General features: G+C 75.5%; 54 protein-coding genes and 1 tRNA gene (1 of these 55 running past the window's edge). 34 read left to right on the top strand and 21 right to left on the bottom strand.

What is annotated here, in order from left to right; translation table 11 throughout:
• Positions 1-216 precede the first annotated feature (216 nt).
• Positions 217-1398 (bottom strand): alcohol dehydrogenase catalytic domain-containing protein, encoded by a 1182-nt coding sequence (locus ACI79F_RS14465; RefSeq protein ID WP_456546522.1) that lies wholly within the window; start codon positions 1396-1398, stop codon positions 217-219.
• 291 nt (positions 1399-1689) lie between these two features.
• Between ACI79F_RS14465 and ACI79F_RS14460 the strand changes: the two genes are divergently transcribed.
• From ACI79F_RS14460 to ACI79F_RS14450, 3 genes are all read left to right on the top strand, one after another.
• Positions 1690-2871, top strand: a complete 1182-nt coding sequence (locus tag ACI79F_RS14460; protein ID WP_456546523.1) for a M23 family metallopeptidase — start codon at positions 1690-1692, stop codon at positions 2869-2871.
• 117 nt (positions 2872-2988) lie between these two features.
• Complete coding sequence (locus tag ACI79F_RS14455; protein ID WP_456546524.1) at positions 2989-3963, top strand: cation diffusion facilitator family transporter; 975 nt, start codon at positions 2989-2991, stop codon at positions 3961-3963.
• A gap of 66 nt (positions 3964-4029) precedes the next feature.
• A complete protein-coding gene (locus ACI79F_RS14450; protein ID WP_456546525.1) occupies positions 4030-4989 on the top strand; it encodes a cytochrome c oxidase assembly protein in 960 nt (319 codons plus the stop codon).
• Between the two features lie 96 nt (positions 4990-5085).
• On the opposite strand, the gene ACI79F_RS14445 is transcribed toward ACI79F_RS14450, so the two are convergent.
• Positions 5086-6666, bottom strand: coding sequence for an MFS transporter (locus ACI79F_RS14445; protein WP_456546526.1), 1581 nt, complete (start codon positions 6664-6666; stop codon positions 5086-5088).
• On the opposite strand from ACI79F_RS14445, the gene ACI79F_RS14440 reads away from it, so the two are divergent.
• The 4 genes from ACI79F_RS14440 to serB all read left to right on the top strand — a co-directional run bounded on the left by ACI79F_RS14440 (position 6653) and on the right by serB (position 11298).
• The gene (locus ACI79F_RS14440) at positions 6653-7249 is read left to right on the top strand and encodes a metallophosphoesterase family protein (RefSeq protein ID WP_456546527.1); all 597 of its coding nucleotides are present in this window, start codon (positions 6653-6655) and stop codon (positions 7247-7249) included. The two genes, ACI79F_RS14445 and ACI79F_RS14440, sit on opposite strands and share 14 nt — an antisense overlap.
• Complete coding sequence (locus ACI79F_RS14435) at positions 7246-8106, top strand: putative RNA methyltransferase (RefSeq protein ID WP_456546528.1); 861 nt, start codon at positions 7246-7248, stop codon at positions 8104-8106. Before ACI79F_RS14440 ends, ACI79F_RS14435 begins: the two co-directional genes overlap by 4 nt.
• Positions 8107-8173: 67 nt before the next feature.
• Positions 8174-9931 (top strand): aa3-type cytochrome oxidase subunit I, encoded by a 1758-nt coding sequence (gene ctaD, locus ACI79F_RS14430; protein WP_456546529.1) that lies wholly within the window; start codon positions 8174-8176, stop codon positions 9929-9931.
• 137 nt (positions 9932-10068) lie between these two features.
• The gene (serB, locus tag ACI79F_RS14425; protein ID WP_456546530.1) at positions 10069-11298 is read left to right on the top strand and encodes a phosphoserine phosphatase SerB; all 1230 of its coding nucleotides are present in this window, start codon (positions 10069-10071) and stop codon (positions 11296-11298) included.
• Between the two features lie 144 nt (positions 11299-11442).
• Here the strand turns inward: serB and ACI79F_RS14420 are convergent, their stop codons facing one another.
• On the bottom strand, positions 11443-12018 hold the full coding sequence (locus ACI79F_RS14420) for a nicotinamidase (RefSeq protein WP_456578915.1): 576 nt from the start codon (positions 12016-12018) through the stop codon (positions 11443-11445).
• A 17-nt stretch (positions 12019-12035) separates the two neighbouring features.
• Positions 12036-13319 (bottom strand): nicotinate phosphoribosyltransferase, encoded by a 1284-nt coding sequence (locus tag ACI79F_RS14415; protein WP_456546532.1) that lies wholly within the window; start codon positions 13317-13319, stop codon positions 12036-12038.
• Positions 13320-13413: 94 nt separating this feature from the next.
• Between ACI79F_RS14415 and clpS the strand changes: the two genes are divergently transcribed.
• Positions 13414-13710, top strand: coding sequence for an ATP-dependent Clp protease adapter ClpS (clpS, locus tag ACI79F_RS14410; RefSeq protein WP_456546533.1), 297 nt, complete (start codon positions 13414-13416; stop codon positions 13708-13710).
• The gene (locus ACI79F_RS14405; protein ID WP_456546534.1) at positions 13707-14204 is read left to right on the top strand and encodes a DUF2017 family protein; all 498 of its coding nucleotides are present in this window, start codon (positions 13707-13709) and stop codon (positions 14202-14204) included. The genes clpS and ACI79F_RS14405 overlap by 4 nt, the downstream gene beginning before the upstream one ends.
• Here ACI79F_RS14405 and ACI79F_RS14400 read toward each other — a convergent pair.
• Positions 14143-14499 (bottom strand): hypothetical protein, encoded by a 357-nt coding sequence (locus tag ACI79F_RS14400; RefSeq protein ID WP_456546535.1) that lies wholly within the window; start codon positions 14497-14499, stop codon positions 14143-14145. The two genes, ACI79F_RS14405 and ACI79F_RS14400, sit on opposite strands and share 62 nt — an antisense overlap.
• 118 nt (positions 14500-14617) lie before the next feature.
• On the opposite strand from ACI79F_RS14400, the gene ACI79F_RS14395 reads away from it, so the two are divergent.
• The 8 genes from ACI79F_RS14395 to ACI79F_RS14360 all read left to right on the top strand — a co-directional run bounded on the left by ACI79F_RS14395 (position 14618) and on the right by ACI79F_RS14360 (position 20405).
• Positions 14618-15091: a Mov34/MPN/PAD-1 family protein gene (locus ACI79F_RS14395; RefSeq protein WP_456546536.1), complete on the top strand. Its 474-nt coding sequence runs from the start codon at positions 14618-14620 to the stop codon at positions 15089-15091.
• 146 nt (positions 15092-15237) lie between these two features.
• Positions 15238-15516, top strand: a complete 279-nt coding sequence (locus ACI79F_RS14390; protein ID WP_456546537.1) for a ubiquitin-like small modifier protein 1 — start codon at positions 15238-15240, stop codon at positions 15514-15516.
• A gap of 49 nt (positions 15517-15565) precedes the next feature.
• Positions 15566-16516, top strand: coding sequence for a PLP-dependent cysteine synthase family protein (locus ACI79F_RS14385; RefSeq protein WP_456546538.1), 951 nt, complete (start codon positions 15566-15568; stop codon positions 16514-16516).
• Positions 16517-16596: 80 nt separating this feature from the next.
• The gene (locus tag ACI79F_RS14380; RefSeq protein WP_456546539.1) at positions 16597-17334 is read left to right on the top strand and encodes an MBL fold metallo-hydrolase; all 738 of its coding nucleotides are present in this window, start codon (positions 16597-16599) and stop codon (positions 17332-17334) included.
• Between the two features lie 41 nt (positions 17335-17375).
• Positions 17376-18332: a DNA polymerase domain-containing protein gene (locus ACI79F_RS14375; protein ID WP_456546540.1), complete on the top strand. Its 957-nt coding sequence runs from the start codon at positions 17376-17378 to the stop codon at positions 18330-18332.
• Positions 18329-19213, top strand: coding sequence for a TIGR03854 family LLM class F420-dependent oxidoreductase (locus tag ACI79F_RS14370; RefSeq protein ID WP_456546541.1), 885 nt, complete (start codon positions 18329-18331; stop codon positions 19211-19213). Before ACI79F_RS14375 ends, ACI79F_RS14370 begins: the two co-directional genes overlap by 4 nt.
• A 97-nt stretch (positions 19214-19310) precedes the next feature.
• On the top strand, positions 19311-19793 hold the full coding sequence (locus tag ACI79F_RS14365; protein ID WP_456546542.1) for a DUF4262 domain-containing protein: 483 nt from the start codon (positions 19311-19313) through the stop codon (positions 19791-19793).
• Positions 19794-19907: 114 nt separating this feature from the next.
• Entirely contained in the window at positions 19908-20405 is a 498-nt protein-coding gene (locus ACI79F_RS14360) for a DUF4188 domain-containing protein (protein ID WP_456546543.1), read from the top strand.
• An 8-nt stretch (positions 20406-20413) separates the two neighbouring features.
• Here ACI79F_RS14360 and ACI79F_RS14355 read toward each other — a convergent pair whose 3' ends face one another.
• The 4 genes from ACI79F_RS14355 to ACI79F_RS14340 all read right to left on the bottom strand — a co-directional run bounded on the left by ACI79F_RS14355 (position 20414) and on the right by ACI79F_RS14340 (position 23961).
• Positions 20414-21976 (bottom strand): multicopper oxidase family protein, encoded by a 1563-nt coding sequence (locus ACI79F_RS14355; protein ID WP_456546544.1) that lies wholly within the window; start codon positions 21974-21976, stop codon positions 20414-20416.
• Positions 21973-22770: a hypothetical protein gene (locus tag ACI79F_RS14350; protein WP_456546545.1), complete on the bottom strand. Its 798-nt coding sequence runs from the start codon at positions 22768-22770 to the stop codon at positions 21973-21975. The genes ACI79F_RS14355 and ACI79F_RS14350 overlap by 4 nt, the downstream gene beginning before the upstream one ends.
• A 216-nt stretch (positions 22771-22986) precedes the next feature.
• Positions 22987-23487, bottom strand: coding sequence for a thioredoxin-dependent thiol peroxidase (gene bcp / locus ACI79F_RS14345; protein ID WP_456546546.1), 501 nt, complete (start codon positions 23485-23487; stop codon positions 22987-22989).
• 69 nt (positions 23488-23556) lie between these two features.
• A complete protein-coding gene (locus ACI79F_RS14340) occupies positions 23557-23961 on the bottom strand; it encodes a YjbQ family protein (RefSeq protein WP_456546547.1) in 405 nt (134 codons plus the stop codon).
• Positions 23962-24168: 207 nt separating this feature from the next.
• On the opposite strand from ACI79F_RS14340, the gene rph reads away from it, so the two are divergent.
• The gene (gene rph / locus ACI79F_RS14335) at positions 24169-24909 is read left to right on the top strand and encodes a ribonuclease PH (RefSeq protein ID WP_456546548.1); all 741 of its coding nucleotides are present in this window, start codon (positions 24169-24171) and stop codon (positions 24907-24909) included.
• Positions 24906-25517, top strand: a complete 612-nt coding sequence (rdgB, locus tag ACI79F_RS14330; protein WP_456546549.1) for an RdgB/HAM1 family non-canonical purine NTP pyrophosphatase — start codon at positions 24906-24908, stop codon at positions 25515-25517. Before rph ends, rdgB begins: the two co-directional genes overlap by 4 nt.
• Positions 25518-25535: 18 nt before the next feature.
• Here the strand turns inward: rdgB and ACI79F_RS14325 are convergent, their stop codons facing one another.
• Positions 25536-25745 (bottom strand): hypothetical protein, encoded by a 210-nt coding sequence (locus ACI79F_RS14325; protein WP_456546550.1) that lies wholly within the window; start codon positions 25743-25745, stop codon positions 25536-25538.
• Between the two features lie 151 nt (positions 25746-25896).
• On the opposite strand from ACI79F_RS14325, the gene ACI79F_RS14320 reads away from it, so the two are divergent.
• The 4 genes from ACI79F_RS14320 to ACI79F_RS14305 all read left to right on the top strand — a co-directional run bounded on the left by ACI79F_RS14320 (position 25897) and on the right by ACI79F_RS14305 (position 28749).
• Positions 25897-26988, top strand: coding sequence for an HPP family protein (locus ACI79F_RS14320; protein ID WP_456546551.1), 1092 nt, complete (start codon positions 25897-25899; stop codon positions 26986-26988).
• Between the two features lie 56 nt (positions 26989-27044).
• Entirely contained in the window at positions 27045-27563 is a 519-nt protein-coding gene (locus ACI79F_RS14315; RefSeq protein ID WP_456546552.1) for a pyridoxamine 5'-phosphate oxidase family protein, read from the top strand.
• 74 nt (positions 27564-27637) lie between these two features.
• Entirely contained in the window at positions 27638-27784 is a 147-nt protein-coding gene (locus ACI79F_RS14310) for a hypothetical protein (protein ID WP_456546553.1), read from the top strand.
• An 11-nt stretch (positions 27785-27795) separates the two neighbouring features.
• Positions 27796-28749 carry a DUF6910 family protein gene (locus ACI79F_RS14305; protein ID WP_456546554.1) on the top strand — a complete coding sequence of 318 codons (954 nt, stop codon included), beginning with the start codon at positions 27796-27798 and terminating at the stop codon, positions 28747-28749.
• A 13-nt stretch (positions 28750-28762) separates the two neighbouring features.
• Here ACI79F_RS14305 and ACI79F_RS14300 read toward each other — a convergent pair whose 3' ends face one another.
• The 4 genes from ACI79F_RS14300 to ACI79F_RS14285 form a co-directional block, all read right to left on the bottom strand.
• Positions 28763-29638: a hypothetical protein gene (locus tag ACI79F_RS14300; RefSeq protein WP_456546555.1), complete on the bottom strand. Its 876-nt coding sequence runs from the start codon at positions 29636-29638 to the stop codon at positions 28763-28765.
• Positions 29639-29841: 203 nt separating this feature from the next.
• Positions 29842-30894, bottom strand: a complete 1053-nt coding sequence (locus ACI79F_RS14295; protein WP_456546556.1) for an LLM class F420-dependent oxidoreductase — start codon at positions 30892-30894, stop codon at positions 29842-29844.
• Complete coding sequence (locus ACI79F_RS14290) at positions 30891-31679, bottom strand: enoyl-CoA hydratase-related protein (protein WP_456546557.1); 789 nt, start codon at positions 31677-31679, stop codon at positions 30891-30893. Before ACI79F_RS14290 ends, ACI79F_RS14295 begins: the two co-directional genes overlap by 4 nt.
• The gene (locus ACI79F_RS14285; RefSeq protein WP_456546558.1) at positions 31676-32509 is read right to left on the bottom strand and encodes an enoyl-CoA hydratase/isomerase family protein; all 834 of its coding nucleotides are present in this window, start codon (positions 32507-32509) and stop codon (positions 31676-31678) included. The genes ACI79F_RS14290 and ACI79F_RS14285 overlap by 4 nt, the downstream gene beginning before the upstream one ends.
• 85 nt (positions 32510-32594) lie before the next feature.
• Between ACI79F_RS14285 and ACI79F_RS14280 the strand changes: the two genes are divergently transcribed.
• Positions 32595-34958: a CaiB/BaiF CoA transferase family protein gene (locus ACI79F_RS14280; RefSeq protein ID WP_456546559.1), complete on the top strand. Its 2364-nt coding sequence runs from the start codon at positions 32595-32597 to the stop codon at positions 34956-34958.
• Here the strand turns inward: ACI79F_RS14280 and ACI79F_RS14275 are convergent.
• From ACI79F_RS14275 to ACI79F_RS14260, 4 genes are all read right to left on the bottom strand, one after another.
• Positions 34951-35796: a hypothetical protein gene (locus ACI79F_RS14275; protein ID WP_456546560.1), complete on the bottom strand. Its 846-nt coding sequence runs from the start codon at positions 35794-35796 to the stop codon at positions 34951-34953. The genes ACI79F_RS14280 and ACI79F_RS14275 overlap by 8 nt on opposite strands.
• 184 nt (positions 35797-35980) lie before the next feature.
• The gene (locus ACI79F_RS14270) at positions 35981-36589 is read right to left on the bottom strand and encodes a class I SAM-dependent methyltransferase (protein WP_456546561.1); all 609 of its coding nucleotides are present in this window, start codon (positions 36587-36589) and stop codon (positions 35981-35983) included.
• 76 nt (positions 36590-36665) lie between these two features.
• Positions 36666-36887: a hypothetical protein gene (locus ACI79F_RS14265; RefSeq protein ID WP_456546562.1), complete on the bottom strand. Its 222-nt coding sequence runs from the start codon at positions 36885-36887 to the stop codon at positions 36666-36668.
• A 79-nt stretch (positions 36888-36966) separates the two neighbouring features.
• Positions 36967-37047, bottom strand: a tRNA-Leu gene (locus tag ACI79F_RS14260).
• Between the two features lie 192 nt (positions 37048-37239).
• Between ACI79F_RS14260 and ACI79F_RS14255 the strand changes: the two genes are divergently transcribed.
• Entirely contained in the window at positions 37240-37506 is a 267-nt protein-coding gene (locus ACI79F_RS14255; RefSeq protein WP_456546563.1) for a DUF3618 domain-containing protein, read from the top strand.
• 7 nt (positions 37507-37513) lie between these two features.
• Positions 37514-38011 (top strand): DUF427 domain-containing protein, encoded by a 498-nt coding sequence (locus ACI79F_RS14250; RefSeq protein WP_456546564.1) that lies wholly within the window; start codon positions 37514-37516, stop codon positions 38009-38011.
• 10 nt (positions 38012-38021) lie between these two features.
• On the opposite strand, the gene ACI79F_RS14245 is transcribed toward ACI79F_RS14250, so the two are convergent.
• Complete coding sequence (locus ACI79F_RS14245) at positions 38022-38639, bottom strand: TetR/AcrR family transcriptional regulator (protein ID WP_456546565.1); 618 nt, start codon at positions 38637-38639, stop codon at positions 38022-38024.
• Between the two features lie 128 nt (positions 38640-38767).
• Here ACI79F_RS14245 and ACI79F_RS14240 point away from each other — a divergent pair, with 128 nt between their 5' ends.
• Entirely contained in the window at positions 38768-39856 is a 1089-nt protein-coding gene (locus ACI79F_RS14240; RefSeq protein WP_456546566.1) for an EAL domain-containing protein, read from the top strand.
• Here the strand turns inward: ACI79F_RS14240 and ACI79F_RS14235 are convergent.
• A complete protein-coding gene (locus tag ACI79F_RS14235; protein ID WP_456546567.1) occupies positions 39837-40430 on the bottom strand; it encodes a histidine phosphatase family protein in 594 nt (197 codons plus the stop codon). The two genes, ACI79F_RS14240 and ACI79F_RS14235, sit on opposite strands and share 20 nt — an antisense overlap.
• A 59-nt stretch (positions 40431-40489) precedes the next feature.
• Here ACI79F_RS14235 and ACI79F_RS14230 point away from each other — a divergent pair, with 59 nt between their 5' ends.
• The 3 genes from ACI79F_RS14230 to ACI79F_RS14220 all read left to right on the top strand — a co-directional run bounded on the left by ACI79F_RS14230 (position 40490) and on the right by ACI79F_RS14220 (position 43319).
• Positions 40490-41344 carry an aldo/keto reductase gene (locus tag ACI79F_RS14230; RefSeq protein WP_456546568.1) on the top strand — a complete coding sequence of 285 codons (855 nt, stop codon included), beginning with the start codon at positions 40490-40492 and terminating at the stop codon, positions 41342-41344.
• A 135-nt stretch (positions 41345-41479) separates the two neighbouring features.
• Entirely contained in the window at positions 41480-42634 is a 1155-nt protein-coding gene (locus tag ACI79F_RS14225) for an acyl-CoA dehydrogenase family protein (protein ID WP_456546569.1), read from the top strand.
• Positions 42627-43319 (top strand): PaaI family thioesterase, encoded by a 693-nt coding sequence (locus ACI79F_RS14220; RefSeq protein WP_456546570.1) that lies wholly within the window; start codon positions 42627-42629, stop codon positions 43317-43319. Before ACI79F_RS14225 ends, ACI79F_RS14220 begins: the two co-directional genes overlap by 8 nt.
• Positions 43320-43329: 10 nt before the next feature.
• On the opposite strand, the gene ACI79F_RS14215 is transcribed toward ACI79F_RS14220, so the two are convergent.
• A complete protein-coding gene (locus ACI79F_RS14215) occupies positions 43330-43950 on the bottom strand; it encodes a TetR/AcrR family transcriptional regulator (RefSeq protein ID WP_456546571.1) in 621 nt (206 codons plus the stop codon).
• Between the two features lie 242 nt (positions 43951-44192).
• On the opposite strand from ACI79F_RS14215, the gene ACI79F_RS14210 reads away from it, so the two are divergent.
• The 4 genes in view from ACI79F_RS14210 to ACI79F_RS14195 are tightly spaced (at most 10 nt apart) and all read left to right on the top strand, a layout consistent with a single transcriptional unit that may run on beyond the window.
• The gene (locus ACI79F_RS14210; RefSeq protein ID WP_456546572.1) at positions 44193-45596 is read left to right on the top strand and encodes an acyl-CoA dehydrogenase family protein; all 1404 of its coding nucleotides are present in this window, start codon (positions 44193-44195) and stop codon (positions 45594-45596) included.
• The gene (locus ACI79F_RS14205; protein WP_456546573.1) at positions 45593-46645 is read left to right on the top strand and encodes a phosphotransferase family protein; all 1053 of its coding nucleotides are present in this window, start codon (positions 45593-45595) and stop codon (positions 46643-46645) included. The genes ACI79F_RS14210 and ACI79F_RS14205 overlap by 4 nt, the downstream gene beginning before the upstream one ends.
• A 3-nt stretch (positions 46646-46648) precedes the next feature.
• Positions 46649-47416 (top strand): SDR family NAD(P)-dependent oxidoreductase, encoded by a 768-nt coding sequence (locus ACI79F_RS14200; protein WP_456546574.1) that lies wholly within the window; start codon positions 46649-46651, stop codon positions 47414-47416.
• 10 nt (positions 47417-47426) lie between these two features.
• On the top strand, positions 47427-47603 hold the beginning of the coding sequence (locus ACI79F_RS14195) for an SDR family NAD(P)-dependent oxidoreductase (protein WP_456546575.1). It continues 567 nt past the right edge of the window; the window shows 177 of its 744 coding nt (coding positions 1-177); its start codon is at positions 47427-47429; the stop codon falls past the right edge of the window.

Below are 47603 nucleotides of genomic sequence, written 5' to 3'. Positions count from 1 at the left end.
GCGGCCGGCGCGGGGGGCGTGGGGGTGGTGGGCGGGGGGCACGTGGTTCTCGAGGGGATGTGGTGTGGGGGAGGGTGAAGTGGGGGTGGGGGGGGGGGGGAGCCCCCCCCCCCCCACCCTCCCGGTGCCAAGGAGCCGGCCGGGCCGGGACATGCCCGACCCGGCCGGTGGGTCTGCTCACAGCGGGGCCCGGCGGCGCCGGGCCCGGCCGGCGGATCAGGGCGTGAGCAGCACCTTCACCGCGCCGTCCTTCTTCTCCCGGAAGTTGGCGTAGGCCTCGGGCGCCTGCTCGAGCGGCACGTGGTGGGTGGCGAAGTCGTCCACGCCCAGCGGGTCGCCCTCGGTGAGGATCGGCAGGATGTCGGGCACCCACCGCCAGACGTTGGCCTGGCCCATGCGCAGCTGGATCTGCTTGTCGAACATGCGCATCAGCGGCAGCGGGTCGGTGGCGCCGCCGTAGACGCCGGACAGCGAGATCGTGCCGCCGCGGCGGACGGCCTCGATCGCGGTGTTGAGCGCGGCCAGCCGGTCCACGCCGACCACCTGCATGACCTTCTCCATGATCGCGTCCGGCACGATCGCGGTCGCCTTCTGCGCGATCGAGGCCAGCGGCGAGCCGTGGGCCTCCATCCCGACCGCGTCGATCACGGCGTCGGCGCCGCGGCCGTCCGTGGCGTCGTGGATCGCCTGGACGACCTCCGCCTGGTCGGTGGAGCGGATCACCTCGGTGCCGCGGGCGGTGGCCCGCCGGATCCGCTCGGGGACGACGTCGGACGCGTACACCTTCTCGATCCCCAGGTGGTGGGCGATGCGGGTGCACATGTCGCCGATCGGCCCGAGCCCGAGCACGAGCAGCGTCCCGCCGGGCGGCACGGCGGCGTACTGCACGGCCTGCCACGCGGTCGGCAGCACGTCGGAGAGGTAGACGAACCGGTCGTCGGGCAGCCCGTCGGGGACCTTGATCGGCAGCGTGTTGCCGAACGGCACCCGCAGGTACTCGGCCTGGCCGCCGGGCACCTGCCCGTAGAGCTTGGTGTAGCCGAACAGCGAGGCGCCGAAGCCCTGGTCGCGGTTCTGCGTGGTCTCGCACTGGGACTGCAGCCCCTGGGAGCACATCCAGCAGGTGCCGCAGGAGATGTTGAACGGGACGACGACGCGGTCCCCGGGCTTCACCGCGGTCACGTCCCGGCCGACCTCGCGGACGATGCCCATCGGCTCGTGGCCCATCACGTCGCCCACGGTCATGAACGGCGCCATCACCTCGATCAGGTGCAGGTCCGAGCCGCAGATGCCGCTGGAGGTCACCTCGATCACGACGTCCGTGGGGTCCTGGATCGTCGGGTCGGGGACCGTGTCCACCCGGACGTCGGCTCGGCCGTGCCAGGTCACTGCGCGCATGGGGGGAGCTCCTCTTACTCGTCGTCGGAGGGGTCCGACCAGGGCCCTCTGCCCGCGGGTGAGCCTCGTCGCGCCTGGTTCAGCGTTCAACCGGCGCGTCGCTCACTCAGCGTGATCCAAGATCGACACAGAGCTGAATGACATCGGTGCAGTCCCGTGACGGATCCCACAGAACCGATCGGTACTACCCCGTCTCACAGATCACGAACCGGTCACGGCGTGTTTACATGGCTCCCGTCCTCTTCCCGGACCCCACGCAACACGTCCTTGTCCCCTGCGGAAGACAGGTGCATGTCCCAGCTCCACCACGACCCCGTCCTCGACGAGGCGGCGGTGCCCGCTCCGGGCTCCGGCACCCCCCTCGACGGCCCGCGGGAGGCGCCCTCCGGGTGCCCCGCAGCGGCGGAGGCGGAGGTCCCCCCGACCATCCCGGCGCAGCGCTCGGAGGACGCGCCGCGACGGGGCACCACCGGCCGGGCGCGCCGCGCGAAGCGGCGGCGGACCGCCGTGCGTCCCGACGCCCACCTGGCCCCCGCCGAGGACCTCGCCGAGCTCAGCGGGCTCGCCGAGGCGACCGCGCTCGCCGGCCTCGAGGAGGTCGCCGCCGCGGAGGTCCCCGAGGTCCCCGGCACCCCTGAGGCGGCCCCGGCCGACGACGCCCCGGACGACGCGACCGCCGCCGACGCGACCGCCGACGAGCCCGAGCGCTGCTCGGTGCCGGTGGTTCCCGCCGGCACCGGCCGGCACCGCCCCGGCCTCGTGCGCCGGCGGCCGGTCCTCTTCCTCGCCGCCGCCCTCGTCACCGCCGCCGGCCTCGGCGTGGTGACCGGCGGCGACACGCAGGCGCAGGCCGAGCCCGCGGAGACGGTCAGCGAGTCGGTGAGCGTGGCCCGCGCCCTCGGCATCGAGGGCAGCGCCGCGCCGGCGCCGGTGGAGGCCGACGCCGCCCGCCTCGCGGAGCTGGCGTCCAGCCGCGCCAGCCGCGACCAGGAGCAGCTGGCCGCCGCGGTCGCCCAGAGCGAGGCCGACCGCCAGGCCACCGAGTGGCTCGCGGCGGTCGCCGCCGAGGCCGCCCGCCCGAAGGCCGTCCTGCCCGTCCAGGGCGCCCGGCTGACCAGCGGCTTCGGCGCGCGGTGGGGCACCCTGCACGCCGGCATCGACCTGGCCGCGCCGATGCTCACCCCCGAGTACGCGGCCATGGACGGCGTCGTGCTCGAGGCCGGCCCGGCCAGCGGCTACGGCAACGCCGTCTACATCCAGCACGAGAACGGCGACGTCACCGTCTACGGCCACATGGAGCAGATCCTGGTCCAGCCCGGCCAGGTCGTCCGGGCCGGTGACACGATCGCCCTGCTCGGCAACCGCGGCCAGTCCACCGGCCCGCACCTGCACTTCGAGGTGCACCAGGGCGGCCTCAACGGCACCAAGATCGACCCGATCCCGTGGCTCCGGGAGCGCGGCGTCCAGATCTGAGCCGCCCGCTGCCCGCGACGACGCCCCCCGCCCGGTCCTCCGGGCGGGGGGCGTCGGCCGTGCGGAGGGGGTCCGGTGGGGCACACTCGCCGGTGTGACCTGGGAGGTGAGCCGCTGATGGGAGCCGGGCACGGGCGGTCCGCCGGACCCGAGACGCGCGGGCACGACCACGCGCACGGCCACGGCCACGGCCACGCGCACGGGACCGCGGCGGCCGGGCAGCGCCGCCGGCTGGCCGTGGTGCTGGCCCTGACGGTCGCCGTCCTCGGGGCCGAGGTCGTCGGCGCCGTCGTCTCCGGGTCGCTGGCGCTGCTCGCCGACGCCGGGCACATGGCCACCGACGCCCTGGGCATCGGGCTGGCCCTCGGTGCGGTCTCGCTCGCCCAGCGGCCGCCGCGCGGGCGCCGGACCTTCGGCTGGCAGCGGGTCGAGATCCTCGCCGCCGTCGCCAACGGGTGCCTGCTGCTGGGCGTCGGCGGCTACGTGCTGGTCGAGGCGGTGCGCCGGATCGGGGACCCGCCCGACGTGCACGCCGGGGTGATGCTGCTGGCCGCCGGCGCCGGGCTGGTGGTCAACCTGATCGGACTGGCGCTGCTGCACCGCGGCCGGGGGGAGTCGCTGAACGTCCGCGGCGCCTACCTGGAGGTGCTGTCCGACGCGCTCGGCTCGGTCGCCGTGATCGCCGCCGCCGCCGTCATCGCGGTCACCGGCTGGACCCCTGCCGACACCGTCGCCTCCCTGCTCATCGGGTGCCTGGTGCTGCCGCGGGCCTGGTCGCTGCTGCGCGAGGCCCTCGACGTCCTGCTCGAGGCCGCGCCGCGCGGGGTCGACCTGGCCGACGTCCGCGCCCACATCCTCGAGGTCGACGGCGTGCTCGGGGTGCACGACCTGCACGCCTGGACGATCACCTCGGGCCTGCCCGTGCTCTCGGCGCACGTCGTGGTCACCGACGAGGCGCTGGACGGCGGCCACGGCGGGCGCGTGCTCGACGCGCTGTGCGCCTGCCTCGGCGACTGCTTCGACGTCGCCCACTGCACCTTCCAGCTGGAGGCCGCGACGCACGCGGCCCACGAGGCGCCCGTCCACGAGTGAGGCCCGGCGCCCGCCGGACGCCGAGTGGGACAGTGGACGGCGACCGCGCAGCGACAGGAGGCACCGGTGGACCACGGGCACCACTCGGGCATGTGGGTGCCCGACGAACCACCGAGCCCGGGGCGGCTGTTCCTGCCGCACCTGGAGCCCTGGTCGGTGCTGCCGGTGCTCGCCCTGCTGGGGCTGGTCCTCTACCTGGTCGCCGTCGTCCGGCTGCGGCGCTCCAGGGTGGCCTGGCCGTGGTGGCGGACCGCGGCCTGGGTGGCCGGCACCGTCTCGCTCTTCGCCGTCACCGGCACCTGGTTCAACGGCTACAGCATGGTGCTGTTCAGCGTGCACATGACCCAGCACATGGTGCTGTCGATGCTGACGCCGCTGCTGCTGCTCGTCGCGGCGCCGGTCACGCTGGCGCTGCGCACGCTGCCCCGCGGCAAGGGGCTGGCCGGCGTCCCGCGGGCGCTGCTGCTCGACGCGCTGCACAGCCGGCTCGCGCGGGCGGTGGCCTCACCGCTGTTCACCGTGCCGCTGTTCATCGCCAGCCTCTACGGCATCTACTTCACGCCGCTGTTCGACGACCTCATGGGCTCGCCCGCCGGGCACGAGTTCATGCTCGCCCACTTCGTCGTCGTCGGGCTGCTGTTCTTCGGGCCGGTGCTCGCCCAGGACCCCTGGCCCCGGCAGGTCGGCCACGGCGGCCGGATGCTCGAGCTGCTCGCCCCGGTGCCGTTCCACGCCTTCTTCGGCGTCGCCGTGATGATGGCGACCTCGCTGGTGGTCGACAGCTTCGCCGAGCCGCCCGCCGGGTGGGGCGTCGACCCGCTCGAGGACCAGGGGGTCGCCGGCGGGATCGCGTGGTCGTTCGGCGAGCTGCCGACCGCGCTGGTGCTCGCCGTCGTCCTGTTCTCCTGGATGAACTCCGAGGAGCGGCGGGCCCGGCGGCTGGACCGCGCCGCCGACCGCACCGAGGACGCCGAGCTCGAGGCCTACAACGCCCGGCTGCGGGCGCTGAGCACCGGCGACCGCTGACCGGCCGCGGCCACGATCAGGTGACCTGATCGTGGCGCGTCCTCCCTCACCGCGGACGGTGAGGGAGGACGCGCTGCGGGGAGGGAGGACGCCGGCTCAGCCGACGTGCACCGGCGCCGCCCCCTCGGCCGGCAGGTCCTCCTTCGTCGCCTTGATGAGGACGCCGGACACCACGGCACCGGCCAGCAGCAGCACCGAGGCCCAGGTGAAGGCCGTCGTGTAGCCCTCGACCTGCGCGGCGATCGGCGCGTCCGGGTTCCCGTCGGCCACGAGGTCGGCCAGCGCCGCGCTCGTGGCGCCCACCGAGAGGCTCGCCAGCAGCGCGGTGCCGACCGACGCCCCGACCTGCTGGGTGGCGTTGAGCAGCGCGCTCGCGGCACCCGCGTCGTGCTGGCCGGCGCCCAGGAGGGCCAGGTTGGACAGCGGCACCATGGTGAAGCCGAGGCCCAGGCCGAGCAGCAGCTGCGCCGGGAACGGCAGCGCCCAGAAGCCGGTGTCCAGGTCGACCAGGCTGAGCAGGAACAGGCCGGCCGCGGCCAGCAGGCCACCGGCGACCATGAGCGGCTTGGGCCCCGTCTTCACGACGAGCGCGCTCGCGGCGCCCGCGGCGACGAGCACGCCGAGCGTGGTCGGCAGCGAGGCCAGCCCCGCGTGGACGGGCTTGTACTCGAGCACCTGCTGGAAGTACAGGCTCAGGAAGAAGAACGCCCCGAGCAGCCCGGCACCGAGCAGCGCGGCGGTCAGGTAGGCGCCGCCGCGGTTGCGGTCGGCCACCAGCCGGATCGGCATGAGCGGGTTGCGCACCCGCCGCTCGAACACCACGAACGCCACGACCAGGACCACGCCGAGGACGATGAACAGCCACGCCAGGCCGTCGGTCCAGCCGCTCTCCGGCACGACGATCGGGGCGCCGGTGCCCTGCGCGGCCCGGTTCGCCGCCGCGGCCTCCGCGGCGTTGGTCTGCGAGGTCTCGGCGACCCGCGTGAAGCCGTAGACGAACGACGCCAGGCCCAGGGTGATGAGCACCGCGCCCGGGATGTCGTACCTGGTGTCGCCCGGCGCCCGGCTCTCCGGCACGAACGGGATCGCCAGGGCCACCGCGACCAGGGCGACGGGCAGGTTCACCCAGAAGCACCAGCGCCAGTCGGCGTACTCGGTCAGCACGCCGCCGAGCAGCAGCCCGACGGCCGAGCCGCCGCCGGCGATGGCGCCGTAGACGGCGAACGCCTTGGCCCGCTCGCGGGCGTCGGTGAACAGGACGGTGATCAGCGCCAGGGAGGCGGGCGCCAGCAGCGCGCCGAACGCGCCCTGCAGCGCGCGGGCGGCGAACAGCATGCCCTCGTTCTGGGCGACGCCGCCGAGGGCCGACGCCACCGCGAAGCCGGCGGCGCCGACCAGGTAGGTGCGCTTGCGGCCCCAGAAGTCGGCGATGCGGCCGCCGAGCAGCAGGAAGCCGCCGAAGGTCAGCGTGTAGGCGGTGACGATCCACTGCTGGCTCGCGGCGCTGATCCCCAGGTCACCGGAGACGGCGGGCAGTGCGATGTTGACGATCGTCGCGTCGAGGATGACGAGCAGGACGGTCAGGGCGATGACGCCCAGCGCCAGCCACCGCTTCTCGTAGGGCTCGTCGGCCGGGGTCTCCGACCCGGCGAGCGTGGGGGACGTGGGGTCTGTCATGTGCGGGTTCCTCGGGATGGCAGGGGAGGCCGAGATCGTCGGCCGGCGCAGGAAGTTATCGGCCTGCGACGATCGGGTGGTGCCTGTTTCGCTGGTGGTGACCGCCGACACGCACGTCCCCAAGCGGTCGCGTGACCTACCTCATGCCCTGTGGGCGGCGATCGAGGCCGCCGACCTCGTCGTGCACGCCGGCGACTGGGTCGACGTCGCGCTGCTGGACGAGCTCGAGCGTCGCTCCCGGCGGCTGCTGGCGGTGCACGGCAACAACGACCACGGCGCGCTGCGCGAGCGCCTGCCGGAGGTGGCCCGGACGGAGGTCGAGGGGCTGCGGCTCGCCGTCGTCCACGAGACCGGCGACGCCAAGGGGCGGGAGGCGCGCTGCGCGGCGCGGTTCCCGGACGCCGACGTCCTCGTCTTCGGGCACAGCCACATCCCCTGGGACACCACCGCGCCGACCGGCCTGCGGCTACTCAACCCCGGCTCGCCGACCGACCGGCGGCGGCAGCCGCACGGCACCTTCCTCACCGCCGTCGCGGCCGGCGGGGCGCTGCGCGACGTCGTGCTGCACCCGGTCCCGCGGTGAGCGGACGGCGGCCGTTCCCCGCCGCCGCCGTCGCCCTGCTGGCCTGCCCGGTGTGCGCCGCGCCGCTGGCCGCCGTACCCGGCGACACCGGCCTGCGGTGCGCGGCCGGGCACGCGTTCGACCGCGCCCGCCAGGGCCACGTGACGCTGCTGCCCCCGGGCCGGACGCCGCCGGCCGGCGACTCCGCGCCGATGGTCGCCGACCGGGTCGCCTTCCTCGGCTCCGGCGCGTTCGCCGGGGTGACCGGCGCACTGGCCGACGCCGTCCTGGCGGGGGAGCGGCCCACCGCGCTGCTCGACCTCGGCGGCGGCACCGGGCACCACCTGGCCGCGGTGCTCGAGCGGGCGCCGCAGGCCGTCGGCGTCGTCCTGGACGCCTCCCGCTACGCCGCGCGCCGGGCCGCCGCGGCCTCCCCGCGGGTGCTGGCGGTCGTGGCCGACGCCTGGGCCCGGCTGCCCGTCCGCGACGCCGCCGTCGACCGGGTGCTCGGCGTCTTCGCACCCCGCAACGGCCCCGAGACCGCGCGGGTGCTGCGCCCCGGCGGCCGGCTGGTCGTGGTCACCCCGGCGCCGGAGCACCTCGCCGAGCTGGTCGGCCCGCTGGGCCTGCTGCGGGTCGACCCGGACAAGGACGCCCGGCTGGCGGCGTCGCTGGAGCCGCATCTGGCGCCCCGGGCGACGACGGAGCACCGCGAGGTGCTCGCGCTGTCCCGGGCCGCCGTCGCCACCCTGGTGGGCATGGGCCCGCACGCCCGCCACCTGACGCCGCAGGCGCTGGCCGCCGGCCTGGCGGCGCTGCCCGAACCGGTCCGGGTGACCGTCGCGGTGCGGGTGGGCAGCTGGGGCAGGGAGGCGTGACCGCACCGTGACCGGCGCCCCCGGCGTCGGCGCGAGGTCCGCCCGGGGCACCGTCTAAGCTCGCGCCGTGACGATCGCACCGGCACCGATCGTGAGCCGGCCCAGCCCGGCTCGCGAGGTCGAGAAGGGCTCGCGGCTCTCGAACCTGCTGCGGACCACCGACCACAAGACCATCGGCTTGATGTACCTGGTCACCTCGTTCGCCTTCTTCATGATCGGCGGGCTGATGGCCATGCTGATGCGTGGGGAGCTGGCGCAGCCGGGGCTGCAGTACCTCTCGCCGGAGCAGTACAACCAGCTGGTCACGATGCACGGCACGATCATGCTGCTGATGTTCGCGACGCCGCTGTTCTTCGCGTTCGCGAACCTGATCATGCCGCTGCAGATCGGCGCGCCGGACGTCGCGTTCCCGCGGCTGAACGCGCTGTCGTACTGGCTGTTCCTCTTCGGGTCGACGATCGCCGTCTCCGGCTTCCTCACCCCGAGCGGTGCCGCCGACTTCGGCTGGTACGCCTACGCGCCGCTGTCCGACGCGGTGCACTCGCCGGGTGCCGGGGCCACCCTGTGGTTCTCCGGCCTGGCCGTGAGCGGCCTGGGCACGATCCTCGGTGGCGTCAACTTCATCGCCACGATCGTCTGCCTCCGGGCGCCGGGCATGACGATGTTCCGGATGCCGATCTTCACCTGGAACACGCTGGTCACCAGCCTGCTGATCCTGTTCGCGTTCCCGATCCTGACCGCGGCGATCATGGGCATGCTGGCCGACCGCAACCTCGGTGCGCTCGTCTTCTCCCGCGAGAACGGCGGGGCGATGCTGTGGCAGCACCTCTTCTGGTTCTTCGGCCACCCCGAGGTCTACATCATCGCGCTGCCGTTCTTCGGCATCGTCACCGAGATCATCCCGGTGTTCAGCCGCAAGCCGCTGTTCGGCTACAAGGGCATGGTCGGCGCCACGCTGCTCATCGCGATCCTCTCCGTCGCGGTGTGGGCGCACCACATGTACGCCACCGGCGCGGTCCTGCTGCCGTTCTTCGCGTTCATGACCTACCTGATCGCCGTGCCGACCGGGATCAAGTTCTTCAACTGGATCGGCACCATGTGGCGGGGTCAGATGACCTTCGAGACGCCGATGCTGTTCTCGCTCGGCTTCATGGTCACCTTCCTCCTCGGTGGTCTGACCGGTGTGCTGCTGGCCAGCCCGCCGCTGGACTTCCACCTGAACGACAGCTACTTCGTCGTCGCCCACTTCCACTACGTCGTCTTCGGCACCGTGGTGTTCGCCGCCTACGCCGGCGTCTACTTCTGGTTCCCGAAGATGGCCGGCCGGATGATGGACGAGCGGCTGGGCAAGCTGCACTTCTGGCTGACGTTCGTCGGCTTCCACGCCACGTTCCTCGTCCAGCACTGGCTGGGCGGCGAGGGCATGCCGCGCCGGTACGTGAACTACCAGGCGATCGACGGCTTCACGACGCTCAACGTGGTCTCCACGATCGGGTCGTTCGTGCTCGGCGCCTCGACCATCCCGTTCCTCTACAACGTGTTCAAGTCGTGGAAGTACGGGAAGCTCGCCCTCCGCGACGACCCGTGGGGCCACGGCAACTCGCTGGAGTGGGCGACGTCGTCCCCGCCGCCGCGGCACAACTTCGTGGAGATCCCGCGGATCCGCTCCGAGCGGCCGGCCTTCGAGGCGCACTACCCGCACCTCATCGAGCGGCTGCACCGCGAGGCGCACGTCGGCAAGCGGCACGAGCCGTACGCCGGGGTCAGCGAGATCGGCGGCACCGCCGGCCGCCGTCAGGGTCCCAACGACCCCGACCCCACGTAGGCGCAGCACCCCGTCGACGCCCCGCCGGCCACCTGGCCGGCGGGGCGTCGCGCTGTCCGGGCCCGTGCCCGGCCGCAGACCGCCACGGCCCCGGGCCGGTGCCGGGGCGGGCGACGGCGGTGCGGCACGATGACCGCGTGCCGCTGGACCCCGCCGCCCCCGCGTCCCGACCGGAGGGCCCCCGCCGGCCCAGCGCCGTCCTCACCGTCAGCGGGCCCGACCGTCCCGGCGTGACCGCCCGGCTGTTCACCGCGCTGGCCGCCCTGGGCGACGGCATGCCCGAGGTCGAGGTGCTCGACGTCGAGCAGGTGGTGGTCCACGGGCAGCTGGTGCTCGGCGTCGTCGTCGCGGGCGACCAGCCGGGCCTGCTCGCCCGGCTCGCCGAGCTCGCCGGACGGGTCGCCCAGGAGACCGGTCTGCGGGTCGGCGTCGAGCCGGCCGAGGGCGTCGAGGCCGGCGGCGACCGGCCGCACCACGTCATCCTGCTCGGCCGGCCGGTGTCGCCCGGGGCCGTCGCGGGCGTGGCGACGGCGATCGCCGCGACGGGCGCCAACATCGACGCGATCCGGCGGCTGTCGGACTACCCGGTCACCAGCTTCGAGCTCACCGTCTCCGGCGCGGAGGCGACCGAGCTGCGCACCGTGCTCGGCGCGGTGGCCGCCGAGACCGGCACCGACGTCGCCGTCGAGCGCGTCGGCTTGGCCCGGCGCAGCAAGCGGCTGATCGTGCTGGACGTCGACTCCACGCTGGTCCGCGGGGAGGTCATCGACGAGCTCGCGGCGCGCGCCGGCCGCGCGGCCGAGGTCGCCCGCATCACCGCCGCCGCGATGAACGGCGAGCTGGACTTCGCCGAGTCACTGCGCGCCCGCGTGTCCACCCTCGCCGGGCTGCCGGTGGAGGTGCTCGACGAGGTGCGGGAGGCGCTGGTGCTCACCCCGGGCGCCCGCACGCTGATCCGCACCCTCCAGCGCCTGGGCATCCGCTGCGGCATCGTCAGCGGCGGTTTCACCCAGATCACCGACCCCCTGGCCGAGAGCCTCGGGCTGGACTTCGCCGCGGCCAACACCCTGGAGGTCGCCGACGGCCGGCTCACCGGCGGGCTGGTCGGGGAGATCGTCGACCGCGCCGGCAAGGCCCGGGCGCTGGCCCGCTTCGCCGGGCAGCACGGCATCCCGCTGGAGCAGACGGTCGCGGTCGGCGACGGCGCCAACGACCTGGACATGCTCAACGCCGCGGGCCTGGGCATCGCGTTCAACGCCAAGCCCGTCGTCCGCGAGCAGGCGCACGCCGCCCTCAACCAGCCCTACCTGGACGCCGTCCTGCAGGTCCTCGGCTTCACGAGGGACGAGGTGCTGGACGCGCTGTGATCTGTCGTCCTGCCGGACGACACCGCGGCCAGGTGCCGTTCCCCGGGTGCGCTGAGCCGTTTCGTCGTACCCGGCGGGGACCCTCCGGGCCCGCCACCGGGCACGACTGCCCGCGGAGCGTCTCCCGCCGGCAGCGTGGCCGGGTCAGCCCGCGCGGTGTGGCTCCCCCTCGAGCGCGACGCCGGCGGTGCGGAGCTGGTCCAGTGCGGCCTCCGTCGTCGCCTCGGACACGCCGGCGGTGAGGGGGAGCAGCACGCGGGTGCGGAAGCCCTCGGCGACGGCGTCCAGGGCGGTCGCCCGCACGCAGTGGTCGGTGGCGATGCCGACGACGTCCACGGCGTCCACCCCGCGGGCGCGCAGCCACTCGGCCAGCGGCACGCCGTCCGCTCGCGCCTCGAACCCGGAGTAGGCCGCGGCGAAGTGGCCCTTGTCGAAGACCTCCTCGATCGGGCCGCGGTCCAGCCGCGGGTGCAGCTCGACGCCCTCGGTCCCGGCCACGCAGTGCTCCGGCCAGGTCTGCACGAAGTCCGGCTCCGGGTGGAAGTGGTCGCCCGGGTCCACGTGGTGGTCACGGGTGGCCACCACGTGCGCGTAGTCGGCGGCCGCCGTCCGGGCGTGCTCGCTGATGGCGGCGGCGACGTCGGCGCCGCCGGTCACCGCGAGGCTGCCGCCCTCGCAGAAGTCGTTCTGCACGTCGATCACGAGCAGGGCGCGGGTCACGGGGATCCCTCCGTTCGTCACTGGTGGATGGTCTCGATCGCGCACTCGCCGCGGGAGAGCGCGAAGGCCTCCGCCGGCATGGTGGCGCGCACCCGCTCGTGGTGGGCGCGGGCCTCGGCCAGCGCGTCCGGCGGCGCCAGCTCCCGGCACACCCGGCCGCCGCGGACCAGCTCGACGACCAGCTGCCGGTCGCCGTCCTCGGGCTCGATCGGCTGCGCGCAGACGACCTCGGCCGTCGCCGTCCCGTCGGCGTCGTGCCGGCGGACGGCGTGCTTGCGGCCGCCCACCGAGTTCTTGCCCTCGGACCGCTTGGCCACCGGGACGCCGTCCCGCTCGACCAGCTTGTAGACCATGCCCGCGGTGGGCGCGCCCGACCCGGTGACCAGCGAGGTGCCCACGCCGTAGCCGTCGACCGGCGCGGCCATCAACCCGGCGATGGCGTACTCGTCCAGGTCGCTGGTCACGATGATCCGCGTGCGGGTCGCGCCGAGGGAGTCGAGCAGCTCGCGGGCGCGGGAGGCCAGCGTCGGCAGGTCGCCGGAGTCGAGCCGGATGGCGCCGAGCTCCGGCCCGGCCACCTCGACGGCGGTCCGGATGCCCTGCTCCACGTCGTAGGTGTCGACCAGCAGCGTGGTCCCGGTGCCCAGGGTGGCGACCTGCGCGCGGAACGCCGACGCCTCGTCGTCGTGCAGCAGCGTGAAGGCGTGCGCGCTGGTGCCCGTCGTCGGCACGCCGTACCGGCGCCCGGCCTCGAGGTTGGAGCTGGAGGCGAAGCCCACCAGGGACGCCGCCCGCGCCGCGGCGACCGCCGCCTGCTCGTGGGTCCGCCGGGACCCCATCTCGATGCACGGCCGCTCGCAGGCCGCGCCCACCATCCGCGCCGCGGCCGACGCGATCGCGCTGTCGTGGTTGAGCACCGACAGCACCAGCGTCTCCAGCAGCACGCCCTCGGCGAACGGGGCGCGCACGGTGAGCACCGGCGAGCCGGGGAAGAAGAACTCGCCCTCCGCGTAGCCGTCGACGTCGCCGCGGAAGCGGAAGTCGGCCAGCCAGTCCAGCAGCCGGGCGTCGGTGACCCCCTGGGCGCGCAGGGTGGCGAGCTCCTCGTCGCCGAACCGGAAGGCGGGCAGGGCCTCCAGCAGCCGCCCGGTGCCGGCGAGCACCCCGTACCGGCGGCCGTGCGGCAGGCGCCGGGAGAACACCTCGAAGACGCAGTCGCGGTCGGCCGTCCCGTCGGCCAGCGCCGCGGCGACCATGGTGAGCTCGTACCGGTCGGTGAGCAGGGCGGTTCCGGTCGGCATGGATCCGGAGCCTAGGCCGCGTGCCGCCGCGCGACCCGTCGGGCGGCGGCGTCCTGGGCTCGGCCGCGCCCGGCCGGCGTCCTAAGCTCGACCCGTGGCCGGACCCCTCGCGCCGACGCGGACGCCGGAGACCGTCGTCGAGGTCGACGACGACCTGGACCGTCCGTGGGTGACCATCGTCTGGGACGACCCGGTCAACCTGATGACCTACGTGACCTACGTCTTCCAGGAGCTGTTCGGCTACGACGAGGCGAAGGCCACCGAGCTGATGCTGCAGGTGCACCACGAGGGCCGGGCGGTGGTCAGCTCCGGTCCGCGGGAGCGGATGGAGCACGACACCAGCCGGCTGCACGCCTACGGGCTGTGGGCGAGCTACCAGAAGGACGCATGAGACCGTTCCGCCGCAGGGGCGACGAGTACGTCGCCCGGCTCGACCCCGCCGAGGCCGGCATCGTCGGCCTGCTGCTGGACCAGCTGGAGCAGCTGATCTCCGGCGAGGAGGACGACGTCGAGGGCGACGAGGTCGTCGCGCGGCTGTTCCCCGAGGGCCACCGGGGCGACCCGCGGCTGGCCGCCGACTACCGCGAGCTGACCCGGGCGAGCCTCGCGTCGGGCAAGGCCGACGACCTGGCCACGGTGCGGGCGACCCTGCCGGCCGAGGGCGGCGCGCTGCGGCTGGACGCCGACCAGGCCGCCGCGTGGCTGCGCACGACCAACGACCTGCGGCTGGCCCTGGGCACCCGGCTGGGGGTCACCGCCGACACCGAGCCGCCGGCCGAGCTGGCCAGCGAGGCCGACCAGCAGCTCGCCGTCTACTACTGGCTCACCGCCGTGCAGGGGTCGCTCGTGGACTCGCTCGCCGCCGGCCGCGCCGGCCGAAGGTGACCAGCACCAGCGCCGCGAGCAGCACGGTGGCCACGAAGAACACGTAGACGAAGCCGTGCAGGTCGACGTCCTCGACCGCCGCGAGGACGGTCGACAGCAGGGTCAGCCCGGCGCAGCCCAGGAGCAGCAGCAGCGCCAGCAGCCGCAGGAGGACGACGACCACCCGCGACGCCAGGTCGGTGCTGGGGTCGCCGCTGAACCGGCCGTCGCGCCGGAGCAGCCCGCGGGCGCCGAGGACCAGCGCCGGCAGGGCCAGCACGGCCACCACGGCGGCCAGGAGGATGTCGACGACCACGGGACGGAACCGTAACGCCTCCGCCGGGCGTGACCGGGGCCACGGGGAGAGGCGTCGCTCACGCCGTCCGCCGGAGGACGGCGGAGGCGCCGGATGGCGGACGCCTAGACTGGGCGCCGTGCTGCGCATCGACCGCGCGACCTACGACGCCATCGTGGCCCACGCCCGGGAGGACCACCCGGACGAGGCCTGTGGCGTCGTCGCCGGTCCCGAGAGCAGCGACCGGCCCGAGCGGTTCATCCCGATGCTCAACGCGGCGCGCTCGCCCACGTTCTACGAGTTCGACTCCGGCGACCTGCTGCGGCTGTACCGGGACATGGACGACCGGGACGAGGTGCCGGTGGTGATCTACCACTCGCACACCGCGACCGAGGCGTACCCGTCGCGCACCGACATCAGCTACGCCTCCGAGCCGGAGGCCCACTACGTGCTGGTCTCCACCCGGCACCACGGCGGGCAGACCGGCCTGGCCGGTGACGAGGTCGAGTTCCGCAGCTTCCGGATCGTCGACGGCCAGGTCACCGAGGAGGACGTCGAGGTCGTCGAGTCCTACCTGTTCGGCCACTCGCCGACCACCGTCGTCTACGACTGACGAGACGACCCCGTCCTCCCCGGACGGGGCCGCCGCGGGGCCCAGGAATCCCCCGCGGCGAGCGGGCGTTGCCCGCACAGACGCACCACCCCGCTGTCGTACAGCGGCGCCCGCACCCAGCCCGTCCCAGAGGAGAACCGCACGCCATGGCCATCGAGGTCCGGATCCCGACCATCCTGCGCACCCACACCGGTGGGGCCAAGACCGTGGAGGGCAGCGGCGCCACGCTCGGCGCGCTCGTCGACGACCTCGACGCCCAGCACCCCGGCCTGAAGAACCGCCTCGTCACCGAGGAGGGCAAGCTGCACCGCTTCGTCAACGTCTACGTCAACGACGAGGACGTGCGCTTCACCGGTGCGCTGGACACCTCGGTCAAGGACGGCGACTCCGTCACGATCCTCCCGGCGGTCGCCGGCGGCTGCTGAGCCGCACCGTCCCGCCGTCCCACCCCCGACCCGCCGGAAGAGCTCTGCCATGGCCCGCTTCGCCTCCCTCGTCGACTCCCTCGGCGGCACCCCGCTCGTCGGGCTGCCCCGGCTGTCGCCGACCCCCGACGTCCGGCTCTGGGCCAAGCTCGAGGACCACAACCCGACCGGGTCGATCAAGGACCGCGCCGCCATCTCGATGATCGAGGCCGCGGAGAAGGACGGCTCCCTCCAGCCCGGGGACACCATCCTCGAGCCGACCAGCGGCAACACCGGCATCTCGCTGGCGATGGTCGCCCGGCAGCGCGGCTACCGGCTGATCTGCGTGATGCCGGAGAACACCTCGATCGAGCGGCGCCAGCTGCTGGAGATGTACGGCGCGCAGATCATCAGCTCGCCGGCCGCGGGCGGCTCCAACCAGGCCGTGGCGATGGCCAAGCAGCTCGCCGCCGAGCACGACGACTGGGTGATGCTGTACCAGTACGGCAACCCGGCCAACGCCGAGGCGCACTACACCGGCACCGCGCCGGAGATCCTCGCCGACCTGCCCTCGATCACCCACTTCGTGGCGGGCCTGGGCACCACGGGGACGCTCATGGGGTGCTCGCGGTACTTCCGTGAGCACAAGCCCGGCGTGCAGGTGATCGCCGCCGAGCCGCGCTACGGCGAGCTGGTGTACGGCCTGCGCAACATCGACGAGGGCTTCATCCCCGAGCTGTACGACGCCTCGCTGCTGGACTCCCGGTTCTCCGTGGGCCCGGACGACGCCGTGCACCGCACCCGCCAGCTGGTGGAGCGGGAGGGCATCTTCGCCGGCATCTCGACCGGCGCCATCCTGCACGCGGCGCTCGGCATCGCGGACAAGGAGGTCGCCGCCGGCCGCAAGGCCGACATCGTCTTCATCGTCTGCGACGGCGGCTGGAAGTACCTGTCCACCGGGGCCTACTCCGGCACCCTGGACGAGGCGACGGCCGCGCTGGAGGGCCAGCTCTGGGCGTGAGCCCGGGCTCCCGCGCCGCGCGGGGCGACCAGGCCGGTTAGCCTGACCGGCGCCATGGGGATGCGATGCGGGGACGCGAGGTGAGGCTCACGGTCGTCGGCTGCTCGGGCAGCGGACCGGGGCCGGCGTCGGCCGCCTCCTGCTACCTCCTCGAGCACGACGGCTTCCGGGTGCTGCTCGACCTGGGCAACGGGTCCTTCGGCCCGCTGCAGGGCGTCGTGGACCCCGACGCCGTCGACGCCGTCTACCTCAGCCACCTGCACGCCGACCACTGCATGGACGTCGCGCCCTTCGTCGTCTGGCACCGGTGGTCCGGTCGCAGCTCCGGCCGGCGGATCCCGCTCGTGGCGCCGCCGGGCGCCGACCAGCGCCTCGCGGTGATCTGCGAGGAGGGCGGCAAGCCGCTCACCGACGTCTTCGAGTTCCGGTCGGCTCCCGACACCCCCGAGCTGGGCCCCTTCGCGCTGCGGACCGCCCGCACCGCGCACCCGATCGAGTGCCACGCCGTCCGGCTGACGGCGGGCGGCTCCGCGTTGGTCTACACCGGGGACACCGGGCCCAGCGACCGGGTCGCCGCGCTGGCCGCCGGCGCCGACGCGTTGCTCGCCGAGGCCGCCCACCCCGACGGGTCCGAGCAGCCGCCGGAGCTGCACCTGACCGGCCGGCAGGCCGGCGAGCTGGCGGCCGCCGCGGGGGTGCGCCGGCTGCTGGTGACCCACGTGCCCGCGTGGGTGGACGCCGACGCCCAGCTGGCCGGCGCGCGCCGCGCGTTCCCGGCGTCGGAGCTCGTCCGGCCCGGGGCCACCTACGAGCTGTAGCCGGGGTTGCCCGCCGTGGGCGCAGCGGGCACGGTGACCCGGTGGTCGACGACGAACGGGACGGCGTCCGGCTGACCTCGCTGGACTCACCCCTCGGCGACGGGCTCGAGGTGACCAAGGGCGACCTCGTCGACCACCTCGACGCCTTCGCCGACCGGCTGGTGCCGCTGCTGGCCGGCCGCCCCCTGTCGGTCATGCGGGTGCGGCCGGGCTCGGCGCCGTTCATGCAGCGCAACGTGCCCAAGGGCGCGCCCGACTGGGTGCGCACCGTGCCGGTGTGGGCGGCCTCGGCGCACCGCGAGGTCCACCAGGTGCTGTGCGACGACCGCCGCACCCTGCTGTGGCTGGCCAACCAGCGCGCGGTCGAGTACCACGTGCCGTTCCTGCCGGCCGGCGCCGACCGGCCCACCGGCCTGGTGCTCGACCTCGACCCGCCCGAGGGCGCGGCGTTCGACGTCGTCGTGCGCACCGCGCACCTGGTCCGGCGCGCGCTGGAGGAGGCGGGGCTGGCCGGCGCCGTGAAGACCAGCGGGTCCAAGGGGGTGCACGTCGTGGTGCCGATCCGCGACGCCGACCCGGTCGACGCCGCGGCCGCGGCCCGCGCCCTGGCGGCCCGGACCGAGCGGCTGGACCCGGAGCTGGCCACGACCGCCTACATCAAGGAGGACCGGGGCGGGCGGGTGTTCGTCGACTCCACCCGGTCGGGCACGACGACGATCGTGGCCGCCTACAGCCCCCGGATCCGCCCGGGGCTGCCGGTGTCGGCCCCGGTGCGCTGGGCCGACCTCGACGGCACCGACCCGCACCGGTTCACCGTCCGGACCGCGGCCGAGCTGCTCGGGCCCGGCGACCCCTGGGCCGCCGCGCTGCCGGAGCCGCAGCCGCTGCCGGCCGACGTCGTCGGTGAAGGGCACACCATCCCGGTCGCCCGGGTGGCCGCCATGCACGAGGGCAAGCGGCGGGCCCGGGCGAAGAAGGCGGCCGAGGAGGGGGCGTGAAGGTCCGCATCGGCGTCGGGCTCGGCCCGCTGGCGGCCCCGGAGGACCTGCCGGCCCTCGTCGACGGGCTGGAGGCGGCCGGGGTCGACTCGCTGTGGTTCTCCGAGCAGGTCGGCGCGCCCGTGGTCGACCCGGTGGTGGGGCTGGCCCACGCCGCCTCCCGCACCCGCCGGCTCAAGCTCGGCACGGGGGTCAGCGTGCTGCCCGGGCGCCATCCCGTGCTCGTCGCCAAGCAGCTGGCCTCGCTGGCGTGGCTCGCGCCGCGCCGGATCCTGCCGGTCTTCGGGCTGCAGCCGGCGCGGGCGGCCGAGCGGGCCTTCTTCCCCGTCCCCGCCGGCCGCCGCGGCGCGGTGCTCGACGAGTCGCTGGCCCTGGTCCGGCTGCTGCTCACCGAGCCCCGCGTGACCTTCCGCGGGGAGTTCTTCGACGTCGAGGACGCGTCGGTCGGTCTCCTGCCCGAGCGGCCCCTGGACCTGTGGCTGGGCGGCTCCGCGCCGGCCGGGCTGCGCCGGGTCGGCCGGCTGGCCGACGGGTGGCTGGGCAGCTTCCTCACCCCCGCAGAGGCCGCCGACGCGGTCCGGGCCATCCGGGAGGCGGCAGCCGAGGCCGGGCGGGCGGTCGACGAGGACCACTACGGCATGAGCCTGCCGGTCGCGCTCGGCCGGCCCGACGAGCGGCTGCTCGCGGCCGTCGCCGCCCGGCGGCCGGGCATCGACCCGCTCACGCTCGTGCCCCAGGGGTGGGACGAGCTGCGCCGGGTCGTCGAGGAGCACGTCGCCGGCGGGGTGAGCAAGTTCGTCGTCCGGCCGGCGGCCGCGCCCGCGTCGTGGGGCCGGTTCGTGGACGAGTTCTGCGCGCACGCGCTGCCGCTGCAGACGTAGCCGACGGTTCCCGGACGCCGTCCACAGCCCGGGTGCCGTCCACAGCCCGGCGCCCGGTGTCCGGCGGGCCGCCCGGCCCGGCGGCCACGCTGCCGCCATGTCCCTCGACCCGCAGACCACCGCCTGGCTCGACCAGGAGGACGCCCGCCTGGCCGCCGTCATCCGCGAGCACCGCTGGGCGGTGCAGTACGTCGGCCCCGGCGAGGAGCCCGGCCAGCCGCCCTTCGCCTACACGATCGGCCTGTTCGGGCTCGGGCACCCCGAGCTCGTGGTCACCGGCGTAGGTGCCGCGGTCGCGCACGCCATGCTGAACTGGGCCGCCGGGCTGGTCGCCGCCGGCCGGGACCTGGTCGCCGGGGAGCTGCTCCGCCGAGAGCCGCACGGCAGGCTCGTCGTCGAGGCGTGTCCCAACCCCGGCGACGTCGTGCTCGGCGCCAACCGCTGGTACCAGCGCCCGGCCGAGTACTCCGTGCCCGCCTATCAGCTGACCTGGCCCGACGCCGAGGGCCGCTTCCCGTGGGACGCCGGCTACGAGGAGCCGCCCGGCGGACAGCCCCGGCCCGGCACGTGGACGGCGTGACCGCGCAGGCGTCGCGGCGGCCCGCGTCGGGACCGAAGGCGGTGGTGGCCCGACCGGCCCCACAGGAGGATCGCCGTCGTCACACGGGGACCGCCCGTCGGCGAGGAGCAGGCCATGGCGCAGATCCACCGGGGGCGCTTCGGCGCCGAGATCGACGGCGACTTCGTCGTCTTCCTGATCGGGGCGCGGCTGAACAAGCCGTGGCTGGCGGCGCAGGCCTTCATGGACCTCGGCGGCCGCCGCCGCGGCATGGGGGCGATGCTCGAGGAGCTGATGGCGCACCCGGAGAAGGGGCTGCTCGGCTACCGGATGGGCTTGTCGACGATCGTCCAGTACTGGCGCAGCTTCGAGCAGCTGGAGGCCTTCGCGCGCGACCCCGGCGACCTGCACCGCCCGACCTGGCTGGACTGGTACCGCCGGGATCCGCAGGGCCGCACCGGCATCTGGCACGAGACGTTCCTGGTCCGGGCCGGGGAGTACGAGGCGATCTACAGCGACGTCCCCGAGGCCGGCCTCGCCGCGGCGGGCCGGGCGGTGCCCCTCGTGGGGAACAGCTCCGCGCGGCTGCGGCTGCGCCGCGGCGAGCCGGCGGCCCCGGTGTCCGGCGGCTGACCCGGGGGTCAGGCCGGCTCGACGACGAACTGTCCCATCATCCCCTGGTCCTCGTGCCACAGGACGTGGCAGTGGTACATGAACGGCGCCCGCTCGTCGGCCGGCTGGGCGAAGCCGACCAGCAGCCGCAGCGGGGTGCGCGGCGGCACGTAGACGGTGTCCTTCCACCCGGCGAGCTCCGGCGGCGGGGCGGCGCCGGCGACCGACAGCACCCGGAACCGCACGCCGTGTGGGTGGAAGCTGTGCGGCTGCTCGTGCTCGCTGGTCACGGTCCAGACCTCGGTGGCGCCCAGCGGCACCCGCAGGTCGATGCGCGCGGGGTCGTGCGCCTGCCCGTTGATCCGGTTGGCCGACAGGGCGAACGACCGGTCCGTGGTCGCGGCCCCGGCGTCGGCGGGCGGGACGTCGGCCAGCACGGCGGGCAGCTCGGGGGAGGGCGTCAGCTCGGCGGCGGCGCGCAGCTCGAGCAGCGGCAGGGTGTCGGCGGCGCCGTAGGGGACGGACAGCTGCGGGGCCAGGCCGAGGTCCGGGGGGAGGGAGACCAGGGCGACCCGCTCGCCGGGCGCCACCGGGACGACGACCTCGGCGCGCTCGCCGGGGGACAGCCGCACGGAGCGGACCGGCACCGGCGCGGCCAGCAGCCCGCCGTCGGTGCCGACCAGGGCGAGCTCCCGGCCGTCGGCGGCGGCCAACGCGTAGACCCGGGCCGGGGAGGCGTTGACCACCCGCAGCCGGATCCGCGTCGTCGTCACCGGCAGACAGCCCCCCGCCACGCCGTTGACCAGCACCACGTCACCCAGCGGGCCGATCGCGGTGCGGGTCTCCTCGTCGATGCGGCCGTCGGCGGTGAGGCGCTGGTCCTGCAGCAGCAGCGGCACGTCGTCCACCCCGTACTCGGCGGGCAGCCCGGCCGGGGCGGCGGCCGGGTCGTCGACGAGGAAGGCGCCGGCCAGGCCGCGCAGCACCTGCGCCGTCGTCCCGCCGTGGGGGTGCGGGTGGTACCAGAGCGTCGCCGCCGGCTGCGCGACCGTCCAGCTCGGCCAGGCGGAGCCGCCGGGCGGGATCGGGACGTGCGGACCACCGTCCGCGGCGCCGGGGAGCTCCATGCCGTGCCAGTGCAGCGTGGTGTCCTCGAGCAGCTCGTTGACGACCTCGACCCGCACCCGCTCCCCGCGCCGGGCCCGCAGGGTGGGGCCGAGGTGGGCGCCCTCGTAGCCGCACGTGGCGGTCACGACGCCGGGTCGGAACTCCGTGGTGCCCGCCTGGGCCCGCAGCCGGAACACCCGGACGCCGTCGGCGTCGACGGTGGAGGGAGCCAGCGGCGGGGCGGTGATCACGGGCGTGCCGTCGTCGGCCAGCGCGGGGGCAGGGCGCCGGGGTGTCGGCGAGGCGGCCGGCCGCTGCGCGTCCCCGCCGGAGCAGGCCGTCAGCACCGGCAGGGAGAGCGCGGCCAGGGCGCCGCCGAGCAGCGCCCGCCGGCTCAGCGGACCGGCGGGGCGCCGGCCCGGCCCCGCCGCGTGCCCACCGGGGGGACCGGGGTGGCCGGTCCCCCCGGCGGCACGGCGGCTCACGCGACGGTGACGGCCGCGATCATGCCGAGCATGAAGTGCGGCGGGCTGGTCTCGTCGTGGGCGACCGGGCAGATGAGCAGGTAGTCCCCGGCGGGCAGGTCGAGGGTGACGCCGCCGGTGGCGCCGGCCGGCGCGTAGGCCTCGCTCAGCAGCTCGATCTCGGCGAAGGAGCCCTCGGGGTCGGCGACGAACTCCTCGGGCGTCAGCGTCTGGCCGTCGGCCACCCGGGCGATGAGCATCACGTGCTCCTCGCCGGCCTGGGTCTCGTTCGGCATGACGAAGGTGGTGATGCCGGCCGGCAGCTCGGCGGGGATGCCCTCGAAGTTGTAGTCGACGGCGGTGACCGTCACCGCGGTGTAGCCGCACTCCTCGGCGACGGTGCTCTCGATGGTGCCGATCGCCGAGACGGTGTCGGGCTCGAACAGCCCGCTGGAGTCGCCCCCGGCCAGCTGCTGCTGCACGTGGTGCAGGGTGGCGGCGGCGTCCGCGGCGGCGTCGGGCGCGTTGGCCAGGACCGCCTGCACCGGCTCGGCCAGCGCCTCGCCGTAGGCGGCGACGTCCTCGGGGCTGGGCTCGCCGGTCTCCCCGCCCATCGGCTTCGGCGTGGCGTCGAAGTCGACGACGCCCTGGCAGAACGCGGCCAGATCGGTCTCGGCGGAGCCGGACCCGGTCGTGCCGCCGGAGGCCGGGGCCGCGTTGTCGTCGCTGTCGTCGGCGCTGCAGCCGGTGGCGGCGAGCGCCGCGGCCAGGCAGCCGGCGGCCAGCAGGCGGGTGGTCAGCGTGGTGCGGAGCATCGGAGTGTCTCTCCCGGAGTCGGTGATCTCGTCGACCGGACTCTCACGTTCCGCGTGACCCGAGCACGAGGGACCGCCGTCCCGATCAGTCGGGACGCCGCGCCCGGGACGCCCCGGGGTGCGGGGCGCGGGCCGCCCGGGGGGCCGGGCGCAGACAGCACGACGCCCCGCCCGGCGGGCCGGACGGGGCGTCGAGGGGGACGGGCGCGGAGGGGGTCAGCCCAGGCCGAGGTCCCGGCGCAGCTTGGCCACGTGGCCGGTGGCCTTCACGTTGTAGGCGGCCTTCTCGATCCGGCCCTCGGCGTCGATCACGAAGGTCGACCGGATGACCCCGATGACCTCCTTGCCGTACATCTTCTTCGGCCCGAAGGCGCCGTAGGCGGTCAGGATCGACTTGTCGACGTCGGAGACCAGGGTGATGCCGAGCTGCTCCTTCTCCCGGAACCGCAGCAGCTTGGCCGGCGGGTCGGGGGAGATGCCGATGATGTCCAGCCCCGCCTCGGCGAGCTCACCGGCCGCGGCGGTGAAGTCCACCGCCTGGGTGGTGCACCCGGGGGTGAGGGCCGCCGGGTAGCAGTAGACGATCACCCGCCGGCCGCGGTGGGCGGACAGCGAGACCGGGGTGCCGTCGGCGTCGGGCAGGGTGAAGTCCGGCGCCGGGTCGCCGGGGGACAGGCGGACGGGAGCTGCGTCCTGGGGGGCGGCGGTGTCGGTCATGCCGGGCATCCTGCCGTGCCGGGGGAACGGGCTCCACGCCGGAGGGCACGGGAGCGCACCGCCCCGGTGTCAGCCGGCGAGGAAGGACAGGCGGACGTGCCGCTGCGGGTTGTCCCGGTTGGGGTCGACCAGGCAGATCCGCTGCCAGGTGCCCAGCTGCAGCCGCCCCTCCAGCACCGGCACCGTCGCGTGCGGCGGCACGAACGCCGGCAGCACGTGGTCGCGGCCGTGCCCCGGGCTGCCGTGCCGGTGCCGCCAGCGGTCGTCGCGGGGCAGCAGCACGTCGAGCTGGGCCAGCAGGTCCTCCTCGCTGCCCGAGCCGGTCTCCATGATCGCCACGCCGGCGGTCGCGTGCGGGACGAAGACGTGCAGCAGCCCGTCGGCCTCGCCGGCGACGAAGGCGGCGCACTCGTCGGTCAGGTCGACGACCGCCGGGGCGGCGCCGGTCCGGACGGATCGCAGCTCGGAACGCATGGCGCCGATCCTGCCGCGGGCCGGCGTCCCGGGCCGGTCGGCGGGCCGCCGCCGCGCCGTCCTCCCTCACCGTGACGCGTCCTCCCTCACCGTGGAGGGTCCTCCCTCACCGCACACCATGAGGGAGGACCCTCCACGATCAGGTCACCTGATCCCGGCCCCGGCGGGCCGGGCCGGGGGAGTGGCCGCGCACTACTGTCGATCCACGTGACTCCCGCACCGCAGACCACCCGCCCCGACGGCCGCGCCGCCGACCAGCTGCGCCCGGTGACCATCACCCGCTCGTGGCTGGACCATGCCGAGGGCTCGGTGCTCGTGGAGTTCGGCCGCACCCGCGTGCTCTGCGCGGCCAGCGTCACCGAGGGCGTGCCGCGCTGGCGCAAGGGCTCGGGCCTGGGCTGGGTGACCGCGGAGTACTCGATGCTGCCGCGCGCCACGCACACCCGCAGCGACCGCGAGTCGGTCAAGGGCCGCATCGGCGGCCGCACGCACGAGATCAGCCGGCTGATCGGCCGCTCGCTGCGCGCCTCGATCGACCTCGCCGCGCTGGGGGAGAACAGCATCGCGATCGACTGCGACGTGCTGCAGGCCGACGGCGGCACCCGGACGGCGGCGATCACCGGCGCCTACGTGGCGCTGGCCGATGCCGTGTCGTGGCTGGGGCAGCGGAAGAAGCTGGCGAGGCCGCGGGCGATCGTGCAGTCGGTGGCGGCGGTCAGCGTCGGCGTGATCGACGGCCAGCCGCGGCTGGACCTCGCCTACGAGGAGGACGTGCGGGCCGGCACCGACATGAACGTCGTCTGCACCGGCGACGGCGGGTTCGTCGAGGTGCAGGGGACGGCGGAGGGCGCGGTGTTCGACCGCCCGACGCTCGACGCGCTGCTCGACCTGGCGGTGGCCGGCTGCGCCGAGTTGACCGCGATCCAGCAGCGGGCGCTGGCCGCGTGAGCACCCGGCTGGTCCTGGCCACCCGGAACCCGGGCAAGCTGGCCGAACTGCAGCGGCTGCTGGCCGACGCCGTCCCCGGGGTGACCGTGGTGGGGCTGCGCGACGTGGAGGAGTACCCGGAGGCGCCGGAGACCGGCGCGACGTTCACCGAGAACGCGCTGCTCAAGGCGCGGGAGGCGGTGCGGTACACCGGTCTGCCGGCCGTCGCCGACGACTCGGGGATCACCGTCGACGCGCTCAACGGGATGCCCGGCATCCTGTCGGCGCGCTGGTCGGGGCGGCACGGGGACGACCGGGCCAACACCGCGCTGCTGCTGGCGCAGATCGCCGACGTCCCGGACGAGCGGCGGGGCGCGGCGTTCGTCTGCGCCGCCGCGCTCGTGACCCCCGACGGCGGGGAGTGGGTCCTGGAGCGGGAGTGGCGCGGGCGGGTGCTGCGCGAGGAGCGCGGCACCAACGGCTTCGGCTACGACCCCGTGTTCGTGCCGGACGGGCTGGAGCTCACCAGCGCCGAGCTCGCCCCCGAGGAGAAGGACGCGAGGAGCCACCGGGCCCAGGCGTTCGCGGCCCTGGTCCCGGTGGTCGCCGAGGCGCTCGGGGGACGCTGAACCGCAGCACGGGGCCGGTCAGCCGGCGGCCGGGGCGAAGCCCAGCCAGTCGAAGACGTCGCGCTCGCCGGGGGCGTCGTCGGCGGCGTGCCGGCCCGACGGCTCCGGGGCGGCGTGCCGGCCGACCCGTGCCCACGCCGCGGCGAACTCGGCCGGGGTGGCCCAGCGGGGCTCGTCGGTCTCGGGCGCGCGGTGCCGGCCGGGGGTGCGGGGGAGGACAGCGGTCATGCCGTCGGGATCGGCTGCGGCCGCCCGGCCCTCCAGCCCGGGGCGGCCCGGCCGACCCGAACGGGTGACGCGTCGCCACGCCCCGTGACGGCGGGGCGCGGTTAGGGTCCGGCGGGTCGACGGCGACGGCGCCGTCGGGGGAGGACGACGGGTGTACGCCGATCGCCGGGCCTGGCTGGCCTCGCTGCGCCCCGGGCCCGTGGGGTACCGGCCGTTCGACCTGGCCCGCGGAGGACTCGGCGCGCTGGTCGGCATCGCGGTCGCGGCGACCGCGGCGCGGCTGATCCCGGGCGGCCCGGAGGCGCTGCCGTACATCGTCGCGCCGATGGGCGCCTCGGCCGTGCTGCTGTTCGCCGCCCCCGCCAGCCCGCTGGCCCAGCCGTGGTCGCTGCTGGTCGGCAACGTCGTCTCGACCCTCATCGGCGTGACCGCCGGGCGGCTGTTCGACGACGTCGCGCTCGCCGCCGCGGTCGCGGTCGGCGCGGCCATCGCGGTCATGATGCTGCTGCGCTGCGTGCACCCGCCGGGCGGCGCGTGCGCGCTGTTCGCCGCGGTCGGCGGCTCGGCGGTCGCCGAGCAGGGCTACGCCTTCGCCGTGCTGCCGGTCGGGGTGAACACCGTGGTGCTGCTCGCCGTCGGCGCCCTGGTCAACAACCTCACCGGCCGGCCCTATCCGCACGTGCCCCCGCCGCCGCCCCCGCCGCAGGGCACCGACCCCGCGCCCAGCGAGCGGGTCGGCGTCTCCACCGAGGACGTCGCCAAGGCGATCACCCGGCTCGACCGGGGCCTCGACGTGCTCCCCGGCGACGTCGTCGCGCTCGTCCGGGACGCCGAGGCGCACGCGCTGGACCGCCGGCTCGGGCAGCTGCGGGTCGGGGCGCTGATGGCGCGGGACGTGAAGAGCGTGCTGCCCGGCGACACCCTGTACCGGGCGCGGATGGTCATCAACCAGCACCACGTGAAGGCCGTCCCGGTGGTCGACGCCGAGCACCGCGTGGTCGGCATCATCACCGTCTTCGACCTGTTCAACCGCGACATCGTCGAGTTCGACCCGGTGTCGACGGTGATGACCAGCCCGGTCACGACGGTCACCGCCGACACCCCGGTGGCCGAGCTGGTCGAGCTGATGACCGACCGGGGGCTGCGCAACCTGCCCGTGGTCGACGAGGGCGGCCGGCTGGTCGGCATCATCACCCGCACCGAGCTCATCGCCGTCCTGCACCGGGCGCTCGTCGGCTCCTGACCGATGAGTTCGGGCCGCCGCCCGGGTCGTCCTCCCGACGACCCGAGGAGGCAGCCATGACCACCAGCGTCGAGCCGGACACCGCCGTCGACCCCCGCTACGGCGAGCCGGGCGCGGGACCGCTCCCGTGGGCCCGGGCGCAGGCGGTGCTGGAGGCGGCGCCGCTGAGCTGGATCTCCACGGTCCGCCCGGACGGCCGGCCGCACGTGACGCCGCTGCTCACCGTCTGGCGGGACGGCGCCCTGCACTTCTCCACCGGCGCCGCCGAGCGCAAGGCGCGCAACCTCGCGGACAACCCCGAGGTCGTGCTGACCACCGGCGGCAACCGGTGGGACGAGGGGCTGGACGTCGTCGTCGAGGGGCGGGCGGAGCGGGTACGCGACCACGCGGAGCTCGCCGCCCTGGCGCGGGCGTACGAGGACAAGTACGGGCCGGCGTGGCACGTCGAGCTGACCGAGGACGGGTTCGCCGACCCCCACGGCACCGCGCTGGTGTTCCGGGTCCGCCCGCGCACGGCGTTCGGCTTCGCCAAGGCGCCGGCCAGCCAGACCCGGTGGCGGTTCCCCGGCCGCTGAGCGCGGGTCCCCGGATCGGGCGGTTCTGCGCCGCGGGCGCCCCACGGACCGCCGCCGTCGGCTTGGATCGGCCGGTGCCGTCGCTGTGCCGGAAGCTGCTCTCCTCCCTCGCCGTGGTCGCCGCCGCCGCGGCGCTGCCGCTGTTCGCCTCGGTGGGCGCCTTCCGCGACGGCGCGGACCCGTTCCCGCACTCGGTCGAGGGCCCGGCCCAGCCGCGCTGACCCGCCCGGGCGTGAGCGCGCCCCACCCCGGGCACTGGCGTGACGTGCGCGTCCACGTGGAGTCGGTCGGCGAGTTGCGTTTCGACGACGGGACGCCGGTGACCGCCGCGTCCGGGATCGCGCCGCTGGGCGACGGCTGGCTGGTGGTCCAGGACGACGCCACGCAGGCCGCCTGGCGCCGGGCGGGCTCGGTGACGCCGGTGCGGCTGCTGCCGCCGGTGGAGGGGCTCGACCGGTTCAGCTCCGCGGCGGGCACCAAGCACCTCAAGCCCGACCTCGAGGTGGCCTGCCCGGCCGAGGTCGACGGCGCGCCGGCGGTCCTCGCGCTGGGCTCCGGCTCCGGCCCGCGCCGCATGCGCGGGGTCCTCGTCCGGCTGGACGGCGGCCGGCCGGTCGCCGCCGCGGCCGACCTGACCCCGCTGTACCGGCGGGTCGCCGAGACCGCGGGCGTGCCCCCGGAGCAGCTCAACCTCGAGGGCGGCAGCCGGCACGGCGAGGCGGTCCGTTGGTTCCAGCGCGGCAACCTGGCCGCCGGCGTCCCGTCGGCCAGCGTGGACGTGCCGCTCGCCGCGCTCGTCGGCGCCGTCCTCGGCCGGGTCGCGCCCACCGCCGTCCCCGTCGGCAGCGTGCGCCGCTACGACCTGGGGGAGGTCGCCGGGGTGGGGCTGGCCGTGACCGACGCGGTGGCCCTGCCGGACGGGCGGGCGCTGCTCAGCGCCGCGGCCGAGGACACCCCGAACGCGGTGGACGACGGCCCGGTCGTGGCCACCGCGCTGGCCCTGGTCGACGGGGAGCGGGTGCTGGAGGTCGCGCCGCTGCCCCCCGCCGACGGCCGGGTGCACAAGCTCGAGGGCCTCGCCCTGCGCGCGGTCCAGGGCGACGAGGTGCACCTGGTCGCCGTCGTCGACGACGACGACCCGGCGCGGCCCTCGACCGAGCTGGGGCTGCGGGTCCGGCTGACCTGAGCCCCGCGGGCGGTCAGGGGGCGGGCGTCGCCGCGCCGGCGGTCTCCCCGCCGTCGCCCGACCCGGCGGTGCCGGGCGCCGGCCCCTCCTGCTCGCCCGAGCCCTCGTCGCCACCGGTCTGCGGCGCCTCGTCGGAGGAGCCGGTCGGCTCGGCGGTCGAGGTGCCGGTCCCCGTCGACCCCGAGGTGGTGGTCGGAGCGGTCGTGCCGTCCTCGCCGCCGTCCTCGGTCTCGGCCCCGTCCGGTGCGCCGGTCTCCGGTGCCTCGGACGTCGTCGAGGGCGCGGGGGTCGAGGGGGTGCTGGGCGGGGCGTCCTGCGACGACGAGGCGCTGGTCAGCTCGCCCAGCGTGGTCGTGGACGAGGCCTCCTCAGCGCCGACCAGCGCCGAGACCGGCTGCTGCCCGACGATCTCGATCCCGGTGACGATCCCCATCGCCAGGCCGAAGACCGCCACCGCGTAGCCGGCCACCCGCGGCCAGCGCACGCCGCGGCGCGGCGCCGGGGCCCGCCGCGGGTCGAGGGCGGCGGGCAGCACCCGCGTCTCCGGCGGGTCGGCGCCCGGGACCGCCTCCAGCTCCGCGGTCGCCTCCCGCGCCTCGGCCGCCCGGGCGCGTGGCTCGGCCGCGGAGGCCAGCTGGGCGCGGACCCGGCGCAGCCGCTCGTTGGTCCGGCTGACCGAGTTGGTGTACAGCGTCGCGGTCACGGTGCTGATGACGCTGGCGAGGGCGGCGCCGATCAGGGTGCCGGCGATGCCGAAGAAGGAGGCCACCACGGCGGAGGACACCGCGGCGACGGCGCCGGCCGAGACCTGGGTGACGCTCAGCGCCGCCTTCGGCTTCTCCTCAGGGGTGTCGGGTCGGTCGGTGGGCTCGGTGCGCGGGGAAGACATCTGCTCCGAGGGGTCGTGTCCGGATACGTGCGCGCGGCGGCGGCCCGCAGAGGGACGGCGGCCGGCTCTGCCACGCTACGACGGGCGGCCGGCGCCCGCCCGGCGCCCGACCGGCCACCGCCCGGCTGACCTGCGGGAACGCGCGAGCGTGATCTGCCCGACCCCGGTGCGTCGCGCCCCGGCGTGTCGCGCCAGGGGAGCGGTCAGGCGGCGAGCTCGCGGAGCGCGGCCACCGAGGCCAGGCGGGTGGGGTGGTCCTCGCCCAGCGGGGTGGCGTTGAGCGTCGTCGCGCCGGCCTCGGCGAAGGCGGCGACCCGCTCGGCGACGTACCCGCGCGGCCCGATCAGCGAGACCCCCCGCACCAGCTCCTCGGGCAGCGCGGCGGCCGCCTCCTGCGGCCGGCCGCCGAGGTAGCGGTCCTGCACCTCCCGGGCGGCGTCGGGGAAGCCGTAGCGGGCGGCCAGGTCGTTGTAGAAGTTCCGGCCGCGGGCGCCCATCCCGCCGACGTAGAGCGCGAGGTGCCGGCGCACCCGCCGCAGCGCCCGCTGCGCCTCGTCGGCGTCCTCGGTGACCAGCAGGTGGGTGTCGGCGACGACGTCCAGCGGGCCCAGCGCCGGGTCGCGGCGGCCGGTGCCCTCGGCCAGCGGCCCGCCGAAGGCGTCGGCGGCCCGCTCGGGCAGGTAGAAGATCGGCTCCCACGCCTCGAACAGCTCGGCGGCCAGCGCCACGTTCCGCGGGCCCAGCGCGGCGAGCATCAGCGGGATCCGGTCGCGCACCGGCCGGTTGACCAGCTTCAACGGCCTGCCCAGTCCGCTGCCGCCCCGGTCGGGCGTCAGCGGCACCGAGAAGTGCGCGCCCTGGTGCTCGACCGGCTCCCGCCGCCACACCGCACGGCAGATGTCCACCACCTCGCGGGTGCGGGCCAGCGGCGCGGTGTAGGGCACCCCGTGCCAGCCCTCCACGACCTGCGGGCCGGAGGCGCCCAGGCCGAGGGTGAACCGGCCGTCGGAGACGGCGTCCAGGCCGGCCGCGGTCATCGCCAGCAGCGCCGGGGTGCGCGAGTAGACGTTGAGGATGCCCGCGGCCAGCTGCAGCGTCGTCGTCCGCGCGGCGAGGTAGCCGAGCTGGCTGACCGCGTCGAAGGACCAGGCCTCGGGGACGAAGGCGACGTCGAGCCCGGCCGCCTCGTACTCGCCGATGACGGCCGCCGCCTCGCGGAACCCGCCGCTGTAGGACAGCGGCATGCCGACCCTCACCGGCCGGTCCACACGGGTGGGCGCTTCTCCAGGAACGCCCGCACGCCCTCCTTCGCGTCGGCCGAGCCGGCGGCGGCGTGCGCGTGCTCGTGGGTGAGCTCCCAGTGCAGCCGCTCGGCGGGGCGCTCGCCGTCGCGCAGGCCGAGCGCGATCCGCTTGCTGGCCTGCACCGCCAGCGGCGCGTTCGCGGTGATCCGGCCGGCGAGCTCCAGGGCGGCGTCCAGCACCTGCTCGCCCGGCACCACCCGGTTGACCAGGTGCAGCTCCAGCGCCCGGGCGGCGCTGATCGGGTCGCCGGTCAGCACCATCTCCATCCCGATCCGCGGCGGCAGCTGCGCCAGCGCGCGGAACGGGCCGCCGTCGGCGGCGATCATCCCGCGCTTGACCTCGGGCAGCCCGATGGTCGCGTGCTCGGCCGCGACGGCCAGGTCGCAGGAGAGCAGCAGCTCCGCGCCGCCGCCCATCGCGGCGCCGTTGACCGCCGCGATGGTCGGCTTGCTGATCGGGTGGCGCACCCAGCCGGCGAAGCCCCAGTGCTCGAACCCCGGCGGCAGCACGGTCTCCCCGCGGGCGCTGGCCTTGAGGTCGGCGCCGGCGCAGAACGCCTTGTCCCCGGCGCCGGTGACGACCACGACCCACACGTCCGGGTCGGCCTCCACCTCGTCGAGCAGCCGGCCGATGGTCATGTGCACCTCGCCGTCGACGGCGTTGCGCACCTCGGGGCGGTTGATCGTCACCACCAGCACGTGCCCGTGCCGGTCGACGAGCACCTTCTCGGCGCTCACCGGCCGGTGAACCGCGGCTGCCGGCGCTCGCGGAAGGCCAGCATGGCCTCCTGCGCGTCGCTGCCGATCCCGAGGCCGAGCAGCGTCACCTCGTGCTTGGCCACCTGGTCCATCGACTGCTCGTACGCCTCGTTGACCTGGCCCTTCACGTGCCCGATGCCGATGGTCGGGCCCGCGGCCAGCCGGCGCGCCCAGCCCCCGGCGAACTCGAGCAGCTCGTCGTCGGGCACGCACCGGTTGGCCAGCCCCCACTCCGCCGCCGTCCGCCCGTCGAGCGGGTCGCCGAACAGGGCGAGCTCCTTGGCGCGGACGGGGCTGAGCGCCCGGGTGAGCAGGTAGGCGCCGGCGCCCTCCAGCGGCAGCCCGCGGTTGACGAAGACCTCGCTGAACCGGGCCGACTCCGCCGCGACGACCAGGTCGCAGGCCAGCGCCAGGTTGCAGCCGCCGCCGTACGCCGGGCCGTTGACGGCGGCGACGAACGGCTTCTCGTTCTCCCAGATCGCGCGCGCCAGCCGCCACCAGCCGAAGCGCAGGCCGTCCTCGCGGGCGACGTTGGCCAGGGCGCCGCGCTGCCGCTCGGGCGGGATCTCGATGTGCGGCGGCGACATCAGGTCGGCGCCGGCGCAGAACGCGGTGCCCGTCCCGGTGACCACGGCGGCCCGGATCGCCGGGTCGGCGCGGACCTCCTCGATCGCGGCGAGCAACGCGTTGCGCAGCGGGTGGTGGATCGCGTTGCGGACCTGCGGGCGGTCGAGGACGAGCCAGGCGACGCCCTCCTCCACGCGGAAGGCCAGGCCGGCCTCGGCCCAGTCGCCCGGAGCATCGGACATCGTCGTCCTCTCGTCCTATCGAGAGGCTGACGGTATCGACGTCGGCGGCATTGTGTCGACGCGTGGCCGCCGACACACTCCGCGTGTGACGACTCGGTCGGGCAGCGCCCTGGACGGCATCCGGATCATCGACCTCACCTGGGGCCCGGGCGCGTCGGTCGGGGTGACGATGCTGGCCGAGCACGGGGCCGACGTCGTCAAGGTCGAGCCCCCGGCCGGGGACCCGTTCCGCGGCTACCACGGCAGCGCGGTGTGGCACCGCAGCCGCCGCTCGATCGCGCTGGACCTGAAGGACCCGGCCGACGCCGCGGTGCTCGAGGAGCTGCTGGCCGGCGCCGACGTCCTGGTCGAGGGCTTCCGGCCGGGGGTGATGGACCGGCTCGGCTTCGGCTACGACGCCGTCTCCGCCCGGCACCCCTCGCTGGTGTACTGCTCGGTGTCGGCGTGGCCGGTGGGCCACCGCAACGAGCAGCGCCCGGGCTGGGACGCGCTGGTCCAGGCCGCCGGCGGCGCGCAGACGGAGCAGCCGGGCTGGCGGATGGGCCCGGTGTACAACCACGCGCCGACGCCGACCCTCGGGGCGATCTTCCTGGCGCCGATGGGCATCCTCGCCGCGCTGCACCAGCGCGCCACCACCGGCCGCGGCCAGCACGTGCGCACCTCGCTGCTGCAGGGGCTGTTCCTGTACACGACGCAGATCTGGCAGGACGTCGAGCACTGGGCGCCGGCGTTCCACGAGGTGATGGCCAAGACGTACCCGCCCGGCATCCACCAGGGGATGATCTGGCAGACCGCCGACGGGTGGATCCACCTCTCGGTGCTCTCCGGGCTCACCCCGAAGCGGTCGATCGAGGAGATCCTCGGCCTGGACCAGCCGCACCCCTACCTGCAGGCGTCGGCACCGGCCGAGCAGCGGGAGGCCTGGCACGCCGAGCGGGTCGCCGCGTTCGCCACCTGGAAGACCGCCGACCTGGCGCAGGTGCTGCGCGAGGACAACCACGCCTGCGAGCCGGTCGTCGCGGCCGAGCAGGCGCTCGCCGAGCCGCACGTGCAGCTGGCCGCCAACGGGATGGTGGCCTCGGTCGCCGACCCGGAGCTGGGCGCCACGACCCAGATGGGCGTGCCGGTGCACCTGCTCGGCACGCCGGGCGCGATCGTCTCGCCGCGGCCCCGGCTCGACCAGCACGGCGCCGAGCTCCGCGCGCAGGGCTGGGGCACCTCGCGCCCGGAGCCGGTGCCCTCGGGCGCGCCCGCGCAGCCGACCGCGCTGGGCGGGCTGCGGCTGGTCGACTTCGGGCAGTACCTCGCCGGCCCGTTCGGCCCGATGCTGCTCGGCGACCTCGGCATGGACGTCGTCAAGATCGAGCCGGTCGGCGGGGACAACATGCGCATGGCCCAGGCGCCGTTCAACGGCTGCCAGCGCGGCAAGCGGTCCCTCGCGCTGGACCTGAAGGACCCGCGCGGCCGGGAGATCGCGCTCGAGGTGGTGCGCACCGCCGACGTCGTCCACCACAACATGACCCGCGGCGTCGCCGACCGGATCGGCATCGGCTACGCCGACTGCCGGGCGGTGAACGAGTCGGTCATCTACTGCAACACCTACGCCTACGGGTTGCCCGACCCGCTCGGGCACTCCGGCGGCCTGGACCCGCTCTACCAGGCCAGCGGCGGGATGGAGTACGAGCAGGGCGCGGTGCACCTCGGGCAGCGGCCGCTGTACGTCCGGTTCGGCTTCACCGACCAGGCCAACGCGGTGCTGTCGGTCGTCGGCGTCCTGCTCGCGCTCGCCCACCGGGACCGGACCGGCGAGGGGCAGGAGCTGTGGACGTCGCTGCTGGACGGCGGCGCGGTCTTCGCCTCCGACGCGCTGCTGGTCGACGGGGTGCCGCTGGAGCGGCCGCACCTGGACGCCGGGCTGCACGGCCTCGGGCCCGGCTACCGGCTCTACCGCTGCCAGGACGAGCAGTACCTGCAGGTCTGCGCGACCACCGACGCGCAGTGGTCGGCGCTGTGCGCGGCGGTGGGCACGCCCGAGCTGACCGACCGCCGCGAGGGCCCGCGGGACGACGTGGAGGCCGCGCTGGCGGCCGCCTTCGCCCGCCGCACCAGCTGGAACTGGAAGCGGACGCTGGACTCGGCCGGGGTGCCGTGCGAGCTGCCGCTGGACACCCAGGGCGGCATCGCCCCGCTGTACGACGCCGACAACGTGCGGCTGGGCCTGGTCGCCGAGTACGAGCACCCGCTGTACGGCCGCACCCGCCAGTTCGGGCACCTGATCGACTTCTCGGAGACGCCGGGGCGGATCGCCGGGCCGGCGCCGCTGGTCGGCCAGCACACCCGGGAGCTCCTCGACGGCATCGGCCTCTCCCAGCGCGAGATCGACGAGCTGGTCGCCGCCGGGGTGGCCTACGAGCCGGGGGAGGACTACCGGGAGCGGTTCGTCAACTGACCCCCCGCGCGGTCCGGCGGCCCCGCCGCCGGGCCGGTCCCGGCTCCGGGCGCAGGTGCACCGGGACGAAGCCGGTGCGCTGCTGGAAGTAGCGGGTGCCGGTGCTGGTGAGCAGCATCGACCCGCCGACGGCGAGCGTGGCGACCCCGCGGTCGACCAGCCGGCCGGTCAGGTGGGCGTGCAGCGCGTACCGCACCAGCGGCGCCGACCCGTGCCCGAGCGTGGTGATCAGCAGGAGCAGGCCGGCCCGGTCGTCGTCGACGATCGCGTGGCTCAGCGCGACCGGCCCGCCGTCGGCCGTGTAGGCCGCCGACCACAGCCGGTCCCGGCCGGGCAGCTGGCCGGGCCGGACCAGCCGGTCGGCGGGGACGTCGCGGGAGTCGGCGATGACGGTCGCGACCCGGAGCAGCTCGCCGGCGTCCTCGACCGGGGCGCAGTGCAGGCCCGCCGCGGCGGCCCGGGTGAGGTTGGTCCGCAGCGCCTGCCGGGGGCGGCCCCGGAGGTACTCGGCCTGGCTGCCCGGCAGCTCGAGGACGGCGACGGGCGCGCGGTTGAACGGCAGCCGCCGGTCGGGCCGGAACCAGGCGCGCAGCTCCCGGCCGGTGGGCTCGTCGCCGAACGCCATGGGCAGGTCGGGCAGCTGGCGCAGCACGGTGCGCACCGCCGCGACGCCGTCCCGGGAGGCCGCCGCGCGGGCCCGGGCCGCGGCACCCGGGGCCCCGCGGACCTCCTGCACGTACCGGGCCGCCGCCTCCAGCGCCTCGCCGCACGCCCAGTCCGAGCTGCGCCGCCGCACCGTTCTCGGCTCCGCGACCAGCCCGGTCCCCGTGTCCGACATCCCCGTCCGCCCCCCCGCCGCGCCGCTGCGCCGTGTGGCGCGCGGCACAGGGAAGCAGAACCGCCCGGTTCCGCCCCCACGGCGCGCGCTCGCGGGACCGTTCCGCAACTCGGGACGTCACTCGGGCCCCACCCGCCCCGCCGGCGCCACCGGGTGAGTCGGGACCGACTCACGAAACCGCAGGTCAGGCGGTCGCGCGGCCCTCGAGCATGGAGCCGGCCCACCGCGGCGCGTCCTCCTGGGACCAGCGCGTCAGCTCGGCGACCGTCAGCGGCGAGGCGGCCAGCAGCGCCGTCACGTCGGTGTCCAGCACGCAGGCGGTGCGGAGTCGGTCGGCGCGGCTGCCGCGCCGCTGCCAGCGCCGCACCGACGGGTCGGGGCTGAGCCCGTGCTCGACGAAGTGCAGGGCCGCGCCGGGGCGCAGGACGCGGGCGATCTCGGCCAGCGCGGCCGCGGGATCGGGCAGCTCGCACAGGACCCAGGTGCACAGCGCCGCGTCGAAGCGGTCGTCGGGGAAGGGGAGCGCCTGGGCGTCGGCGCCCACGGGGACCACCGGGACGGCGGAGTCCCCGCGCCGCTCCTCGGCCAGGCGCAGCGCGTCGGCCGACGGGTCGACGGCCCAGACGCCGGTCACGGCCGCGGGCAGGTACGGGTGGTTCAGCCCGTGGCCGTAGCCGATCTCGAGCACGTCGCCGACCAGGCCGGCGCACACCCGCTCGCGCACGTCTCCCGGCGGCTCGCCGGGCGGGGTGTCGAGCGATCGGGCGCGGAGGCGGCGGGTGGAGGTCCTCATGGCGGGACCATTGTCGCCGTCCGCCCGGAGGGCTCGGCTGCGGCGGCCGGGCACCTCCCGAGCGCCGGGCGGCGGGCTACGCCGCGGGGACGCCGGTGGCCAGGGCGCTGACGGCCCGGGCCGCGGTCAGCGCCCGGGACGGCGTCCGCGGGCCGGGAACCGGCGGTCGGCCGGTGCCGCGGGGCGCGAGCTGATCGCGGCACCAGCGCTCGCAGTCGGCGAGCAGGTTGCCGGTGCGGAGGGGGTGCGCACTGAGGGCTGTCGGGTGCAGGGCAGCGGGCAGGGCGCGGGAGTACATGCCGTCCTCTCTCCGGTGGGCCGCCGTCGGCCCGTCGGGAGAGTCATCGGCAGGACCGGGCCGCACCGGGCACCCGTCGTGCGGGAGGCGGGAGTCGAACCCGCACGCCCGAAGGCACCAGATCCTAAGTCTGGCGTGGCTGCCGTTACACCACTCCCGCGCGGCCCCGGAGTCTACGGCCGGGCGCGGGCCGGACCCGACCGGCGCGACGAGATCTGCACACTCGACGGCATCAGCGGCTGATGGCGGCGAGTGTGCAGATCTCGTCGCGGGGGAGGCGGCGGGTCGCCCGTGCGGGTGCCGCTCGGCCGAGCCGCGCGCCCCACCGGCGACGTTCTGGCAGGCTGTCGGCGTGCCTCCTCGCGACCCTCGACAGATCCAGCTGGAGATCGACGCTGCCCGGGAGTCGCTGGCGGCCACCCTCGACCAGCTGGCCTACCGGAGCAGCCCCACGCGGCTGAAGGCCCAGGGGCAGGCCGCCGTCGTGCGGTTCTTCCAGTCCCAGGCCGGTATGGCCACCCTCGGCGCGGTCGGGGTCTTCATGACGGTCGTCGTCGTCAACTCCGTCCGCGGCCGCAAGCGGCGGCGCAGCGCGATCACCGGCAAGCGCAAGCGCTGACCCGCCGATGCCCGTCCCGCGCCGCGACCCCGTCGGGCCGGGCCAGGAGTCGGTCTGGGACTACCCGCGCCCGCCGTCGGCCGAGGTCACCGGCCGGCTGGTCGAGGTCGAGCTCGCCGGCCGGGTGATCGCCCGCACCACCCGCGCGGTCCGCGTCTGCGAGACCAGCCACCCGCCGGTCTACTACGTGCCCCGCGAGGACGTCGTCCCCGGCGTGCTGCAGGCCGGGGACGGCGCCTCGTGGTGCGAGTGGAAGGGCGTGGCGAGCTACTGGGACGCCGTCGTCGACGGCCGGCGCGTGCCCGCGGTCGGCTGGTCCTACGAGCGGCCCACCCCCGGCTACGAGCACCTGCGCGGTGCGGTCGCCTTCTACCCGAGCCGGGTGGACGCCGCCCGGGTGGACGGCGTCGCCGTCCGCGCCCAGGCCGGCGACTTCTACGGCGGCTGGATCACCCCGGACGTCGTCGGCCCGTTCAAGGGCGAGCCCGGCACGCTGGGCTGGTGACCCGGCCGGCTCAGCGGGCGAGGCCGCGGACCAGCGGGAGGACGATCGTCTCCAGCGTCTCGTCGGCGTACTCGTGGGTGACCGGCTCGCCGGTCAGCAGCCAGCGCTGCACGAGCAGGGCGCTGGTCACCTCGGCGAAGACCGACCCCGCCATGCCCGAGCCCACCTCGCCGCGCGCCTCCGCGGCGGACCACATCCGGGCGTAGGAGTCGCGCCAGGCCTGCAGCGGGCCGTTGCGGAAGGCCTCGGTCAGCGCCGGCTGGTGCTGCATCGCCGGCAGCAGCGAGCGGATCGCGGTGCCGACCGGCCCGTTGATGACGTCGACCAGCCGGTGCACCACCGCCCGGACGTCGCCCTCCAGCGAGCCGGTGTCCACGGGCGTGGCCAGCGACTGGTTCATCACCGCGATGGTGTCGACGACCAGGTCCTGCTTGGTGCGCCAGCGGCGGTAGATGGTCGCCTTGCCCACGCCGGCCTCGGCGGCGACGGCGTCCATGGTCAGCGCGCCGTACCCGACGTCGCCGAGCAGTCGCAGGATCGCCTCGCGGATGACGCCGTCCCGGCTGGGGTCCCGCGGCCGCCCCCCACGGCTGGTGCGGGCTGTCTCGGTGCTCGTCAGGACTGCCATGCGGCTGACCTTAGACACTAAAGCTGCGAAGTTCCGGATCTCGGCGCTCCCGGGTGGCACGAGTCGCCCGGCCGGGTGGTTCCGCGCGCCTGCCGGGACCCGGGTGCACGCTCGGTCATCCTGCTGGGGTGCCCAGCACCATCAGCACGCGCCGGCGGCGGGAGACCTGGCCGCTCCCCGAGGTGGCGACCCGGCTGCTGATTGCCAGCCCGGTCGAGAGTGTGCTGCCGGTGGTCGCCGGGATCGCCCGCGCGGTCGGGCTGTCGGTCTACCGGGCGGAGGGGCTGCTGGACCTGACCGACGAGCGTGACGGCCTGGGGGTGGAGCGGCTGTTCGACCGGCTCTCCCGGGAGCTGACCACGGCCGAGGCCGAGGTGGTGCGCGTGGCCACCGACCCGCCCGGGGAGTACACGGCGCTGGTCACCCGCCTGCTCACCGCGCCCAGCCTGGCCGTGGAGCTGGCGCGGCGGGGGATCACCGCAGAGGTCGGCGTCCTCGCCGAGGCCGAGCTGTGGAGCGTCTACCAGCCGATCGTCGCGCTGGACGACGGCGCGGTCGTCGCGCACGAGGCGCTGCTGCGCGGCCTGGTCGACGGCCGCGAGGTCGGCGGCGGCGACCTGTTCTTCGTCGCCCAGTCGGCCGACTGGCTGCCGCGGCTGGACCGCATCGGGCGCGAGTGCGCGGTCGCCGGCGCCGCACCCTGGCTCGGCGACGCCGACCTGTTCGTCAACACCCACCCGACCTCGGTGCACCGCCCCGAGGCCGACCTGGCCAGCACGCAGGAGCTGATGGAGCAGGCCGGCCTCGCCCCGGAAAGGCTGGTCATCGAGGTGGCCGAGCCCTCCGCCGTGACCGAGCACGGGCACCTGCTGTCGGTGCTCGAGCGCTACCGGGCCCTGGGCTGGCGGGTGGCGCTGGACGACGTCGCCGCCGGCTGGGCCAGCCGCGAGCTGCTGAGCACGGTGCGCCCCGACGTCGTCAAGCTCGGCCGGCCGTTGGTGCAGGCCCTGCCCGACGAGGGCGCCCGCACGATGGTCCGTTGGGTGGTCGAGGCCGCACACCGCGTCGGCGCCCTGGTCGTCGCCGAGGGCGTGGAGGACGAGGCGTCCGCGGAGGAGGTCACCGCGCTGGGCGCCGACCTCGGTCAGGGCTGGTTCTTCGGCCGGCCCGCGGTGCTGGAGCCCGAGCCCGAGGACGTCACAGCCCCCAGCCGGTGAGCACCGGCCGGGCGTGCTCGTGGCCGAGGACGCCGTAGGCGCCGGCCGGGAGCGCGAGCAGGGCGCCGGCCTCCGGGCCGAGGCCCAGCCAGCGGGCGGTCAGGATCCGCAGCACGTGCCCGTGGGCGACCAGCGCGACGTCGCCGTCCGCGAGCCGCGCGCGGGCGCGGTCGAGCACCCGGTCCACCCGCTGCGCGACCTGCGCGAGCGTCTCGCCGGGGGTGTCGCCGGGGACGACGGGGTCGCGCCACACCGACCACTGCCGGCCGAGCTCCTCGCTGATCTCGGCGGTCGTGCGGCCCTCGTAGCCGCCGTAGTCGAGCTCGACCAGGTCCTCGTCGACGCCGGTGGCGGTCAGGCCGGCCAGCTCCGCCGTCCGGCGGGCGCGCTGCCGGGGGCTGGTCCAGACCTCGGCGAACCGCCGCTCCGCCAGCCGGGGCGCCAGCGCCCGGGCCTTGTCCTCGCCCTCGGGCAGCAGCGGCAGGTCGGTGACGCCGGTGTGCTGGCCGCTGCGGCTCCACTCCGTCTGCCCGTGCCGCAGCACCACGATCTCGCCCACGCGCTCCTCGGCCACGTGTCCCATCGAACACGCAGGTGGGAACAGCCGCGCGGGCTGGCCTCTTGGCAGGTGGCATGACCACCGCACAGCTCAGCGACACCTTCTCGATCGGCGGGGACCTGCCCGTCCACCGGCTCGGCTACGGCGCCATGCAGCTGCCCGGCCCCGGTGTGTGGGGCGAGCCGGCCGACCGCGCGGGCGCGCTGCGCGTCGTCCGCGCCGCCGTCGAGCAGGGCGTCGACTTCATCGACACCGCCGACTCCTACGGCCCCTTCGTCAGCGAGCAGATCATCGCCGAGGCGCTGCACCCCTACCCCGAGGGCCTGGTCGTCGCGACCAAGGCCGGGCTCACCCGCCAGGGCCCCGGCATCTGGACGCCGGTCGGCCGCCCCGCCTACCTGCGCCAGCAGGTCGAGCTCTCGCTGCGGCACCTGCGGCTGGAGCGGATCGACCTCATCCAGCTGCACCGCATCGACCCCGACGTCCCGTTGGCCGACCAGCTCGGCGTCTTCAAGGAGCTGCAGGAGGAGGGCAAGGTCCGGCACATCGGCGTCTCCGAGGTGTCGGTCGAGCAGCTGCGGGCGGCGCGCGAGATCGTCGAGATCGTCAGCGTGCAGAACCTCTACAACCTGACCAACCGGCAGTCCCAGGACGTGCTCGACCACGCCACGGCCGAGGGCATCGGGTTCATCCCGTGGTTCCCGATCGCCACCGGCGACCTGGCCGCCCCGGACAGCCCGGTCGCCGACATCGCCCGCGAGCTGGACGCCACGCCGTCCCAGGTCGCGCTGGCCTGGCTGCTGCAGAAGTCCCCGGTCGTGCTGCCCATCCCCGGCACCAAGTCGGTCGACCACCTGACCGAGAACCTGGGCGCCGCGAGGCTCACCCTCTCCGACGAGGACATGGCCCGGCTGGACGCCCTGGCGTAGGGCAGGCGGACGCAGTCCGCTGTGCCGCCGCGGTGCGGGGCCCGGAGGGCTCTCGCCGCGGTGGCACCGTCGGGCTCCACGCAGCCGGACCACCCCGTTGGCCGCGGTGTCGCCCGGTAGGGCGACGATGTCCTCGTGGACGCCGAGGACTTCAGCCAGATCAGGGACGCGGTGCGGCAGCTGGTCCGGGAGGTGGTCCTCCCGCGCGAGGAGGAGATCGACCGCGACGACCGCATCCCCGAGGAGCTGCGCGGCGCCATCGCCGACATGGGCCTGTTCGGCTACGCGCTGCCCGAGGCGTACGGCGGCCTGGGCGTGAACATGAAGGAGGACGTCGAGCTCGCCTTCGAGTTCGGCTACACCACCCCGGCGTTCCGCTCGCTGTTCGGCACCAACAACGGCATCGCCGGCCAGGTCATCGCCCGGTTCGGCAGCGACGCGCAGAAGGAGCGGTACCTGCCGCGGCTCGCGGCCGGCGAGCTGATCGGCTCCTTCGCCCTCACCGAGGCCGAGGCGGGCTCGGACCCCGCCGGCCTGCGCACCACCGCCCGCCGGGACGGCGACGACTGGGTGATCAGCGGCAGCAAGCGGTACATCACCAACGCGCCGATCGCCGACCTGTTCGTCGTCTTCGCCCGCAGCAACCCCGACGAGCGCGGCGGCCGCGGCATCTCCAGCTTCGTCGTGGACGCGAAGGCGCCGGGGGTCTCGCTCGGCGCGAAGGACCAGAAGATGGGCCAGTCCGGCGCCTGGACGTCGGAGGTGTTCTTCGACGACGTCCGGGTGCCGGCCGACGCGCTGGTGGGGGAGTTGGGGCGCGGCTACTCCAAGGCGCTGACCGTGCTCTCCCGCGGGCGGCTGCACATCGCGGCCATGTGCGTCGGCATGGCGCAGCGGGTGCTCGACGAGTCGGTGGCCTACGCCGCGACCGCCAAGCAGGGCGGCGCCCCGATCGGCCGCTTCCAGCTCGTGCAGGCGCTGATCGCCGACATGCACACCGAGCTCGTGGCCGGCCGGGCGCTGGTCCGCGACGTCGCCGCCCGCTACGACACCGGCGAGGACACCTCCATCGGCCCCTCCTCGGCCAAGCTCTTCTGCTCCGAGATGGTCGGCCGGGCCACCGACCGCGCCGTGCAGGTCCACGGCGGCCTGGGCTACCTGCGCAGCACCCCGGTCGAGCGCTTCTACCGCGACGCCCGCCTCTACCGGCTGTACGAGGGCACCAGCGAGGTGCAGCGGGTGATCATCGGCGGCGGTCTGCTGCGCGAGGCGGGCATGGCGCGTGGCTGAGCGGCCGGCGCTCCCGCCGGCCGAGCGCGCCGTCCGCCGGGACGCCGTCGCCGACCTCGGGGCCGCGCTGCGCGAGCTGGTCGACGCCGCCGTCCGCACGGAGGTGCCGGAGGCCGAGCTGGCCGCCGCGGCCGAGGAGGCGCGCCGGCTGGCCGGGCGGCTGCGCGCCGACGCGCGGGAGGTGTACGAGGTCGCCCGGGTCGACGACCCGGAGACCGGCGAGCGCTGGTACAGCCCGGTCTACGGGCCAGGCAGCCCCGTGGCCCCGCCACTGGTCGCCACCGACCGCCCGGACGGGACGGCGACCGGCCGGGTGACGCTGGGCAAGCCGCACGAGGGCCCGCCCGGGCTGGTCCACGGCGGCGTCGTCGCCACGCTGCTGGACCACGTGCTGGCCCGGTCGGTCCGGGCGGCCGGCCGCGGCGGCATGACCGCGACCCTCACGGTGCGCTACCGCCGCCCGGTTCGGCTCGGCACCCCGCTGCTGCTCACCGCGCGGGTCGAGGAAGCGGACGGGCGGCGCACCACGGCGCGGGGACGGGTGGTCGCCGAGCAGGACCCGGAGACCGTCCTCGCCGAGGCCGAGGGCCTGTTCGTCTCGCTGCGCGCGGAGTCCGCGGCGGCGGTGTTCGGCCCGACCGGCCGCTCGATCGGCGCCTGGACCGCGCGGGAGGGCGGCGACTGACCGACCGAGGTCAGCCCCGGACCGAGGCCGCCGCGAGGCAGAAGGCGACGATCCGCTCCCGCTCGTCGTCCGTCGGCTCGGTCTCGGCCCACACGTGGTCCGACAGCAGCCCGAGGACGGCGTGCGCGGCCAGCCGCGCGTCGAGCTCCGGGTCGGCGCTGCCCAGCTGGCCGAACGGGTCGCGCAGCAGCCCGGCCAGGGCCTCGCTGGCGAAGTGCCGGCCGTAGGGGGCCCCGCTGCCGGCGGTCGGCGCGTTCCACATGACCGCCTTGGTGGTGGCGGCGACGTCGCCGCGAGCCTGGGTGAGCACGCCCTCGACCCAGCGGCGGACCTGGCCCCCGGGCGTCGTCTCCTTGGCCATCTGGTGCTCGAGGTAGCTGCGCAGCCGGGCCGCGCCGTCCTCCAGCAGGGCGCCGACCAGCGCGCCCTTGGACGGGAAGTACCGGTAGAACGCGTCGTTGGACAGCCCGGCGGCGGCGACGATGTCGGAGACGCGCGGGCTGGCCGACGTCCCGCACCGCACCATCACCTCGAGCCCGGCCCGCATCAGCCGGCGGACCTCCTCCTCGTAGGTCACGCCGCGCTGGGCCAGGGCCCGCTGGACCACCCGCCCCAGGACGTCCTCGCTCACGCTGCCTCCCGCGGACGGTGCGCCGCCCTCCGGCACCGGACGGTCTGGTGATCGTACGGACGGCACAGCGCGGCAGGCCGGGGTGCACGGCGCCCACTCGGAACCGCGGAGGCAGCCGGCCGGCGGCCGGCGCGGGTCCCGTCGTCCATGCCGCAGCCTCTCAGAATCCCGTTCTTGACGGCAAGAACATCGTGCTGTCACTGTCGGTCCGCATCGTCCGACCGCTGAGAGGGGCGACACCGATGTCGTGGGACTTCGAGACCGAGCCCGAGTACCAGGAGAAGCTGGACTGGGCCGCCCGCTTCGTCCGGGAGGAGGTGGAGCCGCTCGACCTGGCCTTCCCCATGGGCATGTTCAACCCGCTGCGCGGGAGGGTCCGCGAGATCGTCGACCCGCTGAAGGACCAGGTCCGCGCCCAGGGGCTGTGGGCCACGCACCTGACCCCGGACCTGGGTGGGCAGGGCTTCGGCCAGCTGAAGCTGGCGCTGCTCGACGAGATCCTCGGGCGCTCCGCCTGGGCGCCGATCGTGTTCGGCACGCAGGCCCCGGACACCGGGAACGCCGAGATCCTGGCCCACTACGGCACCCCGGAGCAGAAACGGCGCTACCTGCAGCCGCTGCTGGACGGCGAGATCTTCTCCTGCTACGCGATGACCGAGCCCGAGGGCGGGTCCGACCCCAAGCAGTTCACCACCAAGGCCGTCCGGGACGGCGACGGCTGGGTGCTCGACGGCGCGAAGTACTACGCGTCCAACGCCAAGACGGCGACGTTCTTCATCGTCATGGCCAAGACGGATCTGGACGCCGACCCGTACCGGAGCATGACGATGTTCCTCGTGCCGGCCGACACCCCCGGCATCCGCATCGAGCGCAACGTCGCGCTGGCGTTCGACACCGAGGACGAGGCGCTGCACGCCGACCTGCGGTTCACCGGGGTCCGGCTGCCCGCCGACGCCGTCCTCGGCGGCGAGGGCCAGGCGTTCGCGATCTCCCAGACCCGGCTCGGCGGCGGCCGCATCCACCACGCGATGCGCACCATCGGCCAGGCGCAGCGGGCGCTGGACATGCTGTGCGAGCGGGCGATCAGCCGGCGCACCCAGGGCACGCTGCTGGCCGACAAGCAGTTCGTGCAGGGCTACATCGCCGACTCGTGGGCGCAGCTGCAGATGTTCCGGCTGATGGTGCTGCAGACGGCCTGGAAGATCGACCGATACAGGGACTACCTGAAGGTCCGCAAGGACATCGCCGCCTGCAAGGCCGTGATGCCGAGGATCTACCACGACATCACCCAGCGGGCCCTGCACCTGCACGGGGCGCTGGGCGTCAGCGCCGACATGCCGCTGGCCCGCATGATGTTCGGCGCCGAGGTCATGGCCGTCGTCGACGGGCCGACCGAGGTGCACCAGGTCACCGTCGCCCGGCAGGTCCTGCGCGACTACACCCCGGCGACCGACGGCGTCCCCAGCGAGTTCCTGCCGAGGAAGACGGCCGCCGCTCTGGCGAAGTACGGGATGAGCGCACCGGAACCCCAGCCGACCGAGCCGTTCCCCGGGACCGTCCCGTCCGTGCAGGCCGACTACCCGTGGCCGGGCGGCCGCGTCGATGCCGTGCAGCCCGATGCCGAGCTGGTGGCGGTGCAGCCGTGAGCACGGTGGAGGAGGACGTCACGTCCCTCGACGTCGACAGCCTGACCGCCTGGCTGGACTCCCGGGGGCTCGGCGCCGGCGCGCCGCTGGAGCACCGGTTCGTCTCCGGCGGCGCGCAGAACGAGATCTACGAGATCCGCCGCGGCGACGTCCACGGGGCGTTGCGCATGCCCCCGCCGACCGCGCCCCCGCAGCGGGACGACGGGATCCTGCGCGAGTGGCGGATCATCGAGGCCCTCGACGGCACGGAGGTCCCGCACACCCCGGCCATCGCGCTGTGCGACGACCCCTCGGTCCTGGGCCGGCCGTTCTACGTCATGGGGTTCGTCGACGGCTGGTCGCCGATGACCATGGCCGACCGGAAGTGGCCGGAACCGTTCGGCAGCGACCTGGCCGCCCGGCGCGGACTGGCCCTGCAACTGGTCGAGGGCATCGCCCTCATGTCGAAGCTGGACTGGCGGGCCGCCGGGCTCGAGGGCCTGGGCCGGCCGGACGGGTTCCACGAGCGCCAGGTCGACCGGTGGACCACCTTCCTCCAGCGCATCGAGGGAGCCCGGCAGCTGCCGGGCTTCGAGGAGACCGCCGCCTGGCTGCGCGCGCACAAGCCGCTGGACTACGTGCCCGGCCTGATGCACGGCGACTACCAGTTCGCCAACGTCATGTTCCGGCACGGGGCCCCGGCCCGGCTGGCGGCGATCATCGACTGGGAGATGGGGACGATCGGCGACCCCAAGCTCGACCTGGCCCTGGTGACCGGCGGCTGGCCGGACGACCCGGACGCGCCCACGGAGAAGGGGCAGGGCTACGTCGACCTGCGGGGGATGCCCACCCGTGACCAGTTGCTCGAGCACTTCTCCCGCGCGGCCGGCCGCCAGGTCGAGGACATGGACTACTACGACGTGCTGATCAAGTTCAAGCACGCCATCGTCCTCGAGCAGGGGTTCCAGCGGTCGACGCCGGGGTCCACGCGGGCGGCGTTCGGTCCCATCGCGCTGTCGATGATGGCCGACGCCGCGGAGCTCGCCGCGAGCAGCGACTACCGCGGCTGAGCGATGGGCTACGCCGACGAGCTGTTCGACCTGACGGGGCGCGTGGCGCTGGTGACCGGCGGCAGCCGGGGGCTGGGCCGGGAGATGGTGCTCGGCCTGGCGCGCTGCGGCGCCGACGTCGTGATCGCCAGCCGCGACCTCGAGGCCTGCCGGCAGGTGGCGGAGGAGGTCGAGGAGACCACCGGCCAGTCGGCGCTGCCGTACTCGGTGCACGCCGGCCGCTGGGACCAGCTGCCCGGCCTGGTCGACGCCGCCCACGAGCGGTTCGGCCGGATCGACGTCCTGGTCAACAACGCCGGCATGTCCCCGGTGTTCGACTCGCTCACCGACGTCACCGAGAAGCTGTTCGACGTCGTGGTCAACCTCAACCTCAAGGGGCCGTTCCGGCTGACGGCGCTGGTCGGCGAGCGGATGGTCGCCGCCGGCCGCGGGTCGATCGTCAACGTCAGCTCCACCGGCTCGATCCGGACGAACCCCTCGATCGCCCCGTACGCGGCGGCGAAGGCCGGGCTGAACTCGCTCACCGAGTCCTTCGCCCTGGCGCTCGGGCCCACGGTGCGGGTCAACACGCTGATGGCCGGCCCGCACGCCACCGACGCCCATCCCGAGTGGGCCGAGCACACGGGCACCGGCGACGGGATCTTCCCCTCGCACGCGCTGCAGCGGGCCGGCAGGCCCAGCGAGGTCGTCGGCGCGGTGCTCTACCTGGCCTCCGACGCCTCCAGCTACACCACCGGCGCGACCCTGCGGGTCGACGGTGGCATCCCGTGAGGAGGACCTGATGGAACGGCTGGACGGACGGACGGCGGTCGTGACCGGCGCGGCGAGCGGCATCGGCCTGGCGGTGAGCGCGGCGCTCGCGGCCGAGGGCGTGCGCGTGCTGATGACCGACCTGGACGCGGACGCCGTCGGGGAGCAGGCCGACCGGCTCGCGGCCGGCGGGGCGCGGGTGCACGCG

The sequence above is a fragment of the Blastococcus sp. SYSU D00868 genome, assembly GCF_054050575.1.
This window is presented reverse-complemented; position numbering and strand designations above follow the sequence as displayed.

Bases quoted from the DNA above. Each gene is read 5' to 3' on its own strand.
- ACI79F_RS14465 (WP_456546522.1), bottom strand. From the start codon at position 1,398: ATGCGCGCAGTGACCTGGCACGGCCGAGCCGACGTCCGGGTGGACACG.
- ACI79F_RS14460 (WP_456546523.1), top strand. From the start codon at position 1,690: ATGTCCCAGCTCCACCACGACCCCGTCCTCGACGAGGCGGCGGTGCCC.
- ACI79F_RS14455 (WP_456546524.1), top strand. From the start codon at position 2,989: ATGGGAGCCGGGCACGGGCGGTCCGCCGGACCCGAGACGCGCGGGCAC.
- ACI79F_RS14445 (WP_456546526.1), bottom strand. From the start codon at position 6,666: ATGACAGACCCCACGTCCCCCACGCTCGCCGGGTCGGAGACCCCGGCC.
- ACI79F_RS14415 (WP_456546532.1), bottom strand. From the start codon at position 13,319: ATGCCGACCGGAACCGCCCTGCTCACCGACCGGTACGAGCTCACCATG.
- ACI79F_RS14405 (WP_456546534.1), top strand. From the start codon at position 13,707: ATGAGACCGTTCCGCCGCAGGGGCGACGAGTACGTCGCCCGGCTCGAC.
- ACI79F_RS14390 (WP_456546537.1), top strand. From the start codon at position 15,238: ATGGCCATCGAGGTCCGGATCCCGACCATCCTGCGCACCCACACCGGT.
- ACI79F_RS14385 (WP_456546538.1), top strand. From the start codon at position 15,566: ATGGCCCGCTTCGCCTCCCTCGTCGACTCCCTCGGCGGCACCCCGCTC.
- ACI79F_RS14365 (WP_456546542.1), top strand. From the start codon at position 19,311: ATGTCCCTCGACCCGCAGACCACCGCCTGGCTCGACCAGGAGGACGCC.
- ACI79F_RS14360 (WP_456546543.1), top strand. From the start codon at position 19,908: ATGGCGCAGATCCACCGGGGGCGCTTCGGCGCCGAGATCGACGGCGAC.
- ACI79F_RS14350 (WP_456546545.1), bottom strand. From the start codon at position 22,770: ATGCTCCGCACCACGCTGACCACCCGCCTGCTGGCCGCCGGCTGCCTG.
- bcp (WP_456546546.1), bottom strand. From the start codon at position 23,487: ATGACCGACACCGCCGCCCCCCAGGACGCAGCTCCCGTCCGCCTGTCC.
- ACI79F_RS14340 (WP_456546547.1), bottom strand. From the start codon at position 23,961: ATGCGTTCCGAGCTGCGATCCGTCCGGACCGGCGCCGCCCCGGCGGTC.
- ACI79F_RS14325 (WP_456546550.1), bottom strand. From the start codon at position 25,745: ATGACCGCTGTCCTCCCCCGCACCCCCGGCCGGCACCGCGCGCCCGAG.
- ACI79F_RS14315 (WP_456546552.1), top strand. From the start codon at position 27,045: ATGACCACCAGCGTCGAGCCGGACACCGCCGTCGACCCCCGCTACGGC.
- ACI79F_RS14300 (WP_456546555.1), bottom strand. From the start codon at position 29,638: ATGTCTTCCCCGCGCACCGAGCCCACCGACCGACCCGACACCCCTGAG.
- ACI79F_RS14285 (WP_456546558.1), bottom strand. From the start codon at position 32,509: ATGTCCGATGCTCCGGGCGACTGGGCCGAGGCCGGCCTGGCCTTCCGC.
- ACI79F_RS14275 (WP_456546560.1), bottom strand. From the start codon at position 35,796: ATGTCGGACACGGGGACCGGGCTGGTCGCGGAGCCGAGAACGGTGCGG.
- ACI79F_RS14270 (WP_456546561.1), bottom strand. From the start codon at position 36,589: ATGAGGACCTCCACCCGCCGCCTCCGCGCCCGATCGCTCGACACCCCG.
- ACI79F_RS14265 (WP_456546562.1), bottom strand. From the start codon at position 36,887: ATGTACTCCCGCGCCCTGCCCGCTGCCCTGCACCCGACAGCCCTCAGT.
- ACI79F_RS14250 (WP_456546564.1), top strand. From the start codon at position 37,514: ATGCCCGTCCCGCGCCGCGACCCCGTCGGGCCGGGCCAGGAGTCGGTC.
- ACI79F_RS14245 (WP_456546565.1), bottom strand. From the start codon at position 38,639: ATGGCAGTCCTGACGAGCACCGAGACAGCCCGCACCAGCCGTGGGGGG.
- ACI79F_RS14230 (WP_456546568.1), top strand. From the start codon at position 40,490: ATGACCACCGCACAGCTCAGCGACACCTTCTCGATCGGCGGGGACCTG.
- ACI79F_RS14210 (WP_456546572.1), top strand. From the start codon at position 44,193: ATGTCGTGGGACTTCGAGACCGAGCCCGAGTACCAGGAGAAGCTGGAC.
- ACI79F_RS14200 (WP_456546574.1), top strand. From the start codon at position 46,649: ATGGGCTACGCCGACGAGCTGTTCGACCTGACGGGGCGCGTGGCGCTG.